The following is a 57,671-nucleotide window of genomic DNA, read 5'->3' as shown; positions in this document are numbered from 1 at the left end:
GCAAAGCGATGGTGATGGTGGCGGTCGAAGACCGGAAACGTCAGCCGGATCAGCGGCGTGCCGGTGTCGCGCTCCAGATACTTGCCATAGGAGTTGCCGATCAGCAGGTCCACCGGCTCGGTGAAGAGCAGCGAGCGCATCGCCCAGAGGTCCTTGCCCGCCCAGACTTGAGCATCCTTGCCGAAGGGTGATGATGCAAGCAGTTCCTTCAAGTCCGCTTCCCATGCCGAGGTGCCGTTGGTGGCGAGGCAATGGGTCGGCTCGCCGCCCGTCTCCATGATGAAGCGGGCCATGCCGTAGACAAAGTCCGGATCCCCGTAGATGGCGTATTTCTTACCGTGCAGCCAGGATTGGCTGTCCGCCATGGCGTCAACAAGTCGGCCGCGCTCCAGGCGGATTGCCTCGGGGATTTGCTTGCCGGAAATCGCGGAGACCTCCATCAGGAACTCGTCGGTCGCCTGGACTCCGAGCGGGTAATGGAACGAGGCAGTCGCCTGCCCTACCCCCTCGCAATACTCCAGTGTTTTTCGGGTGTTGTAATGCTGTAGCGAAAGTGTCGCCTCGGCGTTGAGTGCCTTCCTCACGTCTTCGATCTTCGTGCCGCCGTCGTACATGCGGTATTCGCCGTCCGACGGCGTGTCGAACTGGTCAGAGGCGTCTTGGATGAAGGTATAGGACACGCCTGTCAGATCGAGCAGGCGCTTGAGTTCCCGGTTGTTGCCGACACAGAAGCCGTCGAAGCCCGGAATGATGTTGATGGTTCCCTCGGCTTCCGTTCGCTCCTCGCCTTTCCAGAAATGCTCCAAAATGCCCTTGACCGCAACGTCATAGCCGTCGACATGGCTGCCGACGAAGGCCGGCGTGTGGGCGAAGGGCACGTCGAAGTCGCGCGGGACCGAGCCTTCGTCCTTGGCGTTCTCGATGAAGCTGTGCAGGTCGTCACCAATGACCTCCGCCATACAAGTGGTCGAGACGGCGATCATCTTCGGATCGTAAAGTTGGTACGTGTTGGCGAGCCCGTCGACCATGTTCTTCAGGCCACCGAACACTGCCGCGTCCTCGGTCATCGAGGAGGAGACTGCCGAAGCAGGCTCCTTGAAATGGCGCGACAGGTGCGAGCGGTAATAGGCCACGCAGCCCTGGCTGCCGTGGACGAAGGACATGGTTCGCTCGAAGCCCGCGGCCGCGAACACCGCGCCGAGCGGCTGGCAGGCCTTGGCGGGGTTCACGACAAGCGCTTCGCGAGCGAGGTTCTTTTCGCGGTATTCCCACGTCTTGGTGAATTCGCGTTGGTCGGTAACGACCTCGTCCGAGTGCGGACATTCGAAATTCAGCCTCTTCTCGGCGAGCATCTGCCTGTATTCCGGCTCGCGGAACAGGGGCGCGTGGTCGAGAACTTTTTCAGCCGACTGCGGCATGGGTGGTTACCTCTTCTCCATCTGGCCGCGCCATACGGCGGCACAGGGACGTCGAAACGTTTCAGGTCTCCCGCGGACAAAGGGCCACAGGCGTTCAACGGCCTCCCGGCTTCCGGGAGGCCAGGTTTTCATTCGGCTGCGATCGCCGCCGACGGCTCGGCTTTTTTCTTCCAGGGGGCGTCGTAGAGGCCCCAGACCGGGTTGTTGACGGCCAGATCCATGTCGCGGGCGAAGATGGCGAAGCCGTCGTAGCCGTGATACGGGCCGGAATAATCCCAGGAATGCATTTGACGGAACGGTATGCCCATCTTCTGGACCGGGTACTTTTCTTTGATGCCGGAGCCAACGAGATCAGGACGGATTCCCTCGATGAACTTCTCCAGCTCGTAACCAGTCACGTCGTCATAGATCAGCGTGCCCTTCTTCACGTAATGGCCGGTACGCTGATAGTCGTCGTTATGGCCAAATTCATAGCCAGTGCCGACGATCACCATGCCCAGATCCTCATATGCCGTGACGACGTGACGGGGGCGCAGGCCGCCGACATAGAGCATCACCGTCCTGCCTTCGAGGCGCGGCCGGTACTTGGCGATGACGGCATCGACCAACGGCCGGTATTTGGCAATGACCGCCTCGGCCTTGGCCTCGATTTCCGGTCCGAAATGCTTGGCTATCGTGCGCAGAGAGGCTTCAGTCTGGGAGGGGCCGAAGAAATTATACTCCATCCAGTCGATGCCATACTTTTCCTCCATGTGCCGGCAGATGTAGTTCATCGACCTGTAGCAATGGATGAGATTGAGCTTGGCCTTCGGCGCGCGCTCTATTTCGGCCAGCGTAGCGTCGCCCGACCAGTTGCCGACCACGCGCAGGCCCATCTCCTCGAGCAGGATGCGCGAAGCCCAGGCGTCGCCGCCGATATTATAGTCGCCGATCACATTGACATCGTACGGGCCGGCCTCGAACTCAATGTCCTTCTTTTCGAAGACCCAGTCGCGGATCGCATCGTTGGCGATGTGGTGGCCGAGGGATTGCGATACGCCGCGGAAGCCCTCGCAGCGCACCGGCACGATCGTTTTTTCGTGCTCCTTGGCCTTGTTGCGGGACACAGCTTCGGTGTCGTCGCCAATCAGGCCGATCGGGCATTCGGATTGCACAGTCATGCCCTTGTTCAGCGGGAACAGTTCCTCGATCTCGTCGATGATCCGTTCCAGCTTCTTGTCGCCGCCGAAAACAATATCTTTCTCCTGGAAATCGGAGGTGAACTGCATCGTCACGAACGTGTCGATGCCGGTCGTGCCGACGTAGTAGTTGCGGCGTTGCGACCAGGAATATTGCCCGCAGCCGACCGGGCCGTGCGAGATATGGACCATATCCTTGACTGGACCCCACACCACGCCTTTCGAGCCGGCATAGGCGCAACCGCGAATTGTCATCACTCCGGGGATGGACTTGATGTTCGATTTGACCTCGCATTCGGAAAGGACCTCGCTTTCCTCGCCAGCCTCGTCGCCGCTCTTTGCGACGCTCAGGTGCTTTTTGCGGCGCTTCGCCGCCTTGTCAGGATATTGCGACAGCACCTCCTGGATAAGCTTCGCATGGAGGGCGCCGTCATTCTCGTATTCCAGGCTCATGGGACCCCTTTCAAGGTTCAGGGTGACGCCTCACCAACGAGGCGCCGTTCTTCGAAAGGCGCACCAGATCAAGGCCGCGCCTCATGTCGGCAGCGGTCGCTACTGTGCGGCCGCCTTGGCCGCTTCCTTGACCTGAAGCTCGGCAAGCATCTGCTCGTCGGTCTTCATGATGCCGAAGTCGAGCAGCATGTCCTCGAGCTCCTCCATGGTGATAGGGGTGGGGATGGTGCCCTGGCCCGAATTGGCATGGATCTTCTCGGCTAGCGCCCTGTATTCCCCGGCCTGCTTGGAGTCCGGCGCATACTGGATCACAGACATCTTCCTGAGCTCGGCGTGCTGGACGATGTTGTCGCGCGGCACGAAGTGGATAAGCTTGGAATTGAGCCTGGAAGCCAGCGCTTCGGCGAGGTCGAGCTCGCGATCGGTTTGGCGCTCGTTGCAGATCAGGCCGCCGAGCCGCACGCCGCCCGAATGGGCGTATTTCAGGATGCCCTTGGCGATGTTGTTGGCGGCATAGAGCGCCATCATCTCGCCGGACATGACGATATAGATTTCCTGGGCCTTGTTCTCGCGGATCGGCATCGCGAAACCGCCGCACACCACATCCCCGAGCACGTCGTAGGAGACATAGTCGACATCGTCGTAGGCACCGTTCTCCTCGAGGAAGTTGATCGAGGTGATCACGCCGCGGCCGGCGCAGCCGACACCCGGCTCAGGGCCGCCCGACTCCACGCATTTGATGCCTTTGTAGCCGACCTTGAGCACGTCCGCGAGTTCCAGGTCTTCCACCGAACCTTCCTCTGCCGCGAGGTGCAGGACCGTATCCTGCGCCTTCGCGTTCAGGATCAGGCGGGTGGAGTCGGCTTTGGGGTCGCAGCCGACGATGAGGATTCTCTGCCCGAGGTCGACAAGGGCGGCGAGCGTATTTTGGGAGGTGGTGGACTTGCCGATGCCGCCCTTGCCGTAAAAGGCGATCTGACGCAAACCTGACATGTAGCTTTCCTTCCTTCGTTCCATTCATCGCGGCTGCCGCGACATGAATGCCGGTCGGGCAGCTGTCGCCGCCTCGCACCCTAGGATCTCAAGACTCGTGCCAATTTGGCTGATCGAACCGAAGAATAATTTCATGGTTGCTTTTCAGGGATTTAGCTTGAGGCCAAAGAAAGGATCGTCGGAACAAGCCGTGTAGCGGACCCGACAATGGCGACACAAAGCGTCGGATCGCGATCCTCAGTCACCACATCCGTTCGAACCGCATCGTTGTGTTGAGCTGGGCGAACAGCATCTCGACCCTCTTGCGTAATTGCGGGATGCTGCGAACTCTTCTGTTCCGGCGAGCTGACGTGCTTGGTCTCGCGTGTCATCATCGACAGTGCGCGGAATCTTGCGCTCCACGCTGGCATACCATCGATCCACGGCCCATCCATCCGGGGCCACGGGCGGATAATTCCGCCATATCACCAACCCAAGGGGACTCGGCTCATTTATCGGCGCAGGAGTTCAGTATCGGCGTCATCGCCTTCACATGTTCGTCGATCCGCTCGAGCACTTTCGCTGCGACAACGTCGCGCTCAGGCAGATGCCACCAGTGCTCGTTGACGAGTTCGACCGTCTCGACCACTGCCTTCAGGACTGCCGGCTCCGGAAGCCTTGCACGGTTCGCAAATGCTTTCCATCGCGGTGCTGCTAGCGCCTTGAACGAGCGCTCCCCTCCAAGCGACAGCGCCATGGCGTCGGCGGGAATATATGGCACGGTCGACAGTACGTCGTAGATTGGTGCAAGCACCGGCTTGTCGCCGTTGCCTGGATAAATCAAAGACCAGTTCTTGAGGTGCATGTCGCCATTGCCAGTGATGACCGTCAGCGCCAGGCGGCGGACGAATTCGAGAGCCGCCGTAGGCGAGACGGCCACGCCAAGGGCCAAGGCTATGTCGTGATAAGCGGCCCCCTCATATTTGCGCGAGGGATAGACACCAAAGACCTGAGCGAAATCCTCGATGTGAATCCTCTCGCCCTCAGCGCCGCGATCGAAGCGTTTGACGAGAAGGACCTTGCCCTCTGACAGCGTCTTGAATTCCTCGGGAATATCCTCGAAATCGGACTTCTCGACAAGTTCGCGTTCAGGCACCTCCATGCCGATCGCTGCAGCCAACGCCAGGTTGGCGAATTCATTTTCGGAAACGCCTGGAAACGCCGTCGAAGGGAACTTGGCGATGTATCGGCCTTGCTCGTCGTCCATCGGCAAGGTCAGTCCGCCGCCTTTTCCAGTGTTCTTCATGACCGACAGCTTCATCTGCACGCCGGCAAGTGAGAACCGTGCCTTGGGCTTATCCTTTGAAGCATCCTGCGAAACCGCTATCGCGCCGTCACTGGGCAACGCCCGTACGGCTCCCGGCAAATCGGCGCCCAGCGCCGCTAAAAGATCGAAATCATTGCCTGGCCGCACATTGCCTTCGTGGTGCTTTTCCATCGCCTCGCGCAATTTCTCCTCCGGCAGGAGGTTCGCGAAGAAAGCGGGCAAGGCGCCCGCCAGAGGCTTCGGATCTTTCCGCAATCCTCCCGTCGCTGCCCGGAACGACAGGCTGAAAACCGGAAAGCCGCCCGTCGCGCGGTAGGCCTCATCGAAATTGAATGCATTGAAATCGCCCGGCGTCCTAACGATTGTGCCGATCTTCAGTGCGTTCAAGAGCACGTCCAGCGACGGGATCGTCTTAGGTGCGCGAAAGAATGGAGCCATGATCGTCATCGTCAGGTTGAGAAACAAAGGCGGGTCGATCGTCATCATCATGCGGACGCAATAGAGCCTGGACAGCCGGCACCATGACTTGCGGAACCAGCATCATTTCCAGACCGAGCGCGCGAGCGATATTCATAAGCGTCGTCGCACGCGCCGCTGCGGCTCCCTTTTCGATGTCGCGATAGCGGGGGCGGGATATACCCGCCAACTCAGCGACCTGCTCCTGCGTCATGGCAGCGGCCAGCCTCGCCTGCCTGAACAGCCCACCGATTTCGCGCAGAACTTCCGATTCAGAGTCCATCATGATACGTATACGATCCCTTCCAACGCGTGATGATACGCAAAGGTATCTCATCCAGCGAGAAAGTCAAAATTTTTATGATCTGTTCGCGTATCATATATGACGATGATGATATCCAAAGCGATCAATCCTCCTCCCTGCCTTTAGCGCCGCGCGGCAACGGCGTTCCTCCGAGAACAGCTGCTATGGCCACCGGCCATGGCGTTTCTACCGAATGGGCCCGCTGCGTACGTCGCTGGCGAAAACGGCCAACTGAAAGAACATTCGGTGAACGGCTATTTTGACCTCGGGTCCGATGCGCCCGACGGTGGGGCCTATGAAAGCGAAAGAGACGAGCGATTTCAGCTGCCTGACTGCCTTCATTTAACATGCCGATGATTTCGGAGCGCTGATCAGGCGTTTGTTTCGGACGGCGTCCACCCTTTCGCCCGCGTTCGCGGGCTGCCTGTAACCGGGGCTGTGGGCATTTCTACAATAATACCCGCTAAGGGACTTCGAATTGTTGGACTGAAGCGGTTAGCGCGGATCGGCCTGAAGCGTTCGACCGGTCGGTCAATTTCGTTCCAGAGATAGTCTCCGGTGAGTGCGATATGAGCCAAAGGAAGCGGTGTTACCTCGGAGAGCAACTCGGCGGGAATATCGATGCCCTTGCCGCGGATATAATCGACAGCGCGACTGAGATAGACGGTAAGCGCGTAGGCTATTGGAGGCCCGTTCAGTTCTGGCAGTCGGAAAGGCGTCCGCAGCCGGTTGCGAAGTTCGCCATTGATCTCCGCCGCCCGGACCTGCACGAGCATGTGCGCACCGCGAAGCGACCAGCGCATCTGCTGCTTCTTGACCATACGTTTCCCGACGACTCGGCGAGGAGTGGTGGCGACGCGAAGCCCAGCCCGGTAGCGTTTTCCATAGTTGACGATCGCCTCTTAATGAATGTTTTTGGATTATCTGAATTACGGTGGTTATCCTGAGTCGGTTTGAACGCCTCCATCCTCGTAGCCGAGATCAGTTTATTGGTAACGATATTACAGATAAGGTTCTCCTTAAGGACTTTCCCAATCTGTATGGGATTCAGCACACTCAGCAACTCAACCGCCTTTTCTCTTTTCTTGCTTACAACGCGTGGAAAGAGGCATGTCTTAAAAACATCTCTTAAACTTCAGGCATAAACAAGCCAACCTGCAAAGACAAGTTTCCGATTTAGATGATCGCATTGACGAAGAAATCGACGATGATGAGTTTGATAACGATGATGATGAAGAACTCAGTGAAGTCCAATAAAACTCAGCGCAAGGCCGCCCGCAAACCGGAAACCGACCAGTCATCTAAGGACAGGCAGTACCAGAAGTTTGTCGAAAAGGCGCGAGAGCTCGGGACAGACGAGTCCGAGGAAAACTTTGCTCGGTCGGCGACCTGCCTAATCGATATATGATTCCGTATAGAACTCGCCATCGGTCAATCCGAACTCCCGATGCAAAATCTCTCGCGCGGCTTCGGCTGCTTTCACGCCTGCGGTCACGCTTTGACTATGGACCTCCTTGGTGAAATGCGAGACGTGCCAACCGCCACCGTATCCTTGTATAATTTCGTTCATTTTTTTCAGCGTGGTCCTCAATCGATAGGACGGCTTGTAAACAACCACATAGCCCCCGCCGCAGCTATCCTTAATGTGACCCTCTGGAGTCCGGTCTGCGGTGTTGGCAAAGTCCTCGTAGGCGGCCTTGGCGGCAGCATGCGCGTCGACCAAAACGGACTTCACTCTCGCCTCAAACTTGGCCGCTTCTGCCTTTTTCTGGGCTGCCTTTGACATGAACCTCTCCTCAACCGTCCTAGATGCATATAGGCTCCTCGGAGCGGATGCGACAGGGATGATCTGGCGACAAATAGGTCAGACTCATTGACCTATATGGTTAAAGCAGATAGTTTGTACACTTCAGGACACGGGGTCGGAATGCGGGATGCCGACGTAAGGAAGGCTGTGAAAGCCCAACTCGACGCCTTGCATAAAGGCGATCCCACAACTCGCGTCGTAGAAGAAATGGGGATCTGGTCTGGGACTGTCCGTGTCGATATCGCTGTCATCAATGGCGAGCTAAACGGCTTCGAGTTGAAAAGCGACAGCGACACTCTCGACCGGCTCCCAAATCAAGTCGAAATTTACGGTAAGGTTTTCGACAGGATAACCTTGGTCGTCGGCGGGAGACATTACGAGAAGGCGCTTTCCCGGATACCCGATTGGTGGGGGTGCATAGTCGCGACGATGGAGAGTGGTCAGGTATCCCTAAACACGCGCCGTAAAGCTAAGCGCAACCCCTCGCCCGACCCAGACATATTGGTACAGCTTCTGTGGAAAAACGAGGCGCTAGCAGTACTGGACAAGTATGGATTCGCGGAGGGATGGCGGAACAAGCGGTCAGCTGAAATCACTGACCGTCTCGTTAATAAGCTCTCCTATCGCAGGCTAGCGGCAAGCGTAAGGGAAGCACTGAAGGCACGGGCCAAATTAGGGCAGTTGAGTTCTAGTAATCTCGATATGCCGATTGATGCTATAGCTGACCCAACTAGTAGGACTTCCGGCAGTGGGAGCCGAATTGGCGATAGCATCGATCATCTGGTCGCCCCAGCAATGTACCAATGGGAGTCGGTTGGTTAATTTACTGGTTATGTCCTTCGCATAGGCCCGATATTGTTGATCTCGCGGCTTCCCTATCGGCCCCTTTTCCTTGACGCCGTGATAGACGACAAAGTCCGGTTTTATGGTGTACTTCGCGTTGATCGGAACTGGCCCGCCGATGTCTTCTGTGCTCGCCTCAGGGCCAATGGTGGCGTAGTCGCCAAAATCTAAGCTGTACGGCAAGGGTGCTGCCACTAGTTTTGACCAGAGTGCAAATTCCGGTCTTAGCAACATGGTGCGACCCACCACGTAGCCTGTCAGGGTAGCGGGTATATTGCCTCCAGTCATGGTTATAGAGCGCCATTCCGCACCGTTCGTAAGTGCTTGGAATGCGACTAGGATGGAACTGCCAAGCGCTAGGACACTCGCGACCGAAGCGCCCATGTCTATGATCAGATCGGTTTCCGAAACCGGGAACGGCCACGACGAAATCCAGGTAGAAGCAGAAGTCATGTCGCTCAGGGTAAGACGCAGTGCCAACCCAAGCCCGTCTTGCTTAACGGCGCGTCTGATGGCGTCGCGATATTCTTTTGGCGCTGAATATCGAGCGGAAGGTACCAGGTAGAGTCCGATTTTTTTTGCGGCCTTCCGAATCTCGTCTAGGTCGTGTTTGGTGGCGTCCCCCACCAAATCGGCTGCATCAAGGAAGAACAGGCTCTTCCCCCATGCATCGAATACCTGCTTGGCAAAGTGTTCCGCCGCGCTCAGAGGTGCCTTCTTAGGCGGGGTGTCGTTTGATGATTTCTTGGATGAACCGGTGAACTGAGCTTGTGTTAGAACGACATGCGGTGCGACGCCATTGCGAGTAGCGGCGGCCAAATGATTAAGTGCGGTGCGCTCGCCCTGCTTCCATCTCAAAATTGGAACATATCTCGTCATGATAACCCCCCATTTCAACCCCAAGGGGCTAGACCACAATCAATTCAACCAACCAAGCCTGGTTTGTCAACGATATAATCGCCGCGCTTAAAAGGGGATCGGGATCGCACGATGTGATCGGCGATCTGCTGCATGGGCTGGATCTTCATGGCAATATGAAACCAGCCGATGATGTGGGTCGTCGGTTTGGGCATGGCGCGGGGCAGCCGCTTTAGGATTTCGGCCCCGTCCGAGATCACCGTCACATCCCCAAAGCCGCGATATCCGACTTCTTGGAGAGAGTGAAGAGCACGATCGCGGATTGCCTGCTCGTCCTCATTGCAATGAATTTGCACCATCTACTCCCTGCCGGTCTCCCGGCGCACCTTGTTCCGACCCCTTCAGGGGCTCAGCTCGGTCGGCGTGAACGATCACCCCGATCAAAGCATCGACATAGGCGTCGAATGCGGCTTCACTCTCGGCTGTCCAGTCGGGCATGGCGGGGCGCCCTGGTCACGAAGCAGCACCCTAACAAATCCGCGACTAGCGCGAATCCCCCCGCATCCGCGACTCAGTAAGACTAGGCGCCCGCCTCCACGTGCGGGCGACGCCGGCATCAACCGGCGGGCAGATGCGCCGAGGGCAACAAGCGCGCCTGACGCAACGCCGCCAGATCAGCCGAGCCGGTGCAGAAGCAGGCGACGGCCAACTGGCGGATGACGATCTCGAAATGCGCGACAACCGCCTCGGTGGATACCGTAGCCGCGCGCATCACGCCGGCCGCCTGCCCGGCGATGTCCGCGCCCAGACGGATAGCCTTGGCCACTTCGACGCCGTCGCGGATCCCGCCCGACGCGATCAGCTTCACCTTTGGCAGCGCCCGACGTACCGCCTGCACGCTGGCCGGGGTCGGAATCCCCCAATCGGCGAACGCCATCGCCACTGCACGGTCGGCGGCATCGCGGGCGCGCTCGCCCTCCACCGCGGCCCAACTGGTGCCGCCGGCGCCGGCGACATCGATCACCGCCACGCCCGCCTCGACGAGCGCACAGGCCACCGAGGCGGACAGGCCCGACCCCACTTCCTTGGCCACGATCGGCACGCCCAAGCTGCGCGCGGCGCGAGCGATCTGCGCCAGGACACCGCGCCAGTCGCGGTCGCCCTGCGGCTGTACCGCTTCCTGCAGCGGATTGAGATGGACGATGAGTCCATCGGCCTCCAGCGCATCCACCGCCCGGCGCGCCAGGTCCAGGCCGTCGGCCTCGCGCAGTTGCGCGGCGCCGATATTGGCCAGCAAGGGAATGTCTGGGGCCAGGCGGCGCAGCGCGCGCGTCAGTCCCTGGGAGTTGCGGGATTGCAGGCTCACGCGCTGCGAACCGACGCACATGGCGATCCCCAAGGCTTGCGCTGCCTCGCTCAGATGCCGGTTGATGGCCTCGGCGCGTGGCATGCCGCCGGTCATGGAGCTGATCAGCAGCGGCGCGCGCATGGTCTTGCCCAGCAGCGAGGCGCGCAGGTCGATCTCCGTCAGGTCCAACTCGGGCAATGCGCAGTGTTCGAAACGTATGTACTCCCAGCCGGCGGCGACCGTGGCCGGCGCCGTGCGCCGATCCAGCACGATGTCCAGATGGTCGTCCTTGCGCCGGCTCAGGGCGGTGTCGCTCATGCTCGCTCCATCCGTCGCATCGGGCGACGGCGTTGCGTCGGATCGGACCGACGGCAGCGCGCGCACGCCGCCGCCTCCCGCGCGTTCAGGCCGGCGCACGCTGGCCTCCCCCCGCAGCGTCGCTGCGGTAGCGGCTGGTTGAGGTCTGGTAGTACTGCGCGCGGATGGCCGCCATGGCCTCGATCAACGGTCCCCACGGCGCGGGCAAGCGTTCTTCCGCCATCACCCGGTGCAGCATGCGCGTATGGCCGGCCAGCTCGTCGCTGAGGAACTCCACCACAGGCATAGCCGGATAGCGCTGCAGCAGCAGGATCGCCGCGTTGTCGGCCTCGCCGGCCGACCTGTCCTTGTCGCGTCCATGCAGATCGTTCTGCAGGCGCCCTATCGCGGAGATGAGCCGCAGGACCTGGCGAAACGCCGGGCGCGCGCGCAAGGTCGCCATGTCCAGCCCCCACAGCAACGACAGGCAACAGAACACGTTCGTGTAGGCGATCGAATCGATGCCGTTGTGCAGGTACTCGGCGTAGGACCAGCGTTCCGCCCCTGCCGCCTGCGCGTGTCCGGCGCGCAGCGCTGCGCAGTAGCACCGGGTATCGTCGAGAAGCTGAGCATAGTCGCGACGATCGTAGGCGAGCGCGGCCAGCGAAGCGCGCAGCACAGCGCAGCCCTCGAATCCGGGGAGCGCGCACGGCCCGCCCTGCCCCAGCGCCTGCTCCACCGCGGCGAGCTGTTCCGGCCCGATCAGGCCAAGGTCGTTGCAATCGTCGAGCCAGAACAGCAGCGCCAGTTCGCGATAGAACGCCACGATCAGCGTTTCGTCCTGCGGATCGCGGCCGGTGCGGGCGCTGGTGTCGCGCAGGCCCGGGTGGAGGCGCTGCAGGATGTACTGGCCGCCCCTGACCGCTTCCACGGCATGCTCGTCGGCGAACCCTGTCAGGGAACGTCCCCACTCCAGCACCTGCTGCAGCGCGCGTTCGTTCTGGATCATGGCGCCGCTCCTGCTCCCTCGGCCAGGGCGCACCGCCCCCAACGAAGCGCCAGCCACAACCCGGCGAGTTCGGCCACGCGCACCACCCGGGTGGGGCAATACAGTTCCTTGCCGATCCACAGCCGCGTTTGCGGCAATGCATGCGCCGCATGGCGGGCGAGCATCCACTCCAGCGCATGCGCCACCGCCTGCGCGATGCGCCGGCGCCCTATCGGCTCTTCGCTCCCCTCCATCACGTGCAACGCGAACAGCGCATAGGCGGTTTCCTCGAATGTGGACGCGCGACCTGCGCCCCAGCCGCCGTCGTCGCGCTGCGCCTGCAGCAGCGCCGCCAGCGCGCGTTCGTCGCGCCACTGGGGCTTGCCTTGCGCCAGCGCAGCGACCGCATGCGCGGTGGGATATAGCCACGAAACGTGCCATTTTTCGTTGTCCCATAGACCGTGCGGGTTGCGATTGGCCTCGACGTAGGCGCTGGTGCCGGCGGCGGGCTTTCCCAACAGTCGCAACGCATGCAGGGCATGGATGTTGGTCGACACCGAGGCATTGCGCTCACCGGGGAAGGTGACGAACAGCTCGCCGATTTCGAAATGGCGCAACGCATCGACTGCCGGGTCGCGGCCTGCAAGGCGCAGGACGCACAACGCAACGGCGGTGTCGTCCGCATCGGCCGCGAAGTGCAAGGCCGGGCCCAGACCGCGCACGCCCAGGCGGGCGTCGAGCTGCGCGACGATCACTTGCATCGCCTCGGCGAGCGCGGGATGCGCGAACAGCCCCGCCAAATGCAGGGTGTACAGCGACCAGCATGGCTCGAACACATTTATCGGCCAGACGTTGGGAACGACACCTTCGATGCCGCTGCGCGTCGCCCGCGATGCCGCGTGAAGATACGCGTCGGCGCGCCCGACCTGCGGCGTGTTCTTCTTTGTCACGGCGTGCGCACGCCACGCGGCGGTGGCCGCCGGACTGATGCCGATGCTGCCGTCGTCATCCGGGCATGCGGTGGTCGGCGACGTCCCCCAGGCTTCCCAGGAGTGCAGCAACGGATGGCCGCTCGGCAACGTCCCCACCGCCCCCAGCTTGGCCAGGCACGCTTGCCGCAACGGCAACAGCGCCGGGTGGCGCGGAAACGCCACGCCGCCCAGCAAGGATGCGGCCTCGCCGCACAACTGCGGCAGGATCAGCTCCGCGCCGATCGGCGCGTCTTCCGGCACCGCATGCGCGTAGGGATCGGGCTGGCGCTCGAGGAACCGGGTTGCAGCCTGGACTGCGTCGGCAGCGCCGGGAAGAGGATCGGCCCGCTGCAATGCCAGCAACGCCGCCCACGTGGGCGCATGGCGGAACAGCGGGAAGTCCACGCTTCCCCATCCGCCATCGGCCTGTTGCTGCGCGATGAGCCACGCGTATGCGTCCTGCCGACCGGTGACGTTGCCGTGGAACTGCAGAGCTCGCGCCGTGTCGTAGACGGACGGACGGACGCTGCCGCCGTCGCTCATCTCGCTCAGCAGGTGGCGCAATTCGGAAAGGATCTGTTCGGACAGCGCGTTCACGCGGGATGTTCCTTCTGCAGAGGGCTAACGACAACCAGGATCGGGCAGACGCCGCGCACGTCGCCGCGGACCTCGGACACAGTGCAGCATGCACCGCCCGCCGGCCGATCGCAGCAGCACAGGGGCGAGTCCATGCGGACGGACGCGCTCATGCGTATGGCGCGGACAGATACACGTTGGCCCGCTGCAGCATCTGCGCCAACCGTTCCGCACGCGGCCCAAGCGGGACGATGGCCTCCCCGGCGTCGCGCAACAAATCCAGCGCGAACTGGCGCGCTGCCTGCAGCCCCATAATCGACGCGCAGGTCGGCTTCTGCGCCGCCGCGTCCTTGCCGGGGGTCTTGCCCAGCGTCGCGGTATCCGCTGTCGCGTCGAGAATGTCGTCGACCACCTGCAACGCCAGGCCGAAACAGGCGGTGTAGCGATCGAGCGCACAGTACAGCGCAGTGTGCGCGGCATCCTCCGCGATGGCGCATAGCGCACCCATGCGAACGGACGCGCGCACTAGCGCTCCGCTCTTCATCCGGTGCATCGCCACGATCCTATCCAGCTCGGCGTGCTTTCCGACCAGCGACAGATCCATGGCCTGCCCGCCCGCGGCACCCTCGGCGGACACCGCCTGCGCCAGTTCGCGCACGAGCGCGATACGGTTGTCGCCCGGCGCATCCAGGCTCGCCAGTGTCAGGAAGGCGTGCGCCTGCAGCGCATCGCCGACCAGGATCGCAGTGGCTTCGCCGAATTTGACGTGCACGGTCGGAAGGCCGCGGCGAAGCACGTCGTCGTCCATCGCGGGCAGGTCGTCGTGGACCAGGGTACAGGCGTGCATCATCTCGATGGCGGCGCCAACATCGTCGAGCATGTGCGCCGGCGTGTCGGCCAGTGCGCCGGCAGCCAGACAGAGCAAGGCGCGGGTGCGCTTCCCGCCATGCAAGGTGGCGTAGCGCATCGCCGCCATCAGCTCTGTCTCACCGTCGTCTTCGGCGCAGAGAAGACGCGCCAGCGCCTGGTCGACCCGCTTTGCGCCGTCCTGCATCCAGATCTCCGGCAGCAGCCTGCCGGATGCGGCGCGCGCCTGCGCGCCCAATCCGCCGAGCGCGGGAACGCCAGTTCGGTCGTCGTGTAGCATGGAACCGGTCTGCATGTTGTTATGTCCTTGTACCTGACACGGCCACGGCGAGCGCCGAGCCGCCGCGGTGTTGCCGGCGTCGCACCGAGCGCGCGCGCCGAGTGCAGCAATGCCGCGCGTCGCCGGCGCCGCTGCCTCGCCACACGGGGCATACGATGCCAGCTCATGAGAATCCGATGCGGATTTTCATGGAGGGTTGTGCTGTCGGGTAATAGCGCCGGCCTTTTTCGACGCCGCTCAGCAACCGCGGCCGCACCCCGGCCTTGTGCATGATCAGCGCCAAGGCGATGCAGAACTGCACCATTTCCAGCCATACCAGGTGGTAGCCGATGCAGACGTGTGGGCCGGTACCGAACTGCAGCATGTCCACCGGCCGGATCGGCTCCGTGCGTTGCAGCCACCGCGCCAGGCGGAACTGATCAGGCGCCTCGTGCAGCAGCGCCGAGGTCGAGAAATGCAGCAGCGGGATGCACAGATGGGTGCCCGCGGGAATGCGCCGTTGGCCGAGTTGCAATTCCTGCAGGGCGCGACGCGGCAGGAGCGTGGTCGCCGGATGCAGGCGCAGCGTCTCGCGGAACAGCGCCTCGGCGACCGGACACTCCGCCAGGTCCGCGTGCCGGGTCGGCACCGCGCGCACGCGTTGCGCCTCCTCGACCAGGGCGTCCCACAGCACAGGCTGCCGCGCCAGCTCGATCACCATCCAAGCCATCGTCGAGGCAGTCGTGTCGTGACCGGCAAGCAGCAGCAAGCGGATATTGGCGACCAGGACGTCATCGGAAAGCGCATCGTCGCTGCGGTCGAAGGCGCTCACCATGTCGTTGATCAACCCGGTGCGCGCGGCATGCGCGCGCGCGTCGCGGACGAACTGGCGCAACTGCGCGTCGATCCAGTCGCGGGCGGCGCGGCCTCGCCGCAAGGGTAGTCCGGGCAGGTCGACCGGGGGCGCGACGATCAACTGCAGCAGTTGCCGGTATTTGCGATGCCATCCCGGCAGGTCCTGCGCGGGGATTCCCATGAGGCTGAAGATGAGCTTGAGCATCAGGTCGCCGGTTTCGCGCAGGATGGTTACGTCGCCGCGCTCGCGCCACGCCTGCACCCGCGCCCAGATGACGGGCGCGAACAGGTCGCCGATGCCGGCCTGGGTCAGCCCCTTGGGCAGGAACGCCGCCTTGATCGCATCGCGCGCCTGCCGGTGCGCGCCGCCGTCCTGGGCAACCAACGTTCCGCCAAGCAATTCGGGCGCGATCTCTTCGATCAGCGCCGAGGACACGTCCTTGTGCCGGAGCAGTGCGAACGCATCCGGATGCACGCAGGTCATCAGGTGTCCGGCAGGGCCGAAATCCAGCCAGAAGTGGCTGCCCAGCGTCCCTTCCGCGTGCCGCAGCAGGCGCGGCAGGTCGCAGACGATGGCGGGAAGATGCCCGACCAGGGGGAAAGCGCCGGGCATGACCGGGATGTCGTATCGCAGCCGCTGCCGACGGTTGAGCGGGTTGAGCAGCATGTCCATCAGCAGCGCGCCGCCGCGGCCGCTTCGGCGGTGTCGCCGGCAGGCCGCGCGGCGCAGCTGTTGCCACCGTCGGCGTATGTCGGCACATGCGCCAGCATGCCGCCGTCGATGCACACGACCTGGCCTGTGATAAACGCAGCATCGTCGGAGAGCAGGAACGCCACGAGCGCGGCCACGTCCTCGGGGCGGCCGACGCGCTGCAGGAGCTGGTGCCGGCGCAGATGCCGTTGCATGCACTCGTCCAGCTTAGCGAGGAGACGCTCGGTCATGACGAGACCCGGCGCAACGGCGTTGCAGCGGATCTGCGCATGACCGTATTGGGTGGCGAGCGAGGCCGACAGCATGTTCATCGCCGCCTTCGACGCGGCGTAGGACGTCTGCGCCGTGTCACCGCTGAGTCCCTGGCACGACGACATGTTGACGATCGCGCCACCGCCGCGGGCGATCATCCGTGGGATGGCCTGCCGGCAGCAGAGCAGCGTGCCGCGCAGATTGGTCGCCATGGTCTGGTCCCAGACTGCCAGGTCCAGGTCGAGGATCGCGCGGTCGCGCGGGGTCAGATGCATTGCGCTCGCATTGTTCACCAGCAGGTCGACCCCCCCGAAGTGCCGCTCCGCCGTCTCGAACAGCGCTGCCACCGCCTGCTCATCGGCGATATCCATGGCTATGGGCAGCGCGTGGCCTGCTTCGGCCGCGATCTGCGCGGTGCAGGCGATGGCCGCCGAGCCATCAATGTCGGCCACCACCACTCTGCCGCCCCCGCGCGCGATGGCGAGAGCGCATGCCTTGCCGATGCCGGCGCCGGCGCCGGTCACCACGGCCACCTTGCCTTCAAACCGTCCCATCGTGTCTCCTGAATTGCATTGGTCTTTCGCAGCATGCCGCTCGGCCTCCGCCGGAGTAGGCGCAGGGTCGGCGCTGGCGCGCTCGTCATGGCCAGCGTCGCTTTCGATGACCCGAATGGCGGCGACCGGGCACTGGTTGGCCGCAAGCCGCACGGCGGCGTGCAGCGCCTGCGGGACCGTCGCCACGCACACTTCGGCCACGCCGTCCGGTTCGCGCTGGCGAAAGGTGCCCGGCAGCGTCAGCACGCACTGCCCGGTAGTTCCGCACAGATCCTGATCGACCAGGACGCGCATCTCAGCCCTCCTGCCCATGCAGCCGCACCGGCAGCGCGCGGAACGTCCTAAGGAACGCGGAGGGCTCCCGGGTCGGCTGCTCGGCCAATGCCAGCGTGGGGAAGCGCGCCTGGATCCGCGGCAGGCTCTCGGCCAACTGCACCCGGGCCAGTTGCGCACCAAGGCAGAAGTGGATGCCGTGGCCGAAGGTCAGCATGATCTTCCCGTCGATCGACATGCCAGGACCGGTGCCGTAGAACCGCACGGGATCGAAGCGGTCGGGATCGGCGAAGGCGTCCGGGTCGCGATTGCCGGCCGCGATCAGCACGCGCACGTCCGCGTTCTTCGGGATCACCGCGCCGCCCAGTTCGATGTCGCGCTGGGCGATACGCGGAATGGAGCTGAACATGGCGGGCGCGTCGTAGCGCAGGGCTTCTTCGACGAATGCCTTCACCCCCACGGCATCTCCCTTCAGCCAGTGCCGCTGTTCGGGATACGCCAGCATCGCCAGGACCGCATGGCCGATGGCCGCGGCAGTGGTGGCGAAGCCGCCCAGCAGCATGCCCCAGAGCATGCTGATCAATTCCGCATCCGACAGCATCTCGGCATCGTCGTCGTGTGCGCCGACCAGCATTGACACGATGTCGTGGCGGGAATCGGTGCGCTTGCGCTGTATGAGGTCGCCGAAGTAGGCCTGCACCCTGGCGCTGGCCGCGTCCCCCGCAGCGAGTTGGGGATCGCTGGCGTGCGGACTCAGGCCTTCCAGAATGGCGCTGATGCCGGTGACGAGCCCGAGAATGTCGTTCCGGGGCATGCCGAACAGTTCGCCGAAAACCAGCATGGGCAAGGCCAGCGCGAATTCCCGATGCAGGTCCACCGCCTCCCCGCGCTCCAGCGCGGGCGCCATGCCGTCCAGGCGCGCTGCGACGATGCGAGCGATGGTCGGCCTCAGGTTGTCGATCTGGCCGATGGTGAAATCGCGCGAGATCAGCCGGCGCAGACGCGTATGCGTTGGAGGTTCCTTCATCGCTAAAGTGGACGCCAGCAAACTTAGCGACAGGCTGGTCGCCGCACGCGGGAAATAGCGCGCCAGTTCGCCTGGTGCCGGCCCCCGAAAAGCATCGCCCGTGGCCTTGAGCGCCCAGTAGATGTCGGCGTGGCGGCTCAACAGAAAGAGGCCCGACGCCGCGCGATGTACCGGATCGTGCTCGCGCAACCACCGCATGAATGGGTACGGGTCCTGAATGCACGCTGGCGACGCCAGTTCGGCGAAGGCATCCCGGCATGCTGCCGTGGTTTCTTGCACGTCCATCTTGGTCACCTGTTGGCTAGCTGATCTGATCGGCGCGCGGCAGGCGCGCCGGCAATTTGGAGAACATCGCGTTCCTGGTGGCGTCCGCGCATCACCAGAGCACCGGGAACTCCTCGAACCCGCCAGTGATGATCTCCTTGCGCAACTTCAGTTCTTCGGGCGCCACGGCCAGGCGCAGCGCGGGAAAGCGCTGGAAGATCGAACCGAACACCGCCTTGAGTTCCAGCCTGGCCAGCGCCAAGCCGATGCAGTTGTGCGGCCCGTAGGAGAACGCCAGGTGCGGGTTTTCGTCACGTCCGATGTCGAAGATTTCCGGGTCGTCGAAATGGCGCGGATCGAACGACGTCGCCGGCAGGCCGACCAGCACCTTGCTCTCCGCGGGAACATGCACGCCCGCGATGGTCACGTCGGTCCTCGGATAGCGCATGATGCCGTCCCAGCCGGCGCCCGGCGGGTACATGCGCAGGATTTCCTCCACCGCCTTGTCCACCAGGGATGGATCGCCGACCAGGCGTTCGCGCTGTTGCGGATGGCGGAACATGGCCAGCAGGCCGAATTCGATCTGCGCGACGGTGCTCTCGTGCCCCGCCACCAGCATGCCGGCCGCCAGGCCGATCGCCTCTTCCTCGGTCGCCTTGCCCTGGTCGACCGCCGCGAGCAGATCCGTCAGCACGTTGTCGCCCGGATCCTGGCGCTTGTCCCGCATCTTGCCGCGAATGTAGGCGCGGAGTTCTTCCCAGGCCAAGCGCGACGCGCTTCGCGGGCCGCTTTCATGCTGGTGCGTCATCACCTCGTCGGACAGCCCGGCGAAAAAGGCGTGATCCTCGTAGAGCACGCCCATCAGCGCGCCAATGACCATGGCCGGAAGCGGAAAGGAGAGGTGGCGCCGCAGATCGGCGGGCTGGGGCTGGGCCGCCAGCGTCTCGAACAACTGCGTGGCGATCGCCTCGACCTGCTGCGCGAGCAGCTTCACCCTGCCGTTGCTGAAGCCCGGCGCCACGATCGTGCGTAACCGTGTATGCTCGCCCCCCTCGTGCGAGACCAGCCATCCTGGCGAACCGAGAATCACCGAATCCGGGGTGAATGCCGCCGGCGGCATTCCCGCGGGCCGGAACGCCGCGTCGGACAACACCGCCTTGGCCTCGTCATAGCCTGTGACCCACCAGCCTTCGTGCCCGGACGGAAAGCGCACGTGGTGGATCGGACCGTTGGCGTGTAGCGCCAACATCTCGGGCGAGGGCTCAATGTGATCGACGCGCCACATCGGCAGCGTCGGCAAAGGTTGTTCGGACATGGTGGCACTTCACTCTATAGCGATGGAAGGGCGGAAGGTGACCGGCGGGCGCTGCGGCAGCGAAGACCTAAGACGGCATGTAGACGACGTCGTCCGAAGGCAGACCGATTATCAAGATCGGCTAACGCGTACCTGTCTAGGAACATCGCGCGCCGAGATGCAGAACGTTATCCTGCACCTTCGAGGTCAGGATAAAGTCGGTGTGGTGGGCCTTTGACTCGCCGCCGGCCAAGATTTCCTGCGCAAGGGTCGACAAGGGCGGCGAGCTGTTGGGTAAGGGCGGTTTCGCCGAGGACCCCCTGTCCATAGACGCTATCCGACGCGGATTTGACATTTTGCTTTTCTTTCTTCGTTCCATTCGTGTCATCCACGAAATGAAAGTCGGTCGGCGGCTCCCGGCCCGCAACGAAGGTGCTTCAAATCTCGTGCCAATTTGGCCGCAGCAGAAAAAAATTGTGGCAGCTTCTCAGCGGCTTAGCCTGAGGCCAGAGAAGAGCTAGGCGAAATAAGCCGGTGTCGCGGGCCAACAAAGGCGACGGAACAGTGTCGGACAGAACGCCTCGGGCGACCTTTAGGTCGGGCTTGCGACATTCTGGTCCAGTTTCGAACATAAGAGGGCGGCAAACAGACACGATTGGGGAATTCGATCCTCACGGCGCCGGGGCGCTTGCCCAAGAGCGCGCGCTCATGTTGCTGCGACAGGCGCGTGTTCGCGATAGCCGTGCCTGCGCACCCATGAACGCTAGCGGCACACGCTACGACTGGAGTGCCCGCCATGCATCGGCTCGGCTTCCGGTTCTTCTTTGCCCAGCCGGGGCTGAAGCGCCGAATATCCGCACCATACAGCATCGTTGTTGCCTGTGTGACGAGGCGGTATAGCGCGCGCCCGGTCTTGAAGACACGGTCCTCCCAAGAAAAAGGATCGCTCCAAAAGCATCTCTATTTGAAATGGCACGCCGCTTGCTGCTCCTGGTCAGAGCCCATCAAAACACGATGAAAGCGACTTGCGCCATGCCCGACACGCGAAGCTCTAGACCGTGGCCTGAGGAGACGGTGCCTGTTCCCGCTGAACATCGGTACATCATCTCCTCCGGAGGTCCCTCCTCGGCAGCCGCTTTGTGCATGGCTGGTCCGATGCCGGCACGCCAACACATAGCGCTCGCGCAATTGCCGTTTACCGGTTCTGATCAGCATGTGAGTGCCCAAGAGCCCCATCAAAGAGCCACCGAAGCCAAGGTCGGCGGGTCACTGGCAAACTTCGACAATACGCCGAACCAGCTCAGTAACGCGGGTCTCTTGCGTGAAGTCACATTTGAGGCCTCCACACGCGTTCGATATTGGCTACTTCGGGCCCGCTATCACTTTGTCCCGGGCACGAGCGCGAGCGATGGATGCCGCTTCCGGCGCCATAGCCGTGGAAAGATTGCCCCAGCGGCTCGACAGCCTCCACTTGCTCAGATCGATGGCGTTTGGGTGACGAAGACCAGCAGCCAAGACGTTCCCCTACATCGGGATGGAAAAAGGAGGGTGCGAGCCGCGAGTGCCTCATTTCATGCCCGGCATACGAGCCTTTGCTCGGTATTGCGCCAGCCTCTGCCAGAATCCGGCGCGCCAGTTTTTTTCTGAGGAGCAAGTTGATGACCGTTCAAAAGAAGGTTCCCTTCGTCACCTTTCTCACGCGTGTTCGCGATGAGTCAGTCCAGGGCCCAAATCCATATCGCTGGGAAGAAAAGACATCTGACGACTACTTTGCCGGCAAACGCGTCATCCTGTTCTCGCTGCCTGGCGCCTTCACTCCGACCTGCTCGACCTACCAACTGCCCAATTTCGAAGAGCTCTATGATGAGTTTGAGAAGGAGGGAATTGACGCGATTTACTGCGTCTCCGTCAACGATGCCTTCGTCATGAATGCGTGGGGGAAGTCCTTGGGCCTGCAGAAGGTCGAGCTCATCCCCGATGGCTCAGGCGAGTTCACACGCAAGATGGGCATGCTGGTCGCAAAGGACAATCTCGGCTTCGGGATGCGCTCCTGGCGCTACGCCGCCCTGATCAACAATGGCGTGGTGGAGCAGTGGTTCGAGGAGGAAGGTTTCTCCGACAACTGCGAGGCCGACCCCTATGGCGTCTCATCCCCGCAAAACGTTCTCGAAACGCTGAAAGGAGCCGCATGACCTAGAAAACGTCTCACTGGTGCCATTGCCCGCCCCAAGAGGCTCCCTCGACAGGATTATCGCGCTCACCATGCAATCCTCAGCAAGCCTGCTTCAGCGCCAGAAGCAATCCATGGTCGCATCGCCTCAACTCATTGAGTCGATTCGCTTGCTGCAACTGGCGCATACTGAACTGCATCAGTTCGTGGAGCGGGAAATCGAGAAGAATCCGCTCTTGGAATCTGCGTCAAACGATGGCGGGCCTTTTGGCGATGTTTCGATTTCGGGAGCGGATCAGCGTGTCGGCCCACGCGCAAACGCCGTTGACGGACCGACCGGGGCCGGCTCGCCTGAACGGCTCGGGCAATGGAAATCACTTCGCAACACGACCAACAACCCGCCGGGTAATGGCCCTTCCCTCGACGAGTTTGCCAGCCTCGCCGAGACATTGCACGACCATGTCGCTCGTCAGATCGCCCTCACTGCGTTCACACCACAGGAGCGGCTGATCGCTGGCCAGCTTGCCGCCGATCTGGAAGACACTGGCTATCTTCGGGCAAACCTTTTGGAGCTGGCCGAGAGCCTGAATGTCCGGGAGGCTGATGTGGAACGGGTTCTCGGAACCTTGCAGCACTTTGATCCACCGGGAATTTTTGCGCGAACTCTCGGAGAATGCCTCGAAATCCAGTTACGCCAGCGAGACCGGTTCGACCCGGCAATGGCAGCTTTGGTTGCCAATCTTGAAATGCTTGCGCGACGCGATTTTCAGGCACTGAAGCAGCATTGCGGCGTCGATGAAGACGACCTTCTCGACATGATGCATGAGATTCGGGCGCTCGATCCCAAGCCTGGAAACCGATTCCAATCCGGTGCGTCTGAATCAATCATACCCGACGTCTGGGTCACGCCCTCGCCGGAAGGCGGGTGGCAGATCGAACTTGATCCGGCCACACTGCCCAAGCTGCTGATCAACCAAACCTACTATGCCGAAGTGTCGCGTCAAACTGTCCAAAATTCGAAAGACCAAGCATTTCTCAACGAATGCTTGCAAAACGCGAACTGGCTAATCCGCAGCCTCGATCAGCGCGCCAAGACGATTATTAAGGTTGCGGCTGAAATCGTGCGCCAGCAGGATGCCTTTTTGGAACATGGCGTCACCCACCTGCGGCCTCTCAATCTCAGAACCGTCGCTGACGCGATCGGCGTGCACGAGTCGACGGTAAGCCGGGTGACCTCGAACAAGTACATGCTTACCCCGCGCGGAGTGTTCGAACTGAAGTATTTTTTCACCGTCGCGATCGCGTCCTGCCAAGGCGGCGATGCGCACTCCGCCGAAGCTGTCCGCCATCGGATCAAAGCGATAATTGCCGCAGAATCTCCCGGCGACGTGCTTTCCGACGATGACATCGCTGTCCGGCTGAAGGAAACCGGCATCGATGTTGCGCGCCGCACCGTCACAAAATATCGCGAAGCAATGAACATCCCCTCCTCCGTGCAACGCCGCCGCGAAATGCGCTTGTGTCTTTAATGTGGGTCAAGGCAGCCAACCTCATGTTGCAGTGCATCCAAAGTGGAGACTTCGTTCATGACCCGATCCGCGGCAGGCGTCATGGACGCTGTTCTGCACGACCCAGAAAAGCCCGACCAACCGTCTGGTCCCGCATGGGGTGCGGTCATTTCGCTTTCCTTGGGCACCTTCGGGCTGGTAACGGCAGAGTTTCTGCCTGTCAGCCTCCTCACGCCCCTCGCGAATGATCTCGGTGTCACCGAGGGTGCGGCTGGACAGGCGATGACGGCGACCGCTATCGTCGGGGCGATCTCGGCGCCGACTGTGGCCATCATCACAAAGCGCCTGGACCGCAGGATCGTCATGTGGGCGATGACGCTGCTGCTGATCCTGTCGGACGTTCTGGCGGCCGGCGCGTGGTCGCTGGCGATACTCCTGACGGCACGCGTCGTGCTCGGCATAGCGCTCGGAGGCTTCTGGTCGATGTCGGCAGCAGTGGCGATGCGGCTCGTTCCAAGCCACCTCCTGCCGCGCGCCATATCGATCATCCTCACCGGCGTTTCCGTCGCTACCGTTTGCGCAGCTCCAATCGGCGCTTATGTCGGCGATATCTGGGGATGGCGAAGCGCCTTCATGCTCGCCGCAGTCGTCGGCGCCGCGACACTGCTGGTGCAACTCATAACCATTCCGAGGCTGCCTCCGGTTGGAGTGGCTAGCTTCCGCAGCCTGCTGGATGTGGCCAAGATTCCGATGATCAAGGTCGCGCTTTTGGTCGTCCTGCTGGTCGCTTCCGGCCACTTCGCCGGCTTCACCTATATCCGCGCCTTCCTCGAGAAGGTTCCCGCGCTGGATGTCGAGACGATCTCGCTTGTGTTGCTTGCTTTTGGCATCGGCGGATTCTTCGGCAATTTGGCCGGCGGGCTGCTGGCCGAGTACAGTCTCAAGGCAGTCGCGGCCCTTGCACCGCTGCTCATAGCGATAGCCGCTGTTTCGCTGCTGACGGCGGGAGCATCGGCCTCCGCCTCGGCGGTTGCGGTTGCCGCGTGGGGCTTTGCCTTCGGCGCAGTGCCGGTGGGATTGCAGACGTGGATGGTGTGGCGCGCCGCTCCCGAGCAGGCCGAAAGCGCGGGTGTGCTGATGGTCGTAGCGTTCCAAGTGGCAATCGCAGGCGGCGCGATTTTCGGCGGACTATTGGTGGACAATGCCGGGATTACCAGTGCCATTGCCTACAGTGCTGTTGCCACGTTCCTCGCTGCCCTGACAGTGTTCCTGCTCGGCCCGAAGCGCGAAACCTAGACCGCCTGACAGAAGAGGCCTCAGCAGCGCAACGGGACGAGAGATAAAATCGCATGCACGGCGCGGCGCGATTACGCATGGACCAGCGCAAGCGCCTCGCCGGCTTCACCTCCGGGTCATGGCGACCTTCGCCGCCAGACACGGGAACCTCGCCGGCACCGATTTCCATTTGGCGACGATGAGCGCTGCCAGCGCGATGGAACCCTTGCTGGCGGTCATATCCTTCACGACAACCCGGCATTCTGGGCGAGCGACAGCTACGCGCCGGCCTTGCCCGTCAGAACGCCGGTGAAGATGCCGCACGATAGCGCAGACAGGTCGCGAAATGCCAGTGGTGTCAACGGCGGCCGTATTGTCGTCGATCGCGCGAAGCCCTAGGCCGACGCGGGTGCTAAACAGCACCAACCAGGCAGATGGCATCATTAGGACGCGACATAGACCAGCAGTGAATGTCTTTCCGTCCGACGAAGGAATGCCGCTCGACCACCACAACATTCTTGCGCGCGTCTGGACGCCCCTCCTCGTTGGTGCTGGGCTATCTAGTTTTCACCCCGTCAGGCGCGATGCTGACGGTGCTCCAATGAAAATTGCCAAGTACAATTTTCAGGCGCTGCGTCATGCGGCGGCGAGCCTCTTCATCCAACAGAAGCTCTCGCCGAAGCGTGTACACACGATATGGGACACAGCTCGATCACGGTGACGTTCGACACTTATGGCCATCTTTTCGAAGATGACGCCGCCGATCAGACGGCAGTCGCTGAGATCGAGGCTCGACTGCTTTCCTAACGAAGGCTGCAACACGAGGCTGCATTTCCTAGCAAAAACAACGGATAGATCAGTCTCTGCCTCCGTTAGTCCTGGTTCGAATCCAGGTTTCCCAGCCAAACTGGATGCTCTGCGGACGAGACGGCACCCGGGGCTCGCTGCGAAGACAGCGCCGTAGTCGTTTCGGCAAGCAAATCGAACGGTTGCCGGAAGACAGCGCGAACCTCGCCGTTTTCCCATGTGCAGTTCGACAGCAGCAGATTCAGAAGCCGTTTCTTCTCACCTGGAGCCTGCCGGGCGAACAGTTGGCGGGCGTTCCGCGCCAACTCCAACAAGCGCACGCCATCATCCATGTATGATTCCTCGGCCTCGCCATGCCGCTCGATCTCACGGAGTAGGCGCGTCTGCTCGACTCGCCATTGCGCCGACATTCGATGGTAGAAGGCACTGTCGATGCGTCCGTCTAGCTTGTCCAGGTACATTGCCTGAAGCCGATCCTCGAGGCGCTTGTATTCCTTTTGAGATCGCAGGATCGCCTGTTCCTGCTCCTTCCGCTCATCGGCGTGGCTGGCTTTGAGCGCATCGCGGACCCAATCCAGCACTTCCTCATCGAAATGGAGCTTGTCCACCAAGGCGCCAAAGGTCTCGTCGAGGACCTCCTCGCGGACGTACTTGCGGCGGCACTCGGCATAGCCACCGCGGCTTTGTCGCTGTGACCGGTGCAGTGGTAGTAAATGTATTTGCCCTTCTTGATCTCGGCCACTACCGCGCAGCCGCACCTGGCACAGGTCATCAGCCCGCCGAAAGCAAATTCATAGCCGTAGGAGTGGATAGGCGTCGCGTGACGGCCGGCCAGCACGCCCTGGACCCGCTCCCACAGCTCGATCGAGACCAGCGGCTCGTGCTTGCCGTGGTGCAGCTTACCGTTCCATTGAAACAATCCGGTGTAGAGACGATTGCGCAGAATCGAGTGCACCGTGCTCACCGGAACCGGATGCCCACTCTTTGGATACACAAGGCCTTCAGCGTGGGCTGCCTTCGTGATTGCCTTGAGGGAATATCCGCCTTGAGTAGCGCTCGAACAGCCTCGTGATCATCGGCGCCAGCTCAGCGTCCGGTTCAATGACCTTCTTGCCGTCGCTCCCTGTGACGTTGAGATAGCCCAGCGGTGCCTTGGTAGGCCAGATCCCCTGCTCCGCCTTCTCCATTTGCCCTTTGCGGGCTTCCTCCGAGAGATTGTCGATATAGTTCTTCGCCATCAGCACCTTAATGCCGTGCATGAACTTTTCCGACGAGCGCGAGTCTTGCGAGAGGATCACGCCCTCCTTGGCGAGGTGGATTTCGACGTCGAGCTTCGTCGAGCGTCACCCAGTCCTTCAGATTGCGATAGAGACGGTCGGTCTTCTCAACCAACACAACCCGCACTCCGGGGTGCTTGCGCAGGTATTTGACCATCTCGTTAAAGTTGGTGCGCCCGCTGCTTTTCGCGGTTTCAACGTCGATGAACTCCTGGGCAATGCCAAACTGCTTCTGAGCCGCATACTCCCTCAGAAGCTTGCATTGGGCAGGGATGGAAAAGCCCTCCTTCTCCTGCTCTTTTGACGAAACACGAGCATAGAGCAGCGCTTTAACCAAGCCGCCGCGAACGGAGTTCTGCACGGTCTTCTTGACCATTTCTCAGCCTCGTCTCATGACCAGCGACGGCGGAGCGAGGCGAAACGTCTCGCTGATTCCATATTTTGCCATTCGGCGAGGAGGCGGAAGAACCCGGTGACGTTTTCCACGATCTGGCGCGCATCCTCCCTGTTGAGCTTTCGGCCGGTGCGCTGCTCGAACAACTGAGCCGTTCTATCCAGGAAGGCACCATCCACGGCGCGATTCTTTGGGGACAAGGTCGTCTCAACCGACCGACAAGCGTTCCTCGTTGTCTTCATCGTCCGTGCCCGGTTTCAGGCGCTTTGCAGCACCAGGCAAGGATCGCCGATCTCTCTCCGATCTCGAATGGCCGATGTGTACGCTTCAGCCGCCTTTTCCACGCCCGCGCCTTGGACGGCTAGGGGCTAACCCCCTACCCTTCCCTTTCCGGGCTCCGTCGGTTTGGGCGCGGACGAAAACAGTCCCAATCTGGCGACAGGAACCCACCTTCTTGGCCCAGCCGGACGACGTCATCGAATGCCGAGCGAATCTGCGGCCAGGGAAACTCGGCGCCTCCCTCCCGCACCTCGCTTTCAAGAAGCACCGCATTCAATTTGGCCGCTACGCCGCCAAGGGAGATAGCAGGTGCCGCAGCCAAGGCTTCGAGCAAATCATCGGCTCGGTCAGCTGCTTTCCTCTCTGCGTATGTCACGGTCGAATAGCCAATTCGCCTTTCGGCGGCATCCCAGCGGGCTTGATGAGCCGCCAAACGGGCTTCTGCATTGGCGCGAACTTCATCTGCGTCGGCATCAGCATCGAGCACCTCGCGGAGGGCCCGGATAGAATGAACCGTTACATTCTCGCCACCGGGCAACCGGACGGTCACACAAGGGTAGCCGATGGTCTCCGCTAGCGTGCGCTCCAAGTGCGCACTCTGATCGCAGAGGCGCTCGCTCTCTTCGTGAGCATTGCGCCATTCTCGCCAAATCGTTAGCGCGGGATCGGAAGGTACAGCTGGTGCCGGCGCCTTACCGGCAAGAGCGCTTCTTTCCCATCCTAAGATTGCAATCGCCGTTGCACCAAGTACCCTCCTACGGGTAACGAAAGACAAAGGCGTGGTATTGTCGGAATCAGCCATGATCCGAGCTCCCTGAAGCTTAGGTTGTGGTTAGGTCGGGCTGGGCGTGCTAGCGCTCAGCTCGGCCGATAAGGGAACATCATCTTATACAAATTGATTGACGTCAATCGGATTGATATAATGCAACATGCGCTAACGGTGGAGCAGTGTCGTGGCGCTCGCGCGATGCTTGGATGGAGCCAAGAACAGTTAGCTGAAGCAGCAACCGTTGCTCGACAAACGATTGCAGATTTTGAACGCGGGGCGCGTATCCCGATCGCCAACAACCTGACGAGTATAAGGCATGCTCTGGAAGGAGCCGGAATCGAGTTTTTATCCGAGAACGGGATCCGATACAGAGCGCGCAGGTAACAACGTTATTGAGCCGATTTCCCGGTTTTAGCTGATCTTGGGTGGCGCGATCCAAGGCCGTTTTTGGCCATTAGCGGTGTGGCAGCTTTTCGATCATGGTTGGCGATAAGCGGCCATTCACATCTAGTTCGTAGGTCGCCAGAACCGCTCCTCGACGACCGCTGGTTGGTCTCCGGGAACCCTGAAGCGCTCCTCCCTCACAGAAATGTCGAGGTGCTCGTGGAACAGTGCGACGTAATCGCGTTGGTCCTGAAAGTCGGACGGCACCTTGCCTAGCTTGGCGGCTACGTCGAGGGACGCTCCTCCGGTAGAGGTCACTGGGATGACTTTCGCATCCGGCTGAAGTTGCCTGAACATTTCGTATTCCGCGATGATTCCGCCCATGCCGCCGATGAAGACCGCCGCCCTGAACTCGTGCTCCTGGAACATGCGTTGCCGCATGAGCCTCAAGCTCGCCTCACGATCACCATTGAGCCTCTCTGTGAAAACGACATTCCGAAAACGCTTGTTGTCTTCGGGGAATTCGTCTTTGAAGAACTCGGACTGATAAAGCGTCACCCATTCCGCGTAGTCGATGCTCATGCCCTCGGACATGACGACGATCATGGGAGTAATCGCCGGATGGCCACCCCAGATAAGGCGCCTGCGCCCCAGCGCTACGTATGCGAGCGCGGACACCGCGGCGGTTATGGCAACGGTATCTGCTGTCGCCGCGAATTCCGGGCCACGCCGCGGATCGGGAACCCCTGCCGATAAGAAAATCGCGTCAGCCATTAGTCGTCCATACCTGCCAAGGCCCATCCTGCCTCGGACACTCGAATAGTCTTCACTGCCTTTATTTGCTCGTCGAGCCACGCGAGATGGGCGATCCAACTATCGCGAATTCCAATGTGATCGTAAACAAGTATGGGCACCTCGCCCTGCTGGGCCTTCTTTGCTTTTGTGGCGACGTCGTTTAATGTCTCCGCTGATGGGATACCGACGATCGGATAGGCCCAGATAAGGCGCTCGTTCAGCAGCCGCACGGCAATTGCCCGGTGGGCGCCCACGGCCTCGACCGCGGCGCCGATTTTCTCGACGTCCGCCCTGAGCTTTCCTGTGATCGACATGTACCGCGCGGCGATACTCATGCTCCGGAGCCGCTCGACGCGGAGCACGATCGAATCTGCCGTTGTATCGACGATCGGGCCGTCAGGACCAAGGAGTTCTTCAGGATCGAGATATACAGTCTCAGCCATATCCATTAGACGACTCGGCGTATGCTCCGGCCAGATTACGCGAATGACTTGGATCTCTTTCGCCCGGGCACGGCCAATCTCCTGCCGCGTCCATCGGCTCGCGAAGTAGCTGGGTGTATCAAGCATTACGACAACGTCGGAGTCGACCAGCCGATGCCACAGGACATCTTGGAAGGGCTCGCCGGGACGAATGTCATGCGTGTCGAGGAAAACGTCGAACCCCCGGGAGTTGAGGAGGTCATGAACCTGCAACGCCGCCGCCCTGGACTCCGTTCGTCTGTAGCTAACGAAGACCCGGCGTTGCGCGCGCAGAAGGCCGACGCATTCCAAGGCAGCTCCCGAAAGCTCTGTCAAATCCGGATCGTCGGACCGGCGTCGCAATCCGTTCGCGAATTGCAGCGAGGGCGGGATCGCGGCGCCAAAATCGCCCAAGTGATCAACCGTCGGGATGATTGGCAAGCTTGCGTCTTTGAGTTCGTTTGCGACTTCGACATCGACTTCCTTGTCACCTCCGAAATAAACGGCCGCAAAGGCGTTTCGAGGATCTCGCGCCCGAGCGGACTGGCCGTCATGAAGCACAACGTCGGTACCGACCGACAAACCAAAATCGGCGATCATCTCTCCGATCGTTGCCGCAAGCGCGACGCGCTCTTTTTCTGTCGGCGATCCAAGTATCGCTAGTTCGTAAAAACTCATCGACCTGCGAGCCCCGCGGCGGTTTCAATCCATCCGCCTATGTTCTTATGTCCGTGCTGCTGCGCATAGTCATACGCCATGCAGCGACTGGATATCTGGACGACGGCGTCAGTTTTGGGACCAACGAACCACAAGTCACTCTCTGGGATGGCTCGCGTGTAGTCAGAATAGGACACCCACTTTGCGCCGTTCCACTCGGCGAGATAGATCGAGCCATAGCTCCGGTAGACACCCATCTGTGCGAGTGGATCGTATCCCTTGGCGGAAGTGTATCCGTTCCTGTCTCTAACACCATGGATGTAGACCGTCAGCAGGCCGTTGCCCTTGATGATGCTGCGCGCGATCTCGTAGCGCACCCAGCGCCTCCGCCAAGTGTTCGTCCCAGTGAGCACGCAAGTCACCGATGTGTTCTCCAGTCCCTTGCGGAGAAAGGCCTTCAGCGTGTCGTCATTTTCGCGTTTGGAAGCCTCGAATACGCTCCTGTCGAAAAACCCGACGTCGACATGGTCAGGCTTCGCCACCCATGAGTTGCGGACATTCCACGCGCGCCAGACGTCGGATGAATAATGGAAAGAGAAGAACGTTCTACGCGCCACTGGCCGCTTCCTCGTCAGAGCGTCTGATTGCCGGAGAGGTGGATCCCTTTCCCCGCCGCGTCGAAGCTCCCAATCCCGCCAGTAGAGGCCTCATCGAGATGTCGGTAGAGCTCCAGATATTCATTGCCGTGCGTGACGCCACGGCCGTCGCGTGTGGGAATGACAAGGATGCGATTCAGGCTTTTGACCCCGTCCGCATACCCGATCTCCCAAGGACACCAACGGCTTCCCATGGAATTCTGGGTCGCGAGGAAGAAGAACATCTCCAGGTCGCGGATCTTCGCCTGGATCTTTTCCGCTGTTCGGCGATCCGGTCGCTCCGGCATCGTCCCGTCTTCCCAGTCGATGTAGACCTCCCATCCATTTCTGTGGAGGAAGCCCTGCAATCCCTTGGCGAGTTCGGCGTCAAGGTGGCTGTGACACAAAAACGCCGTACGTTTGTTTTGCGCCCGCCCTTCGCTCGCTGATTTCCTTACCGTCGAGTAGCTCGCCGAGCTACGAATGTCGTTTTGATCAATGGCCATGTAATCCCCTCGCTCGAGCAAGGATTCTTGCCTGATTCGGAAGCCTCAGGCGAGTTCCCTGCCTCGATCTTAAAGCGAAATTGTTCTCTGCGACCCCAAACGTAATTCAAGCAAAACAGTTAGAAGCACAGTGTTATTCAATGCAGAATTAGGTTTGAATTCATGCAAATTTTTTGGCTAAATATCTCTGCGCTTCTTTTTGGGATCTGACACCATTGACTCTATTGCAATTTGCATCGAATAGGACGATTGATCAAAAATCGGCTTGGCTGAGAGCTGTTCAACAGCCTGTTACGGAAGGGCTCTAATTCCAAGCCGCGAACGTATGCTTCGAGACACGCTAGCCGACTGTTAAAGGTCCGGGATTGGGCCATTGCTGCCTGGCAGCCCTGGGGCCGAAACCGGGCTGTCGTTTGTTGGCGGCAGTCACGCAGATAGCTGCCGTTCTACAGCCGACCCATTTTAGCCGTTCGGCTCCCAAGTCCGAAGTCCTTGCGGCCACTCGTGGTGAGCAGGCGTGACACGCTGCCGTTCATTCTGCATGTATCCCAAGAAATTCTTCGCTTGTGCTCGCTCTGGCAACCAAGCTTCACGTGAGAAACCGCTTTTTAAACGCACCTCGCACATGGTGTGCGCCACGTGGCAACCAAGCGCTGGCAGAACTGGGCATCGTGCAATACGCCTTCCGCTTGGACAGTGCCAGAGCGATCTTCTTCCGGCTAGAAGGCATAACCCAAACACCCAGGTGTTGCCCGTTCCAGCAACCGGAACAGGTGCAGCGATCGAGTAAATTGAGGGCGACTACCCGCCGCATTTGGCGAACGAAATCTCGTTCGCCAGCCTTTTCCGTCACAGCCTGCTACCTAAGCCCTTAGACGAATAGCTTCTTCTACCCAGGATTCAATGTTGTTTTTGATCGTATCGTACACACCCTTACTGTCTATCCCGCCTGGATCGTAGGTTTTGGCCCAATTGGTCAAGGGCTTTTCGTCGGCACCAACGGTAAATGTGCTGAATGGATTGGCGCCTTTTGCACTTGCATTGCCATTTCTATCCAGCAGACGATGAACGTGGATGCCCACTAGCGCCTTGCCATTATCGAACGCATACTTAATTTCGTGCCTTACCCATTTCCGCGACGCTGTGTTGGCGCCGATGAGGACAATGACGGTGCTCCGACCGACCATGTTCCCAGCTATCCAATCCGCCACGGCCTTGTCGCCTTTGCGCTTGATTTCCTCAAACTCATTGGCAGACACCAGCGCCTGCCCCTCAATTGCGCCGATGTTCTTGACGGTGCTAACCCGCCAATTGTCTTCGTCGTAGTAGAAACTGTAGAAGCATTTCCTTGCCATGAATTCACCCTCGCAAATCAAAGAGTAAGTTCACCAGAAATCTGCCGATACGACAACCGAAATCATTTCGTCCGGAACATTTTAACCGATGGTTGTTATTGCACGTTGCGATGGCTCCGGCGCGCGCTCCGGCTGATCAAAGGCCTGCCTTCAAGCCCTGATAGGCAAATCCCGACAGGCAGGGAGCCAGGGCTGGCGGACCGGGTCACAAGTCAATTTGCAAGTCCCCGGAGCGAAGTCCGTTGCCCTTGGATGGCTAACACGCGCGGATGTCGACAAGCCTGTTTGGCGAGTTGTCTGCTTGCTCATGGCTTCGGTCGGCTGATAAGTTGAGTTGCCCGAAGGTGCTATAGAGGGAGCGCGCTGACTTGGCTTACGAGTGGGACGTCTTCATCAGCTATCCCCGCCACGGTCAGGTTGGAACATGGGTTAGCAATCACTTCGCTCCTGTACTGCGGGAATGCTTAGACTCAGTGCTCCCTCAGCAACCACGGGTGTTCATCGACAACGGAATTGAGACCGGCGTCATCTGGTCCGACGTGCTAAAGCAGGCCTTGCTCCGCAGCCGTCTGCTGGTTGCCATCTGGACCCCGCCGTTTTTCCGCTCACACTGGTGCATGTCCGAATGGGAAAGCATGCTTGCGCGCGAGGCCTTTCTAGCCGGCGGGCGGCCACCGCGCGGACTTGTCTACCCCGTGGTCTACTCCGATGGGAATCACTTCGCGCAGAAGGCAAAGCAGACCCAGTTCAGGCGCGACCTGACAGCGTTCACCTACCCCTATCCTGGCTTTAGAGACTCGGCCGCCTACCTCGCTTTTCACGACGCGATGATGGCCATTGCGGCGGATATCGAGACGCATCTCCAGACGGTCCCGCCTTGGCAGGCGGATTGGCCAATCGTGGAGCCCCCGGTTGAGGCACCACCCCCCGTTGCGTTACTGGAGCTTTGACGTTGGCTGGTAGCGTCGTAACGTTCTACTCATATAAGGGCGGCGTCGGCAGATCTTTCGCCCTCGCTAATGTCGGCGTGCTGCTGTCCCGATGGGGCTTCCGGGTTCTCTGTATTGACTTCGACCTTGAGGCACCAGGCCTGTCGCACTTCTTCGGCTCTGTGGCACAGGACGACCAGACGCGCGACTGGTTTGGCGAGGGGCCCGGTCTGGTTGAGCTCGTTGCCCGCTACAGAAGAGACCCCGGGGCACCGCTTGCTTGGCGTGACCACGTCCACCGCTTAAGCTCCCCGTCGCTTGGGGGAATCTCGCTGATGAAAGCGGGCCAAGCCGATCGGACATATTCCCAGCGCCTGCGCCGTCTGAATTGGAAGAGCCTTTACCGCTCGGGTCTCGGAAGCGCGTTGGAGCGGATGTTCGGCGAGTTGCGGGATGAGTTCGACTACGTCCTGATCGACGCCCGCACGGGCGTCACAGACTTTTCTGGCATCATTGCTGCGCAACTCCCCGACGTGCTCGCATTTCTGTTCACCGCAAATGAGCAGAGCCTCGAGGGCTCGATCGAGGTCGCACGGCGTGCGGCCAAAGCCCGCAACGGTCTCGCCCTGGACCGTTCGCGGCTCCTGCTCCTTCCGATACCTGCGCGCTTCGAAACCCAGTTCGAGCATCGGATTTCGATGGCGTGGCGGGACCGGTTTGCGACCGAGCTTGCTGAGTTCTATCGGGGTTGGGCCGGGCCCACGGACTCGACCGCTCGGCTTATCCAAGCCACCACCATCCCTTACGTGCCCTATTGGACCTTCGGGGAACGGCTGTCCGTCGTCGAGGACGAGACCGCGGACCCCCTCGGCATCAACTACAGCCTTGAGACCCTTGCCGCGTTGCTCGCTCACAGGCTGGGCCAGACGAGCCTTATGCTGGAGAGCCGCGACGATTACGTGGCCGCCGCGAGGCGCATCGCTGCCGGCAGTGGGCGTTCTAGGTCAGACGTGTTCCTGAGCTACGACCATGTTAACACGTTCGCGGCCGAAGAAATGCGGGAGGCGCTTTCGAAGCGGGGGCTTTCGGTCTTCATGGACCGTTATGAGCTTCAAGCCGGAGAGCCGTCTGAGGCGGCGCTGCGATCCGCGATTGAGGCGTCAGACCACATGCTAGTATTGGTCGGGGACGGCACGCGCGAGCGTCGTTGGCAGGAATTCGAGATTCGCGCTTTCCAACGGCAAGCCGCGACCGACGGGCACTCTAGATTCATCGTGCCGGTCTTGCTGGATGGCACGCCCACCTCGGCAATACCCGACCTTCTGCGCCACATGCAGTATGTCACCGTTAGCCTCGACTTCGATTCCGCTGCGAGAAAAATCGTAAACATGCTTAGGCCAGCGCAACTGGAGCCCGGGCCCCGTCCCGGGCGGAAGTGCTACATCAGCTTCGACGCCGCGCATGACATGTGGCGGGTTCAGCAGATCCGGAATATGGGTCGAATCGAAACGCAGCCGATACTGGATCGGGAGGCCTGGAACAAGGTTCTCAGGCGTGGCGACAAGGCCATCACTGCCTGGGTTGACGACAACATGCGTGGGAAAGAGTGTCTGATCGTGTTGGTCGGTGCCCAGACCGCTGACCGAAAGTGGGTGAGGTACGAGATAGAAAGGGCATGGCGCAACGGCCTCGGCATCCTCGCGATCCACGTTCACAATCTCAAGGACCGGGACGGGCGGTCCTCAGAAAAGGGGGCGAGCCCCTTCGATGCGCTTTTGATTGAAGGCACTGCCATGGACGCCCAGACCTACGAGCCCCCGTTTACCGACAGCGTTGCCGTTTATGAATACATCCGGGATAATCTCAGCCACTGGATATCTCATGCCGTGGACGCGCGACGACACCGAAGTTGACGCGCAAGGACGCAGCGTTGAGAACGATGGCCAGTTCCATTTTCCTTTTCCATCACAGCAAGAAATAGGAATTGGTTGCGAACGGGATCCGGGCGATTGAGAGCAAAGATCTTTTCGATAAGATCGATCTGAAATTCCTCATGAGAGTGAGGAGACGACAGCTCCTTTTCCCGCGATCCGCCTCGGCAATGCGGCTTGGCCCATGCCGAAAAGCGCAGTGGCCAGTCGAAACAATTGACTGGGTATACAATCTGGCGCGCCGCGCATCCGATATCGCCCGCTAATACAAGGCAGCGGCAGCTAATATGATCGACATTACGAGCTTTGAACGTCCGACCTTAAGACGCGTTGGCTGACGTTCGTGGACAGGGCCCGCGAACATCCGCTTCTGGGAGAAAGCAAGTTTTGTCTGAACATCTCAGATTGGGCGCATACCAGACGTTCAGTAGCTGACTGACCGCGCCTCAGTCGCCTCATCCCTCCACATCGTAGAGCGGAGAACCTGCCAGGTCGAGTTCACCGCGCGCCTCGATCTCTAAAAGATACCGAGCCTTGGCTAGGCGGTCCGCTTCCCCCACCGCAGGGTAGCCGCAGATGGCGAGCAGCGCCCTCTCCTCCTCCCGACTGGCTTTGTCGGACTCGCTGCTGCCGCCGCTCATGGCATGTAGAGCCTCACCGAACGCAGCATAAGCTATCTTGTGCGCCTCAATCAGCGCTCGCAGACTATCGGACGGTCCTCGGTCTCGACCTGGCGGCTTAGTACCGAGCGCCGTCGCCGCGCCTGTCGAGGCGACGACTGCGCTGCCAGAGCCGAGGAGCAAGGCGCGGCGGTTGATCCTAGACGTGGCGAACTCTCCCATTTGCTTTGATGGCGATCAGGCCAGTGACGTAAAACCATCAGACCGTAACACGACGCTTTGCGCATTCGTGTCAGCATGGAGCGACCCCTGGCGGCGGCGCTAGCCCGGCTGGACGGCGCGGCGCCCGCATCTCGGACAGGATACCGCACCCGACCGCCTTGCGATGGAAGCTTCGATTTGGTGGCGGACGTGTCGCGACCGGCGCGCCTCCATTGGGCCGTGAAGCCTATGCATCTGCAGTGCGGAAGATGGCAACAGCCGACAAGCCTGCGCTCGGCCGCCATCCTACGGCCGACGCGGCAACGTCGCTCTCGGGCAGCGGCGAAGGGCGGCGCGGCAGACGTGCCGACCGCCCATCGCGAGCCAACGCTGGCCAGTTCAGCGAAGGTTCTCACGTTGACTATCGACCAGCTCGTTATCAACCGACGAGGGGCTATCTCAGCGGGTCGTCGCTGACCTGCTCCCCTTCCCGGCCTTACCCTCCTTAAGCGCCGGCAAAGCCGCCGCACATTGCATTAAGCCGTGGAAATGGCTGAGAAATCGCGATTCTCGGAATGTGCAGTAAACTTGCGCACATTGCAAAGTCATCTTCTAAGCTATTGAAAAACAAACGACCCAACCGGCGCGCAATGTGTGCGCTTTTATCCTGCCATCTTAATCGGTTGTGTTTGGCGATACTTAATAACCATCGTCGTTCCTCCTTCAGGCTGCGATAATATACGAATCTATTCTCTTTGCTACGATTCCGCTTTTGAACGTCGAGTTCCGATGCGCTGTGCAATCTTCCGCGCTCTGCGACGGGGTTGGTCGGCTGCAGTGGTGCAGCGCTCGAACCGTCGTGGCGCACTTTTCGATCGGACTGACGGAGCATCCTCACAGGCAATCGAGCGCGGTGCGGCCGTCTGTCGATCGGCGCGGCCGCAGGCAGGATAACGTGCGTTCCGTCGTTCCTGGTCTGCATCGGTCCTCATCCGCCGGGGCGGATCTCCTTGTTCAGATGGCGTCCGTCAGCGTGCCGTCACCATGGGTTTCATTTGCCGCCGAGCCGCTCATCGATGCGCTCCCAGCAGCTTGCGGTCCTTGATATGGGCGCGCCGCGCGGTGGCGTCCTGGCTCGCGGCCGGATCGCCGACGTAGAACGTGCCGTCGCTCCACATGGCGTGCATGATTACCGCCAGCTTGCGCGCCACCGCGACGCAGGCCTTGCGGTGACAGGAGCGTTTGGCGATCTCCCTGCCCCAGTACTTGACCTTGTCCTTGCCCTTGAAGCGCGTCATCAGTCCCGACGCCGCTTCGTAGAGTGCGCGCGGCACGTCCGCGTCGCCGGCCTTCGAGATGCGTCCCTGAACATCGATCGACGTGCCCGACTGCCAGCGTCGCGACGTCAGCCCGAAGTAGGCCGCGACGTCGCGCGAGCGGCGGAAGCGCGTGGGATCATCGATCGCCGTCATGAACGAGAGCGCCGTCACCGGGCCGACGCCGGGGATGGCCATGAAGCGCCGGCACGGCTCGCTGCGTGCCACCATTTTCACGACGACATCGTGCAGCCGGCAGTACCGCTTCCACAGCGCCGCGGTAGCAGCTTGCGACTTATAATGAGCCTGTCGGAACCAGCCGGTGCGCATGATATGCGCGATGCAGAGCGCATGCCTTATCGGTTTTGTTGCGCTACGCCGACATCGCGGCGCATACGTGCTGCGTCTCCAGGCGGACGGCCGGAGGCCGAGTTTATTGAGTTTGGGATGCAGCGAGGGCGACAACGCAGGCCTCGTGGCCCAGACGCCGCAGGCGCGGCAGAAACGACTTAAACGCGGCAAACAGCGAGTCAGGGCCAGTCACAACTGTTGTCTCAAGATGCCGTGCCAAGAAAATCGACGACGCACACCCTTCTCATCCATCGCGGCGTCCAGCTCACAAAAGAATTCTATCAGACGCTTCTGCGTTGCGCTGCCAAGGGGCAGCCGGTGCTGGCTCGACCGCGCACCGCGAGAGACATCTCCGCTAGAGCCGGCTTTGATGTAGCCACCAGTTCGCAGGAAAACGGCTTTGTTGCGTAGCTTCAAAAAGCCGTTGGATCGAAATCGGATGAGGTTGGGCGTAGTCAGGCGGTGGATCACGGCCGCTTCTGGCGATATCAACGTCGGAATTAAACATGAGGGAATAAACCGTCAATTGCAGATCGCTAAGCATGTAGTGTAACCGCCGGAAATCTAAACCAACCGATTCCAAGAGTACTTGATGCCGCACGAGTCCCCATCGATCGATTTCCACGAAGTGCGAGCCCTCAACGGGCGCCGCTCGGAGGGGTTCGAGGAACTGGTTTGCCAACTCGCGGGCCTTGAGGAGCGAGCAGCCGGCAGCGAATTTATTCGCAAAGGCAAAGGCCGCGATGGCGGGCTCGAGTGCTTCGTCCGGCTCGCCGATGGCAGCGAAATCGGCTGGCAAGTCAAGTATTCGTGGTCCTTTGACGCAAATCTGATTGGCAGCCTCGACAAGTCCCTCGCCGCTGCTCTGGCGAAGCATCCGAAGCTAACTGTCTTAACGGTATGCCTGCCCTTCGACCTTTCTGATGCCCGTGGCAAGGCTGTGACCCAACGGGCGGCATATGAAACTTGGCGAGCCAATCGAATCGCAGAGGCCGCCAAGAACGGCAGGTCCTTGGAAATCAAGCTGTGGGACGCACATGCCCTTGGAGAGCGACTCACCTCCGATGATCCGAGGCTCTCTGGTCGCCGTCTATATTGGTTTGGAACGCAGCATCTGACGGCCGACTGGTTCGCCGAGCAATTCGGGCGCGTAAGGTCTAACCTGGGGCGCCGGTATACCGCGGAAACCAATGTCGCCTTGCCTGTTCGGCGCGCTCTGGTTGGTTTGGCACGCAATGCTGAGCTTCTGCAGGAACTTGCAGACCATCGTAGTAAGTTGCTGGAGGTAACAGATGGGCTCAAGCGCACCGGCATCATGACGGCCGAGCAGGCGGAAACTATTGAGGCCGCGGCTCGCTCACTGGATGCCATCGAGGATCTCAGCGCTGACCAGTGGCCAATAAGTACTTGGCAAGGGAAGGCGCATACAGCCCTTGAGGTTGCTCGTTCGCTCTACCACGCGGAGTTGGAACGCCAAGACCAGACGGCTGAAGATTCAGGGCGGCCCGAACGATCGCATTACTCGACATTCCGGCAAGCTCTTGAGGCTTTCAACGCTCTTGTTGACACGCTAGAGGATCAGCCTTGGCTGGTGGCCGTTGGTGCGGCTGTCCTGGTGACTGGCGAGGCGGGTGCCGGCAAATCACACCTGCTCGCAGACGCCTGTGCCTACCAGCTGCAGAAATCCCGCCCCGCACTGCTGTTCTTAGGGAGCAGTCTTGTCGACACGGACATCTGGTCCCAGCTCATTCAACAATTGGGCCTGCCATCTTACTACACGCGCGATACATTCCTTGGGGCTCTCGACGCCGCCGGTGAAGCTGCTGGTTGCCGAAGCCTGCTTATGATCGATGCCATAAACGAGCGGCATGGACGACAAATATGGCCGGATCGTCTCGGCGGCTTTCTCTTCGACGCTGCCAAGTACGCAAACGTCGCGGTCGTTTTCTCCTGTCGGTCAACCTACCTCTCACAAACCTTGCCATCAGACCTTGGCGCGCGATCCCCCTTGGAGCTTGAGCACACAGGCTTCTCAACTTTCGATGCGCGCGCATTTTTGGCTTTGCGAGGCATCATGTTGACTGAGCATCCATTTCTCGATGTCGAACTCCGAAATCCACTGTTCCTCAAGACGTGCTGCGACGCGCTAGAGCAGGAAGGCAAAACTCGCTTCCCGAAAGGTCTTCGCGGCGTCACGGCCGTCTTCTCAATGTACCGAGAGGCTGTATCTGACGCCATTCAGCGACGAATGAATCTGAATAGTCGGCGACGGATAACCGAGCGCGCCATAGACGCCTTGGCCCACGAGATTGAATCCACCCAAGATCCGTATATTCCCGTCGACCGAGCGTTCGAGATTATTGACGAGATCCACGAGGGGAAGGGCGACCAAGACAGCGACCTTTTGCATCAATTAGAAACAGAGGGCGTAATCTCGATCGAACCAGTCCCCGCTGATGAGACTTCAGATCCCGATCTCCAAGACCACGTCAGGTTCACGTTCGAGCGTTTCGCCGATCACACTGTCGCACGTTCAATACTCGACGAAACTCTGGTCGAAGCACGGCTACCGTCTCCGCTATCGCCAGACAGCCCGCTAGCGCGCGCTTGTGTGCGAGGTGGTCTTCCTTGGGGGGTGCGCGAAGCGCTGGCAGTTCAGCTTCCTGAGCGCACTGGCGTGGAGCTCCCCGACGCGTTGGCAAACATTCCCGGCGTAATGACCAGGAGCCTCATAACACCGGAAACGGTGCGATTGCGGGCACCTTCGAGCATCACCGAACGTACTCTGGAACTACTTGAGGACTCTGGCGGCGTAGACGCCCGTTGGGATGCACTCGTGCGGCTAAGCATCGATTCTGAAAGTACGTTCGATGCGTACTGGCTACATGAACTTCTGAAGGTCATGAAAATTCCCGAACGCGATGCCGATTGGTCGATCTTTGTCGCAAACTACGGCGATGACAGCTCAAACCTCGACAACTCGGCGGCAGCGGACCTCATTGCATGGGCAAGAGACATGCAAGCTGGAGAAGCTGATCCGAACATTGCGCAGCGCGCGGCGATAGCGCTTACTTGGTTTCTTTCGACCTCAAGCCGGCGCGCGCGAGATACGGCGACAATGGGTCTCGTGAATCTCTTGACCATGTTCCCCGCCGTGGCAGACGAGTTGTTAGAGCTTTTCGATGGCGTCAACGATCCCTACGTTGGAGAGCGTCTCAGTGCATCGCTCTATGGGGCTGCTCTCCAGGGCCGCTGGCGTGCTGACGCCATAGGCGTCATCGCCAAAAGAGTAGCGATGCAGTTCTTCCAGCGTGGCCCGTTACCCTTAGACCTTCTGTGGCGCGACCATCTTTCCTCCCTCTTAAGGTACGCAGAGAGCAGAGGATGCACCGATTTTATTCCGGGCGGCGTCAACACCCATCCGCCCTTTTCTAGCAATTGGCCGCTTGAACCGGTACCGGACGCCCAGATCGATACGTATACCCGTACGTACCGAGACGGCGTGATACTGAGCGATGAGATCGTGTCCTCTACGGGTCATCACGGGGACTTCGGATCTTACGTCATCAAGTATGCCGTAGGGGGCTGGAGCCCAGCCGGCCGTGAGGAGACGACCCCTCCATCTTCCGCGGATCTGTACTCACTATGGCGCGCTGAATTTGATTCTTATTCGACACCCGAAATGGTGCACTTGTTCGAAGAAATGGATGCGCTCCGGGCCAAGGGTCCGGAATGGGCCTATGCCAGCGGCGATAGCGCAAAGGAGCATCAGAGGATCGAGGAAAAGTTTCGCGATACGCTAGGGACTGAGCGGTTTGAGCGATACCGCGTGATGGCGCGTCACTGGCGACCTTCGGCTGGTTGGGGTGAAAATCCTGCCGAGTTCAATGTTGCCTGGGCGCAGCGTTGGGTCTGCATGCGCGCCCATGATCTCGGTTGGAGCGAAGGGCTCCACGGCCAGTATGACCGCTCGTGTGGTCATGGACGGACCAGTCATAAGAGCGAACGCATAGGCAAGAAGTACCAGTGGATCGCACTGCACGAGCTGATGTCCAGGATCTCCGACAACTGCGCTGCATCGAAAGGGGATTGGACCGCGCAGTATCGCGAAACAGTACGGCGGCTTCGCAAAATTGATCCGTCCCGGCTGATGGAAGAGAGCCACGACTGGGGCTGGGCGTCGTTCAATGAGCCAACGTTCTGGATGCCAGTGATTCCGAGGAAGGCAGCGATGGATCGTGATGCTGCCTGGGAGTGGCTGGATGCCGACCGCGAGCTGCTCGACGGCGCCTGCTTTGTCGACCTTAAATCGGATCACAACGGTCAGAAGTGGCTGCCGTTGGGGGGCTTTCAACATTTTCGGTTGCGAGGCACAACCCAAGAAACCGAGCGAATCCTGCGTGAAACATGGCTTCGGCTCGAGTGTCTTATAGTGCATATCGGTGATGAATCTGTTGGTCTTGACCAGCTTAAAGATGCTCTCTTTTTGGGAAATCACGATCTCGGACTGAACCAGGATGGCCAGGACGATTGGTATTTGGGCGAGTACGACTGGCGCAATGACCGCGATCCGCAGTGGTCACGCTGGTGGGGGAATCGCCAACACCGACGAGCTGGCGTCGAGGCGGCCGCAACAACGGTTCAGTTTCTTCAAGAAGCGGGGAGTTATGACCATAGTCTGAAACAAAACTTCTCGGTGCGGTTGCCCGCCCCGTGGGTGATCCAGGCGCTCGGACTGCGACTCGCCGATGGCCGCACGGTTCGATACGTAGACTCGCAGGGCACGACGCGGGCGTTCGATCCGTCAGCAGAGCAAGCGGGGCCGAGCACGGTACTCGTGGCCCGCACGGAGTTTTTCCGGATGTGTCAGGCTAAGGGCTTTCGTCCGATCTGGGTGCTGGCCGGAGCCAAAGAGGTCTACGACAAGCAAGACTCGGATCTGTTCGGTCGCCGAAATTTTACGAACGTCTACACGGTTGATGGTGACACGGTTGTTTGTCGACTGAAAAAAGCTGAGTACGAAGGAGACTCGCCTTCGCGATAGGATCGCAAGGGCCGGCTGCCCTGGCGCCGAGGCAGAGAAAGTAGTCATTTGGCGCTGACGGCAAGCCCGCAGCAGCCGCTTAAGCGAAAGCGACGTTGCGAAGTCTCTTGGCTGCGTGCGCTTGATGCTGCGCGGCGAACGCTGGTGAGGGTCACGGCGATGGATCAAGCTGATCACAAGAAAAGAGACTCATCATTGAAAAGCTGTTGGAATGATGTCGAGGGGCCTAGTACTATCGCTCTGATTGTATTTGGATAATTTGTACCGGCCTAAAAACACATGGCTGGATGGGGGCCGGCGCCGGTAAGCTCGATGCGGGAAACGCGCCGCCTAGCGTTGCCATAGAGATCCTGGCGGAGAAGACGGCGGCCTTGGCGAACACGACGATCAAGCCAACAACGATCACCCGCGTGGGCTATGAGTATCAAGACCTCGTAGGGATCGAGGCGCTAATTCGCTTCTATCGGGATCCCAAGACTTACAGCTGGGTTGAGCTTGAGGCTGACAAGACAGACAGCTCGCTGGATGATGTCGTCGTGGCTCGCAGCGATGGATCGCTGGAATACTACCAAGTTAAGTTTACGGTGGACCAGATCGACTATCCACTCACCTGGAATTGGTTACTCGAGAAGAAACCCAGGGGAACCTCGCTTCTCGGCAAGTGGGCCAACTCTCTGAAGAAGGTGGCCAAGCAAGGTTCTATCCATTCCGCAAGTCTTAGAACCAACCGCATCCCTGACGCTGATGTTGCCGCGAGCCTGAAAGGTCCTTTGCTATCGCTCGACCTCGTTCCCAGGGACACAAGGCTACGGCTTGAGAAGGAGTGTGGTGGTCGAGAAGCGGCATTGGCGTTTTTCGGGAAGTTCGAGTTTGTCCACAGCGCACGGAATTTCGACGCCTATGAAAGCCACCTTCGTGACCAGCTCGTGCCGACCGACATGGAAGCGAGCGGTTGGCTCTATCTTCGGGAACGTGTCAGGCGATGGACAACGCGGCGTAAGGAGCCGAAGCCAGCGGGCCGAATCCTTTACGAGCACCTCACTCAAGTCATTTCGCGTGGACGCCCCGAGCCCATTCGACAGGACTTCCGCGTCCCCGTTGGCTATTCTGTTCCCTCGACGACCTTCCATACCCAATTTTCACGGCGGATCAGCGATCCGAAAACGCCAGTCTCAATCGTGTGGGGTACACCCGGCCGTGGGAAAAGCACCTATCTGAGCTACCTAACTGACGTACTTCGCAAATCGGGGGTGCCGGTCATTCGGCACCACTACTTTCTAGCGGATGACGATCCTACAACCGATCGAATGTCATTCGTCGCTATCGCGGGTTCGCTCATCAACCAGCTCTTCGTTCTCTATCCGGAGGCGACCAGAGGACGCGGTGACGAGTACGATAAGCTTCAACACATCGTTTCGGCGGCCGCCCAACATTTTAAGGACCAGTCGAAGCGATTGTACATCGTCATGGACGGATTGGACCATGTCTGGCGTGACACCGCCAAGACCGACCAGTTGAACCATATATTCAACGCTCTCTTGCCGCTAGCGGACAACGTTAGCTTGATAGTCGGGACCCAACGAGTACCCGACAATCAACTGCCCAACAGGCTCGTTCGCAAGGCAAAGCTATCGGACTGGATCGAGATCCCAGCCATGGATGAGGTCGCCGTCCACACCTGGGTAAAGACTCAGGATGCGGCTGGTAGGGTCATCCTCAAGGGGCACAAGCGGGGAGATCGGCGCGACGAGCAAGTGTCTGAGATCGCTTCCAGTTTCTATTCGATATCACAGGGCCACCCGTTGCACCTAATCTACGCGTTCGAGAGCGTTACCCGAAACGGAGCGCCCATTTGGCGTGACGACGTTGACCGGATACCGCCGTGCCCCGATCGTGACATCCGGAGCTACTATGGAAGCTTGTGGACCGGGCTCACGCCCGCGGCGCGAGATACGCTTCACATGCTAGCCGGCTCCCAATTCCACTGGCCCAGTTCGGGAATTCGTCAATGCGCCGGTGGCTACGAGGAAATCGACTTTCTGCTCGAGCCGAGAGAGTCTGGCATGGTGCCGTTTCACTCGAGCATCTTCGCGTACGTCCGCGAAAGATCCGATCATGCTGATGCATATCAGGCCCTGTTGCCGCGAGTTACAAGTTGGCTCGAGACTGCAGCGCCGGCGTTCTGGCGGTGGGGTTGGCTCTGGCTCAGCAAGGCAAGACAGGGACAGTACGAAGACCTTATGCGAGAAGCAACCCGCGCCTGGGTTATCGAGTCGCTCGCAGAAGGATGGCCTGACCACCAAATTGCTGCGATCTTGGGTGTGGCGGAACGCAGGGCCTTTGATGAAGGTGATCTGCCGAAGACGGTTGAACTCAGGTTGCTCAAGATCCGCGTTTTAAACGGCGCCGAATTTCAGGTCTCGGACAGCGCATCATTTGTTGCGGCAGCCATTCAGGCTTCCTCGAACTGGCAGCAACTGCGCAACCTCGCGGACAACTACAGAATCTCCCTCGCAACGAGGTTTCGCTTCTCCCCACGATAGCGCCGCCCGACCTCAGGGAGGAGCTAGGTACTGCTGCATTGCAGGAGTTGGCCAGGCGCATCAACGTATGGATCGAGCTGCGGCACAAATCTGAACAGGACTTCATTGCGCTAGCACGGCTCTTCGTCAAGGCTGCGGCATATGTCGGTGGAGACTCCGTCGAACGAGCATTGAGGTTCCTTCTGGGATTTCGAGAACCCGAAGAATTGATCCGGTTTTTTGTTCAATGGCTTGGGAACGCGGACAACCTCGACGGACTGATCTTTGTTCACGGCAAGCTTAGGGCCAAGAAGTGGGAGGACGTTCGCCGCGCAATATACGATGAGGTTGTGCGAACCTGCTGCGTCATCGGGGCGGACTTGACCACCCGTTTGCCTGCGCCGGACGAAGCAATAGCGCCACTCTCTGCCTGTTGGTTTCGCCTGCACCGGCCGACCGTTTCTCACGAGATGCTTCTTCCGGTTGCTGCACCCAACCTTTTTCGCGACGACCATCGATTTGGACGAGACCTCGGATTGGAGGTCTTCTTCGTAAATGTGTTCTTCTCCGCCCTTGCGACTTCGCTAGTAGCAGAAGGCGATCATTCGTACGTGTACCCTGGCGTGCCCCGCGGCGACATCGGATGGATGCGTCTCGCGATCAACACGCTCGAAACGATTGCAAGGCAGGTCTCGCGTGGGGAACTCGGCGGCTTTTCTGCACCATGGCTCGGGGCGGCGGACGTGGCCGAGCTCAAGCATGGGCCGAACACTGAGAACGAATATTTACTCTACGCGAGTTTCAGGCGAGCGCTTCTCAAGATTGCGCTCGACCTTCACCTCATCTCAGCGGACGGTGCGACCTCCAACGTCAGTAGCGGAGCGCTCGAGATTGCGCGCGCGTCGGTCCACTGGTCGGACGAAATATGGCTAGCGGAGAACGTAGAAAACCAAAAGGCGATTCTTGACGCCACTGGTGCGGCTACTCTTGTGAAGGAGGCTGCGGAGAAAGAGGCCGCTACAGTTACCCAGTTTCACGAACGATGTGATCGATGGGTCGAGCTGGCCCGGTTCTGCGACCTTTACGAGTTGGACGGCAGCCGCCAATTCATGGTGCGGGCATCAGAATGCCTGATGGGATACGGATACCACAAGGACCTATGGGCGATCGACGTTCTCGATGCCGTGAGGGAGGTCCATCAAGCCGGCGCCCGTCCAGCTCTCCCGTTCCTCAAAGACCTCGTACCGATTATCGACGAGATTACCGAGTTCACCGATGGCGATGAAACGGACTACGCCCGCTCGGCAATGATAGAGGTTGTGGCGCAAACCTGCCCCGATCGACTGCCTCAGTTCTTTCGTCACTATCTCGAAAATGACGAGTGGCGATACGCCGATGAGACCTTGCAGCAATTCACGCACGTGCAGGGATTTGAGTCGGAGTTTGAGCGCGCGCTGCCTGAGACGTATCTCGATCATCACACGCTATCCCAACTCGAGAAGGAAGCTCAGAGAAGTTCAGTGGCAACATCGATTCATGCCGCTCAAATAGCATTTCTCGGTGGCAAGCCAGAGGATCGGCACGAACGGCGAGGAACAGCTAGGAAAAAGCCGCGCAAGCCCCGCCGGGATCCAACCAGACTGGGATCATCCGATTTTTCGGGGTTGGTAAAAGTCGTATCGGGCAATTTTCCCTACGAGCGCCGCAAGGAGTTTATGGGCGACTGGCTTTGGCATTGGACGGATGCCGGCGAAGGCAAGCAGGCACTCGCATCTATCGAGGCCTATTTCGAAGACGGCGGGCCTACATTTCATGCAGACGACATCCTGGATGATGCCTTCCTGGCAAGCCTGCGCATCGAGGGGAAGGCCAAGGCCTATCGCTGGCTCGTAAAAGGCCACATCTACCGAAGCGGTTGGGCAAGCTACTACCACTCGGAAGAGGAGGTCATGAACCGACTGAAGCTGGCGGCAAAGCACTATGGCGCCAAGTGGCTCGATTACATTCGCGATACCGCCGGACCGGCAAACTGGCGGAGGCGTCGCGAAAGCTTCTCAATCGGCCAGCGGCACTTGGTTCGATTCCTGATCCTCGTGGGTCAGGAGGAAGCAGCTGCCAATGTGACCGAGACGTTTGTTCGGGTCCTGCGGCAGGAGGTCAGTGATCTGCCCTCGTTGGAGGCGCCATGGTTCCAGTGACAACGGACACTTCCGAACCTGCGCTATCGTTGCTTGTGGATCGGCTTAGCTGGCCAGTGAAAATGGTTAGGTGGCGGACGGCAAAGGCGATCAGGAGACTTCTGGAACAGGAATCCACGCGGGAGAAGGCGACGCGAGCGCTTCTTGATTGGATGGCTACGCGCGATCTTGAATCGGAAGTTTGCTCAGCGCTGTCGTTGCTGACCGTCGTGAATGAGACCGCAAGACCCAATCTTCGCGACGTTGCTCCCTGTGTGAAACGGCCTTCTATCCTGTCGGACATTCTGCTTGAAGTGGCCTATGGCTGGAGCCTGGGAGGATGGGACAAGGGCCTAAGCCCCGATGTGCCTGAATATTTCAAGCCGAGCGAATATTTTGAACAGCACAAGACGGCGCATGTGCCGCCAATTCTGCTGAACAGCCTCTCAAAGCTCGAGGCCAAGTCAGGTAAGCCGTTCAAGCGGCAATGGGCATACGAATGGCACGTGATGCGCGAAGAGACGGGCATTCTGTTTACGCAGTATCCCTACTATTTCGGTGACTTTGCTCTAGCTCGATCTGGCATTCACGGTCAGTTTCTTCAGAGACAGTCGGAACTATACCGATCCGCCTACCTTAGGGTACTTGCATACGCCGTTGCCGCGTGGGATATGCCCGTTCGGTTGGCTACCGAGTACTGCCTTGACGTGCTTCCGGCGGTGCCCCGTTTGTTTGAGGTAGAACCTCAGCCTCGGCCAAAATGGGCGGCCGATTTACCGGCGAAACTCCACGACCCCAGCGCTGACTTCCAAAAACTTGGACGTGCGCTTGTCAAAGCGGGCGTGTCGAAATCCCGGGTTGCTGTCTCGCTAGACGTTCCCTTGCCAAAAGAGATTGCCGAGTTTGGGGCAGTCTCCGCTACCGCGCTCCTCTGTTCGGCGGACTTCGAGCCGGCTGAGGATTTTGACCCCTTTCTGCCCGAGACACTTGTTTTTTCTCATGATGTTGGACTGGGAGACGACATCAGTTTTCGAGACTTCGAGGACGTTCGCGTTAACGGAAAAGTCGGATGGTATGCTCCTGTGTGCACGCACCTTATACCGATGCCGTCCGGCCTTTGGCACGATGAATACCTTGGCGCTGGGATGGCAATACCCGCCGCTTACTGCTTCGACTCGACACCGCGGCTCTCAGCCGACGATCGGGGATTGGCCTTGTCCATCGGCAAGGATGTCGTTGCAACCACCTTATTCTGGCACGATAATTGGACGCCACTTGCGCCCAAAAAGGGGGCGACGCGAGTCGGCGTAGTATCCTGCATCAACCGGCGGCTTCTTAAGAAGACACTTCAACGCTTTGAGGCTCGGCTGGGGTGGTTCGTACGGCTTTCAGCTTTGGAAGGAGACCGCGTCTACGGTGATCTCGAGCCTCGCGAACAGCTAGCTTTCTTTCTCGACACCAACGAGTTAGAGCCTTGACTGGCTAGCACCCTCACTCGGTGATGTTATTTTCTCCAATTTGATATCCGCCGACCTGGATACGACGACGGCTTGGAGTGGCAAAAGCTGCCATTCAGAACGTAAAGAAACTTGGAAGAGCGTGCGCCGTAAGTCGCACCGCCTTCCAATTTGCAAAATCGAATCTAGCGTCCCACTTTGTCCATAAGCACCCGCAATTCGGGCTGAGGCGCGACCCAGAAAGTTCGAAAAGCTTCCAAGAACCCCAGTCATTCGCGAATTGTAGAACTAGCCAAGGGTCGCTTCGGGGCCGGAAGCTGGAGGACGGTTCACAGCTCACGCCTCAGGGATAACGGACATTATGTTGGAGGGGCCGATAAGGTTGGAGGACTTACGCCGAGTGCGACCTTATTCCCCACGCAATCTCGCCAGAGAGCAAGGCGTATTAGGCGGTACTCAGCGAGATCAGGCGAGGTCCTAAACTTGCTCGCAATACCATCAGAGCTCACCGCCTTTGCAACTTCTTCGATCACCTGATAACGGGGAAGTACCTTGACACAGAACTGCCCGTTCTGAGCATGGCCTGAATCGCGCAGGAGGGCAGGCAAAGAAATGACCTTTGAGGTGCGGCCCGGCGATCGGGGATGTCCACATACCGACCCTTAATGCGTTGGCTCAGCGAGCTACGGATTGGTCAAGGAGAAGGAAAGACATGGCTAGATGCACTGCACCCGCAAGGGGCCATCGCTCATCGGCCGCAGCAGCCGACTGTCCTGCATGCGGGGGCCGCTATGGCCGCTATAGCGGTTACAGCGGGTATGGCAGCGGCTACAGCAGCTCCGGACCATACTCGTCCCCTTCATACTCCTCCTCAGGGAGCAGCGGCGGTTCGGGGCGCCGCACCTCAAAGCCGCGCTGGTCGGGAGCCGGTTCGGCTGTGTGGTACACGCCTGAACAAGTGCAGGCGCTCATGCCAGTTCGCGAGAACGTCGAGAAAATAGCGGCGTCGCAGCCTGACCTTCGAGACGTGTTTCTCTGTCACGCGTGGGACGACAGGCAGGGCTCCGCGAAGGAACTGCACGATCTGCTCGAAGCGCGCGGTGTCCGCGTGTGGTTCAGCGAAAAAGACCTTGGTCTCGGGGTACCGATGATGCGGTCTATCGACAAGGGCCTGGTGAATTCGCGCGTCGGTATAGTTTTGGTGACCCCGGCTATGTTGCGACGCCTCCCGGCAGAAGGCATCGCAGACAAAGAACTTTCGGCGCTGCTCCGGCGAGAGCGGCTCGTCCCGGTTGTTCATGGAACGACCTATGACGAGCTTGAGAAGGTCAGCCTCCTGCTAGCCTCCCGAGCAGGGCTGAATACTGCCGAAGAGTCGATGGCGGAAGTCGCCGCCAAAATCGCCGAATTGGTCGCTACTTAGTCGCGCCGGAAGTCAAATCGAGCGCGAAGCGATATTTTACGGCGGATACCGAAGGTTTTCTGTGGCGACTTGGCTTCATCCTGTACTTCGACAATTCGAAAGTGAGTATCTGCTTTCGCGGGATCCATCCCGGAGCCTTTATGCCCGATTGGGGACCCATGGCGGTCAATCTCGATCTATGTAGAATGGCATCATGACAGCGATTCACACTACGATCTGGAGTGCTTCCTCCAGTTTTGGACTCAATACCGCTGCTGCGATGGCGCACAAACTTTATCGTGACTATCAGAGGTATCGCAACGCGACGTCGACTGATGACAGAAGAGACGCAGCCATAAATGGAGCTGTCACCGCTTGGCGCATGTGCGAATGGGTATGGACGGGCATAGCTAGCTCCGACCGGAACAGCGCGAACATAAAAGCATTTCTAGGTATTGTCGGTCGTCCGATGGAACGTGGCGATATTCAAGACTGGGCGGAGAGAGAATGCCCCTCACTCTCGATCTGCAGATCGATTTGTAACGGATCCAAACACGTCATATCCGACAGGTCCATGCGCACCGAGATGGACGTGCCAGACCCGAACGAGCGCGGACCCGGTAAGCAATTGGTCGCTCGTGCGATTATCAAACACTCAAATGGATCAATGACCGATATGGAGCAAGTGCTCCACGACGCTTTCGTTTTCTGGGGGCTCCAAGTCACGAATGAGAGTGCTATGTGCTAATCCCTGGCAAAAGCGAAACCGAAGGGCAGCTTTCGGGGGCGGGGGCAGCGCAAATGAACGACCGAAATGCGGCGCATTGCTGACCGGCAGATTGGGGGCCGAAGAACGAACCCGCTGCGCGGGAGGGGCGCCTGCGGTTGAGGTAGAGATCAAGAACCGGTCGTCGCGCTGGCGTTGAGCGTCGTCCGGGGGGCAGAGCATGACGGGCTTCTTCAACAAGGAGCCTGACCATTCAGCACCCCGTTCTCGATGCACCCGTCAGCCCGCTGCGCCAGCGGCTGATCGACGACATGAACATGCGGCGTTTTTCACGGGAGACACAGCGCAACTATCTCCGCGACATCGGACGCCTGGCGACATTCCTCGGGCGCTCACCTGACACGACGACCGCCGACGACCTGCGCCGGTTCCAGATCGAGCAGCAGGAGGAAGGCGTCCCCGTGCCGACGATGAACAGCATCGTGTCGGCACTGCGCTTCTTCTTCACCCACACGCTCGACCGCCCGGACCTGGCGCGCAGGCTTGTCCGGCTGGCGCATCCGCGCAACCTGCCCGTGGTGCTCAGCCGGGACGAGGTGGCCCGGCTGCTCAACGCCACCACGTGTCTCAAGCACCAGGCCGCGCTGTCGGTCGCCTATGGCGCGGGCCTGCGTGTCGCCGAGGTGTCGATGCTGAAGGTTGCCGACGTCGACAGCGAGCGCATGCTGCTGCGCGTCGAGCGTGGCAAGGGCGGGCGCTATCGCAACGCCATGCTGTCGCAAGACCTGCTCTTGTTGCTGCGCCAGTGGTGGAAGGTCGGCCGCCAGCAGGGTGTAATGCACCGCGACGGCTGGCTGTTCCCCGGACAGCACGCGATGAAGCCGATCAGCACGCGGCAGCTCTATCGCATCGTCGTCGAGGCGGCCCAGGCCGCCGACATCGCCAAGCGGGTCGGGCCGCACACGCTACGCCACAGCTTCGCCACCCACCTGCTGGAGGACGGCACCGACATCCGGATCATCCAGGTCCTGCTCGGGCATGCCAAGCTCAACAACACCGCCCTTTACGCGAAGGTGGCGACCCGGACGGTGCGTGCCGTGACGAGCCCGCTCGACAAGCTCGGGCTGTTCAAGCCGGGAGAGGTCTCGCCCGACATCTGAGCCGTGCGCGCCTCGATCGAGGTCGCCGACATCTTCCGTGCTGCCGGACCCGTTTACCGGGCTGCCCATGCAGGTCACCTGAGCCTCGCCCAGCTCAAGGTCATGTCGGCGATCGAGTATTGCCGCACCGCAGCCCTTGGCGGTCACGTCGAGGCTTGCGAGGACTGCGGCCAATGGCGCACCGCCTACAACTCCTGCCGCAACCGGCACTGCCCGAAGTGCCAGGGCGCGGCCGCACGGACGTGGTTGGCCGAGCGTGAGGCCGACCTGCTGCCGGTCGGCTACTTCCATGTCGTGCTCACGCTGCCGGCCGAGATCGCCGACATGGCCTTCCAGAACAAGGCGCTCGTCTACGACCTGCTGTTCAAGGCGGCAGCGGAGACGATGCTGACTATCGCCGCCGACCCAAGACACCTCGGCGGGCGCATCGGCATCACCGCGGTGCTCCACACCTGGGGATCGGCGATGACGCACCATCCGCACCTGCACATGATCGCGTGGCTGAAAGGCGAAACGGTCCGTCCGCATCAAACCCGCCGCTTCCCAGCGGCGGTCGCGCCATCGCCGACACCAGCCGCAAATCGAAATCCCCATAACCATCGCCTGTGGCCCGCGGGTTCCTTCCTCGGGGACTTTCGTACGCCTGCCGGCACCCGAAACTCTTCACGTGAACGGACTGGCGGTTTTCAAGAACCGCCCTGCGAAAGCAGACGTTTAGGTCGGCCGGTGTGATGTCTGGGTTCTGGCCCGAACCCGACGCTCGTCCACGGCGCAAACGGCCGCGCCTCATTACGGATATTTCAGGCAAGCGACACCTGGAGTCTGCCTCCTACCCACAGCGGACACAAGAACTCGCGACGTTCGGGGAGAGGAAGCTTCGTTTTTAGTAATTCTTTAATGACGCAGGACACATAGTAAGTTCATTCACCTGTTTTCGTGTAATGTTCGGTGTGTTTATAGTTAATTTTTTCCTCTGAAGATTTAATACAGATATTTGACCAGGTTTATTCGTCGATTTCGTTCCAATGTACTTTATATCTACGCCAGAATTCATCAGTGAAAGCGCAACCTTTTTTAGATCTGCAATGCGCGTATTTGGTCCGCAGATCAAGGCATTTGACAAAGTTTTCGCATGTTCTGGACCGACGTAGTCAAGTTTAGTGTACTCGATCGAATTCTTCTCAAAGGCGTCTATTACTCTCTTTCTATCGGCAGGCTTTTCGTAGTAGGCGACTAGCTTATCACCAGTGTCCGGCCTTGCATCCTCTGCCGGCGGCTGGGAGGCTTCGGTAGCGGCGTCGCCGTAGGTAACCGTTGAAACAAAGGGAGGGTCGTCCCCGATATAGGTGAGTACTACAGTAGGCTTTTCCTTCTTGATGTGTTGTTCCTTGCCTAGCGTCCAGGTCAGAACCCACTTGTTGTCCAAAATGGGTATTGCCTCCGTTTTAGGGAGTTTTGAGGTTTGCGCGATGATGGCATTCACCTGGCCTTCCACCGACCGCGGGTCAACCTGACTCCACTTTCCTATGTAGTTGTCGGGGTCAATCTCGCTGGTATCGATTCTCGGCTTGCCCGTTTCATCGTATAGGATCTTCCCCTTAGCATCCCGTGCCCATGTCGTTTTTGACAAGCAGTCGACGTCGCGAGCCGAAATACATTGCGCGATTTCATATGCGTCATTGGCTTCCGGAGAATACGCCTTCAGCTTTTCAGTTCCTCCTTGGACGAGTACGGCGCCCGCTGACTTCAGGAATCCGTCTTTGATCGCTTGCTCGTCACCACCGGCAGCGGCAACTGCGACACCACCTGCGGCGCCGGCCATGGCAGCCTTCTTAATGATCTCGCCGGCGGTACCGGTCGGCATCTGCCCAATTGATGAGCCAGTCTGCGAGGTTACTGCAGCCAACAGTCCGGCGCGTAGTGCCATGTCAGCGTTGCCCGTTTGGCGATAGGTCGACCAGGCGGCATATGCGGCGGCACCGGCGGGCCCGCCGTAAGCGGCTGCCGCTGTGGCGGCAGCGGCACTGATCACCTTGCTCTCTTGCGTTGCTTTTGCGAAGTTCTCTTCGCCGGACTTGAGCGGGTCCATGCCGAGCCCCCACATGGCGTCGACAACTTTTCCGTCTTCAAATCGCTTAGCAGCTTTATTTAGGGCTTCGAAATCAGCCTTGGTTTGATTTTCTACAAAGTGCTTCGCCGCCTCGCCGGCATCAACAGCATCATCAAAACTGCGCTTTCCCTGCTCCCCGACGTCGCGCCACGCCTTGACATAAGTCGCGGCCGCGTCGCCTGCTGCTTTGTAGGTCGTGGTGATAGCATCCTCGCCGGCCTGTTGAACCGTCGCAAAGACGTCTCCATTGGCTTGCTGCAATGTCCGGACCGTGTCGCCGGCAGCTTTTTGGATGGTCGTCAGCGTGTCGCCTCCGAGCTGCTGGACTGTGCGCGTTGCGCCCTCGCCGAACTCGTCGACTTTCTCTTGGATCGACGGAGGCAACGGCACTGGCGAATCCGGAACCAGCGAGCCAGGCTTCGTGGTGCCAGGAATGGGGACCGGGATAACGCAGCCAATTCGCGGCATGCATGCGCAGGCGCCAAAGACGCATCGTTCATCGTTACAGTCCGGACAACTAGCAGCCGCTAGCGTTGCGAATAACACCGGCAGGAGAGTAACGAACACGATCCAAAAGCGGCAAGTAGACCACATAAGCGATCTCCCTATTTATCATTTGCGCTTGAGCATACGGTGTTAACGGCTCTGGAAATTCTATACTGTCCTGAAAGATATTCAAGTGCAATAGAGGCACAATTTTTGTCACCTGCGCTTGAGCCGGCATCTCTGTAAATTCCGCGTGGTCCTGAGATGCATCCCAGTCGAATAGAGAGATGGGTAAAAGTGGGGAAGGCGCAGACGCTCGCCCGGTTTATTGTAGATCTCCTGCTAGTGCGCCTAGACGTCCATTTCGCTTGATCTGCGGTTGGAGGCGTTATGCGAACGTGACAGGCTGTCTGCTCTAGCTCCCGCGCCAGGAGCCTGGACCATTCTGGGCAACAAACCGGTCCGGGCGGTAGACGCCTCATTGACGGCCCGCACCTTGTACAGCCCTACCGACGCCTTCGATCGGACACGCCAATAGGGGTCACGTGTTTAGGCTATGGCGGAGGCGTTGCGATAGCCAATGTCTGCAATCGGCCCACCCGAGTCGTCCGCCGTCTCGCGCGGAAACGATTGCTTGTGGCGCAACCGCGACCTCCAGCGTGGTTGCCAACAATGTCTGCTTTCAGGCAGTGGCAACAGTCACCTCAATGGCCGACTCACCGGCGCAAAGCGGCCGTCTACATCCGATGCCTCCAAATTATCCTTAAACCGAATCTAGTGTCCCAATTTTTCCATAAGTACCCGCAATTCGGGCTGCGGCGCGACCCAGAAAGTTCGAAAAGCTTCCAGGAACCCCAGCCATTCTATTTTTATTGAACAAAATCAATGCCTACAGGAAATTCCAATTTTTTAATGTAGGGTATTCTAGGGCACCTTTTTAGGCCGCAATCGCGAGTGCGCGGTTCAACGAACTGGCCCTGCCAAGAGGTCCGATCTGACGATTCTTTTGTCTATGCGCGCTAGCTCGCAAAACGACCTGACGGCGTCTTCAAACCATATAGGGGATGCTGGCGAAACATATATGCCCAGGATCAGTTCTGATAAATCACACCGGACAGCCTTGCCGGGCGCGGGATTAATTTTGTCGCGCTCAGCTTTTGGTCGCTCTCCTTTCATGACGCGCAATGTCCCGTTCAACGGAAATAGGACATCCATCTCGCTGTCAGAAAAGTCCCAAATGAGAAGCCTCATCTCTTTTTCATGCCCGAAGCTTAGACGTTTGTGTAAAGCCGGAATGAAGCCATTGGACATGTCTAAAGTTTCTGATTCATAGTCTATGTAATCGACGCTCCCGGCGAATATCTCTTCCTTGGTTGCGTTGAATGCTTTTGCTATAGAATTAATATCACTGGTCACCGCAATCCCAAACTGCCTCTCCCCATAAATGTGCCACATCGAAGCAGACTCATAACTCGAAATATGCCAGCAATTAATATAATTTTCTTTTCGAGCATTATATGTTTCATCAACCTCATTATCTAACAACGCTTTGTATGCTTTAATATGGCTATTGATGTCTCCACCTTTGCCGATGAAATTTCCTCGTTTTATGTCGTTTAATATTTTTTTGTGGAACGTCTGCTTCGTTGTTCCACTGGCGATGGGCATAATTTCCGGCTGGCAATATTCCCTCATATGGATCATCCACGCTCAGAGTGTGCATGTTAGCACTACTTTGGCAGATTTTTAGCTCCGGGAGCGTTTCGAGGATTCCCAAGAGCCGTTTTGCGTGATTCATGAGAGGTCGGCTTTT

42 protein-coding genes and 7 pseudogenes (1 of these 49 running past the window's edge) are annotated in these 57,671 nt (G+C 59.8%); 15 read left to right on the top strand and 34 right to left on the bottom strand.

Going from position 1 to position 57,671, the window contains the following annotated elements:
* The 7 genes and pseudogenes from nifK to NKI70_RS27370 form a co-directional block, all read right to left on the bottom strand.
* A protein-coding gene (gene nifK, locus NKI70_RS27400; RefSeq protein WP_352725478.1) for a nitrogenase molybdenum-iron protein subunit beta crosses the window boundary here: on the bottom strand, nucleotides 1-1,418 show its 5' portion. It extends 124 nt beyond the left edge of the window; only the first 1,418 of its 1,542 coding nucleotides appear in the window; its start codon is at nucleotides 1,416-1,418; the stop codon falls past the left edge of the window.
* 128 nt (nucleotides 1,419-1,546) lie between these two features.
* Nucleotides 1,547-3,049: a nitrogenase molybdenum-iron protein alpha chain gene (gene nifD / locus NKI70_RS27395; RefSeq protein WP_352725476.1), complete on the bottom strand. Its 1,503-nt coding sequence runs from the start codon at nucleotides 3,047-3,049 to the stop codon at nucleotides 1,547-1,549.
* 99 nt (nucleotides 3,050-3,148) lie between these two features.
* Nucleotides 3,149-4,042, bottom strand: coding sequence for a nitrogenase iron protein (gene nifH / locus NKI70_RS27390; RefSeq protein ID WP_023801970.1), 894 nt, complete (start codon nucleotides 4,040-4,042; stop codon nucleotides 3,149-3,151).
* Nucleotides 4,043-4,529: 487 nt separating this feature from the next.
* On the bottom strand, nucleotides 4,530-5,786 hold the full coding sequence (locus tag NKI70_RS27385) for a type II toxin-antitoxin system HipA family toxin (protein ID WP_352725474.1): 1,257 nt from the start codon (nucleotides 5,784-5,786) through the stop codon (nucleotides 4,530-4,532).
* Nucleotides 5,761-6,087 carry a helix-turn-helix domain-containing protein gene (locus NKI70_RS27380; RefSeq protein ID WP_352725512.1) on the bottom strand — a complete coding sequence of 109 codons (327 nt, stop codon included), beginning with the start codon at nucleotides 6,085-6,087 and terminating at the stop codon, nucleotides 5,761-5,763. The genes NKI70_RS27385 and NKI70_RS27380 overlap by 26 nt, the downstream gene beginning before the upstream one ends.
* A 743-nt stretch (nucleotides 6,088-6,830) precedes the next feature.
* Nucleotides 6,831-7,007, bottom strand: a pseudogene (locus tag NKI70_RS27375) (ISKra4-like element ISMet1 family transposase); the annotation flags it as partial.
* 494 nt (nucleotides 7,008-7,501) lie between these two features.
* Entirely contained in the window at nucleotides 7,502-7,894 is a 393-nt protein-coding gene (locus NKI70_RS27370) for a hypothetical protein (protein ID WP_352725472.1), read from the bottom strand.
* Nucleotides 7,895-7,990: 96 nt separating this feature from the next.
* Here NKI70_RS27370 and NKI70_RS27365 point away from each other — a divergent pair.
* A pseudogene (locus tag NKI70_RS27365) lies at nucleotides 7,991-8,572 on the top strand (sce7726 family protein); the annotation flags it as partial.
* Nucleotides 8,573-8,587: 15 nt separating this feature from the next.
* On the opposite strand, the gene NKI70_RS27360 reads toward NKI70_RS27365, so the two are convergent.
* The 11 genes and pseudogenes from NKI70_RS27360 to NKI70_RS27310 form a co-directional block, all read right to left on the bottom strand.
* A complete protein-coding gene (locus NKI70_RS27360) occupies nucleotides 8,588-9,637 on the bottom strand; it encodes a beta family protein (protein WP_352725470.1) in 1,050 nt (349 codons plus the stop codon).
* 44 nt (nucleotides 9,638-9,681) lie between these two features.
* Nucleotides 9,682-9,975 carry a hypothetical protein gene (locus NKI70_RS27355; RefSeq protein WP_502897634.1) on the bottom strand — a complete coding sequence of 98 codons (294 nt, stop codon included), beginning with the start codon at nucleotides 9,973-9,975 and terminating at the stop codon, nucleotides 9,682-9,684.
* 257 nt (nucleotides 9,976-10,232) lie between these two features.
* A complete protein-coding gene (fni, locus tag NKI70_RS27350) occupies nucleotides 10,233-11,282 on the bottom strand; it encodes a type 2 isopentenyl-diphosphate Delta-isomerase (RefSeq protein ID WP_352725468.1) in 1,050 nt (349 codons plus the stop codon).
* 85 nt (nucleotides 11,283-11,367) lie between these two features.
* Entirely contained in the window at nucleotides 11,368-12,270 is a 903-nt protein-coding gene (locus tag NKI70_RS27345; protein WP_352725466.1) for a terpene synthase family protein, read from the bottom strand.
* Entirely contained in the window at nucleotides 12,267-13,817 is a 1,551-nt protein-coding gene (locus tag NKI70_RS27340) for a hypothetical protein (protein ID WP_352725464.1), read from the bottom strand. The genes NKI70_RS27345 and NKI70_RS27340 overlap by 4 nt, the downstream gene beginning before the upstream one ends.
* Nucleotides 13,818-13,965: 148 nt before the next feature.
* A complete protein-coding gene (locus NKI70_RS27335) occupies nucleotides 13,966-14,958 on the bottom strand; it encodes a polyprenyl synthetase family protein (RefSeq protein WP_352725462.1) in 993 nt (330 codons plus the stop codon).
* 148 nt (nucleotides 14,959-15,106) lie between these two features.
* Entirely contained in the window at nucleotides 15,107-16,450 is a 1,344-nt protein-coding gene (locus tag NKI70_RS27330; protein WP_352725460.1) for a cytochrome P450, read from the bottom strand.
* The gene (locus tag NKI70_RS27325; RefSeq protein ID WP_352725510.1) at nucleotides 16,450-17,295 is read right to left on the bottom strand and encodes an SDR family oxidoreductase; all 846 of its coding nucleotides are present in this window, start codon (nucleotides 17,293-17,295) and stop codon (nucleotides 16,450-16,452) included. Before NKI70_RS27325 ends, NKI70_RS27330 begins: the two co-directional genes overlap by 1 nt.
* 168 nt (nucleotides 17,296-17,463) lie before the next feature.
* Nucleotides 17,464-17,589 (bottom strand): annotated as a pseudogene (locus NKI70_RS27320) (ferredoxin); the annotation flags it as partial.
* 1 nt (nucleotide 17,590) lies between these two features.
* Nucleotides 17,591-18,880: a cytochrome P450 gene (locus NKI70_RS27315; protein WP_352725458.1), complete on the bottom strand. Its 1,290-nt coding sequence runs from the start codon at nucleotides 18,878-18,880 to the stop codon at nucleotides 17,591-17,593.
* A gap of 91 nt (nucleotides 18,881-18,971) precedes the next feature.
* Complete coding sequence (locus tag NKI70_RS27310) at nucleotides 18,972-20,174, bottom strand: cytochrome P450 (protein WP_352725456.1); 1,203 nt, start codon at nucleotides 20,172-20,174, stop codon at nucleotides 18,972-18,974.
* Between the two features lie 200 nt (nucleotides 20,175-20,374).
* Between NKI70_RS27310 and NKI70_RS27305 the strand changes: the two genes are divergently transcribed.
* The 4 genes from NKI70_RS27305 to NKI70_RS27290 all read left to right on the top strand — a co-directional run bounded on the left by NKI70_RS27305 (nucleotide 20,375) and on the right by NKI70_RS27290 (nucleotide 25,127).
* Nucleotides 20,375-20,674, top strand: coding sequence for a hypothetical protein (locus NKI70_RS27305; RefSeq protein WP_352725454.1), 300 nt, complete (start codon nucleotides 20,375-20,377; stop codon nucleotides 20,672-20,674).
* Between the two features lie 1,137 nt (nucleotides 20,675-21,811).
* A complete protein-coding gene (locus NKI70_RS27300) occupies nucleotides 21,812-22,345 on the top strand; it encodes a peroxiredoxin (RefSeq protein WP_352725452.1) in 534 nt (177 codons plus the stop codon).
* Nucleotides 22,346-22,415: 70 nt separating this feature from the next.
* Entirely contained in the window at nucleotides 22,416-23,852 is a 1,437-nt protein-coding gene (gene rpoN, locus NKI70_RS27295) for an RNA polymerase factor sigma-54 (RefSeq protein ID WP_352725450.1), read from the top strand.
* 57 nt (nucleotides 23,853-23,909) lie between these two features.
* Nucleotides 23,910-25,127 (top strand): MFS transporter, encoded by a 1,218-nt coding sequence (locus tag NKI70_RS27290; RefSeq protein ID WP_352725448.1) that lies wholly within the window; start codon nucleotides 23,910-23,912, stop codon nucleotides 25,125-25,127.
* 135 nt (nucleotides 25,128-25,262) lie between these two features.
* On the opposite strand, the pseudogene NKI70_RS27285 reads toward NKI70_RS27290, so the two are convergent.
* The 7 genes and pseudogenes from NKI70_RS27285 to NKI70_RS27255 all read right to left on the bottom strand — a co-directional run.
* Nucleotides 25,263-25,579: pseudogene (locus NKI70_RS27285) on the bottom strand (ABC transporter permease subunit); the annotation flags it as partial.
* A 399-nt stretch (nucleotides 25,580-25,978) separates the two neighbouring features.
* Nucleotides 25,979-26,524: a hypothetical protein gene (locus tag NKI70_RS27280; RefSeq protein ID WP_352725516.1), complete on the bottom strand. Its 546-nt coding sequence runs from the start codon at nucleotides 26,522-26,524 to the stop codon at nucleotides 25,979-25,981.
* A gap of 116 nt (nucleotides 26,525-26,640) precedes the next feature.
* A pseudogene (locus tag NKI70_RS27275) lies at nucleotides 26,641-26,907 on the bottom strand (recombinase family protein); the annotation flags it as partial.
* 7 nt (nucleotides 26,908-26,914) lie between these two features.
* Nucleotides 26,915-27,172: a hypothetical protein gene (locus NKI70_RS27270; protein WP_352725446.1), complete on the bottom strand. Its 258-nt coding sequence runs from the start codon at nucleotides 27,170-27,172 to the stop codon at nucleotides 26,915-26,917.
* Entirely contained in the window at nucleotides 27,159-27,566 is a 408-nt protein-coding gene (locus NKI70_RS27265) for a recombinase family protein (protein ID WP_352725444.1), read from the bottom strand. Before NKI70_RS27265 ends, NKI70_RS27270 begins: the two co-directional genes overlap by 14 nt.
* Nucleotides 27,567-27,580: 14 nt before the next feature.
* A complete protein-coding gene (locus tag NKI70_RS27260; protein WP_352725442.1) occupies nucleotides 27,581-27,730 on the bottom strand; it encodes a hypothetical protein in 150 nt (49 codons plus the stop codon).
* Nucleotides 27,731-27,960: 230 nt separating this feature from the next.
* Nucleotides 27,961-28,665, bottom strand: a complete 705-nt coding sequence (locus NKI70_RS27255; RefSeq protein WP_352725440.1) for a hypothetical protein — start codon at nucleotides 28,663-28,665, stop codon at nucleotides 27,961-27,963.
* Nucleotides 28,666-28,785: 120 nt separating this feature from the next.
* On the opposite strand from NKI70_RS27255, the gene NKI70_RS27250 reads away from it, so the two are divergent.
* On the top strand, nucleotides 28,786-29,016 hold the full coding sequence (locus tag NKI70_RS27250) for a helix-turn-helix transcriptional regulator (protein ID WP_352725438.1): 231 nt from the start codon (nucleotides 28,786-28,788) through the stop codon (nucleotides 29,014-29,016).
* A 123-nt stretch (nucleotides 29,017-29,139) separates the two neighbouring features.
* Here the strand turns inward: NKI70_RS27250 and thcA are convergent, their stop codons facing one another.
* The 5 genes from thcA to NKI70_RS27225 form a co-directional block, all read right to left on the bottom strand.
* Entirely contained in the window at nucleotides 29,140-29,790 is a 651-nt protein-coding gene (gene thcA / locus NKI70_RS27245; RefSeq protein WP_352725436.1) for a Thoeris type III anti-phage system protein ThcA, read from the bottom strand.
* On the bottom strand, nucleotides 29,790-30,950 hold the full coding sequence (gene thcB4, locus NKI70_RS27240; RefSeq protein ID WP_352725434.1) for a Thoeris type III anti-phage system protein ThcB4: 1,161 nt from the start codon (nucleotides 30,948-30,950) through the stop codon (nucleotides 29,790-29,792). The genes thcA and thcB4 overlap by 1 nt, the downstream gene beginning before the upstream one ends.
* The gene (locus NKI70_RS27235; protein WP_352725432.1) at nucleotides 30,947-31,546 is read right to left on the bottom strand and encodes a TIR domain-containing protein; all 600 of its coding nucleotides are present in this window, start codon (nucleotides 31,544-31,546) and stop codon (nucleotides 30,947-30,949) included. The genes thcB4 and NKI70_RS27235 overlap by 4 nt, the downstream gene beginning before the upstream one ends.
* 14 nt (nucleotides 31,547-31,560) lie before the next feature.
* Nucleotides 31,561-32,070 carry a toll/interleukin-1 receptor domain-containing protein gene (locus tag NKI70_RS27230; RefSeq protein WP_352725430.1) on the bottom strand — a complete coding sequence of 170 codons (510 nt, stop codon included), beginning with the start codon at nucleotides 32,068-32,070 and terminating at the stop codon, nucleotides 31,561-31,563.
* An 863-nt stretch (nucleotides 32,071-32,933) separates the two neighbouring features.
* Nucleotides 32,934-33,425, bottom strand: coding sequence for a TIR domain-containing protein (locus NKI70_RS27225; RefSeq protein ID WP_224639100.1), 492 nt, complete (start codon nucleotides 33,423-33,425; stop codon nucleotides 32,934-32,936).
* A 368-nt stretch (nucleotides 33,426-33,793) separates the two neighbouring features.
* Between NKI70_RS27225 and NKI70_RS27220 the strand changes: the two genes are divergently transcribed.
* A complete protein-coding gene (locus NKI70_RS27220; protein ID WP_352725428.1) occupies nucleotides 33,794-34,375 on the top strand; it encodes a TIR domain-containing protein in 582 nt (193 codons plus the stop codon).
* 2 nt (nucleotides 34,376-34,377) lie between these two features.
* Entirely contained in the window at nucleotides 34,378-36,267 is a 1,890-nt protein-coding gene (locus tag NKI70_RS27215) for a KGGVGR-motif variant AAA ATPase (RefSeq protein ID WP_352725426.1), read from the top strand.
* A 473-nt stretch (nucleotides 36,268-36,740) separates the two neighbouring features.
* Here NKI70_RS27215 and NKI70_RS27210 read toward each other — a convergent pair whose 3' ends face one another.
* The gene (locus NKI70_RS27210) at nucleotides 36,741-36,926 is read right to left on the bottom strand and encodes a hypothetical protein (RefSeq protein WP_352725424.1); all 186 of its coding nucleotides are present in this window, start codon (nucleotides 36,924-36,926) and stop codon (nucleotides 36,741-36,743) included.
* 1,250 nt (nucleotides 36,927-38,176) lie between these two features.
* A pseudogene (locus NKI70_RS27205) lies at nucleotides 38,177-39,055 on the bottom strand (transposase).
* Between the two features lie 310 nt (nucleotides 39,056-39,365).
* Here NKI70_RS27205 and NKI70_RS27200 point away from each other — a divergent pair.
* The 7 genes and pseudogenes from NKI70_RS27200 to NKI70_RS27170 all read left to right on the top strand — a co-directional run.
* Entirely contained in the window at nucleotides 39,366-43,817 is a 4,452-nt protein-coding gene (locus NKI70_RS27200) for an NACHT domain-containing protein (RefSeq protein ID WP_352725422.1), read from the top strand.
* A 287-nt stretch (nucleotides 43,818-44,104) separates the two neighbouring features.
* Nucleotides 44,105-46,360 carry a dsDNA nuclease domain-containing protein gene (locus NKI70_RS27195; protein WP_352725420.1) on the top strand — a complete coding sequence of 752 codons (2,256 nt, stop codon included), beginning with the start codon at nucleotides 44,105-44,107 and terminating at the stop codon, nucleotides 46,358-46,360.
* Between the two features lie 38 nt (nucleotides 46,361-46,398).
* Entirely contained in the window at nucleotides 46,399-48,537 is a 2,139-nt protein-coding gene (locus NKI70_RS27190) for a hypothetical protein (RefSeq protein WP_352725418.1), read from the top strand.
* Complete coding sequence (locus tag NKI70_RS27185) at nucleotides 48,525-49,994, top strand: hypothetical protein (RefSeq protein ID WP_352725416.1); 1,470 nt, start codon at nucleotides 48,525-48,527, stop codon at nucleotides 49,992-49,994. Before NKI70_RS27190 ends, NKI70_RS27185 begins: the two co-directional genes overlap by 13 nt.
* A 949-nt stretch (nucleotides 49,995-50,943) precedes the next feature.
* Nucleotides 50,944-51,396 carry a toll/interleukin-1 receptor domain-containing protein gene (locus NKI70_RS27180; protein WP_352725414.1) on the top strand — a complete coding sequence of 151 codons (453 nt, stop codon included), beginning with the start codon at nucleotides 50,944-50,946 and terminating at the stop codon, nucleotides 51,394-51,396.
* A 1,017-nt stretch (nucleotides 51,397-52,413) separates the two neighbouring features.
* Nucleotides 52,414-53,262 carry a tyrosine-type recombinase/integrase gene (locus tag NKI70_RS27175; RefSeq protein ID WP_502898938.1) on the top strand — a complete coding sequence of 283 codons (849 nt, stop codon included), beginning with the start codon at nucleotides 52,414-52,416 and terminating at the stop codon, nucleotides 53,260-53,262.
* A gap of 3 nt (nucleotides 53,263-53,265) precedes the next feature.
* Nucleotides 53,266-53,757: pseudogene (locus tag NKI70_RS27170) on the top strand (IS91 family transposase); the annotation flags it as partial.
* A 388-nt stretch (nucleotides 53,758-54,145) separates the two neighbouring features.
* Here the strand turns inward: NKI70_RS27170 and NKI70_RS27165 are convergent.
* Together NKI70_RS27165 and NKI70_RS27160 are read right to left on the bottom strand one after the other, a co-directional pair.
* Nucleotides 54,146-55,762 (bottom strand): hypothetical protein, encoded by a 1,617-nt coding sequence (locus NKI70_RS27165; RefSeq protein WP_352725412.1) that lies wholly within the window; start codon nucleotides 55,760-55,762, stop codon nucleotides 54,146-54,148.
* Nucleotides 55,763-56,821: 1,059 nt separating this feature from the next.
* Nucleotides 56,822-57,553, bottom strand: a complete 732-nt coding sequence (locus NKI70_RS27160) for a hypothetical protein (protein ID WP_352725410.1) — start codon at nucleotides 57,551-57,553, stop codon at nucleotides 56,822-56,824.
* Nucleotides 57,554-57,671: the final 118 nt, after the last annotated feature.

The organism is Mesorhizobium sp. M0500 (assembly GCF_040321165.1).
GTDB lineage: Bacteria > Pseudomonadota > Alphaproteobacteria > Rhizobiales > Rhizobiaceae > Mesorhizobium.
The sequence above is the reverse complement of the archived record's forward strand: the minus strand, read 5'-3'. Positions and strand labels throughout refer to the sequence as shown.

Bases quoted from the DNA above. Each gene is read 5' to 3' on its own strand.
- nifD (WP_352725476.1), bottom strand. From the start codon at position 3,049: ATGAGCCTGGAATACGAGAATGACGGCGCCCTCCATGCGAAGCTTATC.
- nifH (WP_023801970.1), bottom strand. From the start codon at position 4,042: ATGTCAGGTTTGCGTCAGATCGCCTTTTACGGCAAGGGCGGCATCGGC.
- NKI70_RS27385 (WP_352725474.1), bottom strand. From the start codon at position 5,786: ATGGCTCCATTCTTTCGCGCACCTAAGACGATCCCGTCGCTGGACGTG.
- NKI70_RS27380 (WP_352725512.1), bottom strand. From the start codon at position 6,087: ATGGACTCTGAATCGGAAGTTCTGCGCGAAATCGGTGGGCTGTTCAGG.
- NKI70_RS27370 (WP_352725472.1), bottom strand. From the start codon at position 7,894: ATGTCAAAGGCAGCCCAGAAAAAGGCAGAAGCGGCCAAGTTTGAGGCG.
- NKI70_RS27360 (WP_352725470.1), bottom strand. From the start codon at position 9,637: ATGACGAGATATGTTCCAATTTTGAGATGGAAGCAGGGCGAGCGCACC.
- NKI70_RS27355 (WP_502897634.1), bottom strand. From the start codon at position 9,975: ATGGTGCAAATTCATTGCAATGAGGACGAGCAGGCAATCCGCGATCGT.
- fni (WP_352725468.1), bottom strand. From the start codon at position 11,282: ATGAGCGACACCGCCCTGAGCCGGCGCAAGGACGACCATCTGGACATC.
- NKI70_RS27345 (WP_352725466.1), bottom strand. From the start codon at position 12,270: ATGATCCAGAACGAACGCGCGCTGCAGCAGGTGCTGGAGTGGGGACGT.
- NKI70_RS27335 (WP_352725462.1), bottom strand. From the start codon at position 14,958: ATGCAGACCGGTTCCATGCTACACGACGACCGAACTGGCGTTCCCGCG.
- NKI70_RS27330 (WP_352725460.1), bottom strand. From the start codon at position 16,450: ATGGACATGCTGCTCAACCCGCTCAACCGTCGGCAGCGGCTGCGATAC.
- NKI70_RS27325 (WP_352725510.1), bottom strand. From the start codon at position 17,295: ATGGGACGGTTTGAAGGCAAGGTGGCCGTGGTGACCGGCGCCGGCGCC.
- NKI70_RS27315 (WP_352725458.1), bottom strand. From the start codon at position 18,880: ATGGACGTGCAAGAAACCACGGCAGCATGCCGGGATGCCTTCGCCGAA.
- NKI70_RS27310 (WP_352725456.1), bottom strand. From the start codon at position 20,174: ATGTCCGAACAACCTTTGCCGACGCTGCCGATGTGGCGCGTCGATCAC.
- NKI70_RS27300 (WP_352725452.1), top strand. From the start codon at position 21,812: ATGACCGTTCAAAAGAAGGTTCCCTTCGTCACCTTTCTCACGCGTGTT.
- rpoN (WP_352725450.1), top strand. From the start codon at position 22,416: ATGCAATCCTCAGCAAGCCTGCTTCAGCGCCAGAAGCAATCCATGGTC.
- NKI70_RS27290 (WP_352725448.1), top strand. From the start codon at position 23,910: ATGACCCGATCCGCGGCAGGCGTCATGGACGCTGTTCTGCACGACCCA.
- NKI70_RS27270 (WP_352725446.1), bottom strand. From the start codon at position 27,172: ATGCACGGCATTAAGGTGCTGATGGCGAAGAACTATATCGACAATCTC.
- NKI70_RS27265 (WP_352725444.1), bottom strand. From the start codon at position 27,566: ATGGTCAAGAAGACCGTGCAGAACTCCGTTCGCGGCGGCTTGGTTAAA.
- NKI70_RS27255 (WP_352725440.1), bottom strand. From the start codon at position 28,665: ATGGCTGATTCCGACAATACCACGCCTTTGTCTTTCGTTACCCGTAGG.
- NKI70_RS27250 (WP_352725438.1), top strand. From the start codon at position 28,786: ATGCAACATGCGCTAACGGTGGAGCAGTGTCGTGGCGCTCGCGCGATG.
- thcA (WP_352725436.1), bottom strand. From the start codon at position 29,790: ATGGCTGACGCGATTTTCTTATCGGCAGGGGTTCCCGATCCGCGGCGT.
- thcB4 (WP_352725434.1), bottom strand. From the start codon at position 30,950: ATGAGTTTTTACGAACTAGCGATACTTGGATCGCCGACAGAAAAAGAG.
- NKI70_RS27230 (WP_352725430.1), bottom strand. From the start codon at position 32,070: ATGGCCATTGATCAAAACGACATTCGTAGCTCGGCGAGCTACTCGACG.
- NKI70_RS27225 (WP_224639100.1), bottom strand. From the start codon at position 33,425: ATGGCAAGGAAATGCTTCTACAGTTTCTACTACGACGAAGACAATTGG.
- NKI70_RS27210 (WP_352725424.1), bottom strand. From the start codon at position 36,926: ATGAGCGGCGGCAGCAGCGAGTCCGACAAAGCCAGTCGGGAGGAGGAG.
- NKI70_RS27200 (WP_352725422.1), top strand. From the start codon at position 39,366: ATGCCGCACGAGTCCCCATCGATCGATTTCCACGAAGTGCGAGCCCTC.
- NKI70_RS27195 (WP_352725420.1), top strand. From the start codon at position 44,105: ATGGGGGCCGGCGCCGGTAAGCTCGATGCGGGAAACGCGCCGCCTAGC.
- NKI70_RS27185 (WP_352725416.1), top strand. From the start codon at position 48,525: ATGGTTCCAGTGACAACGGACACTTCCGAACCTGCGCTATCGTTGCTT.
- NKI70_RS27180 (WP_352725414.1), top strand. From the start codon at position 50,944: ATGCCAGTTCGCGAGAACGTCGAGAAAATAGCGGCGTCGCAGCCTGAC.
- NKI70_RS27175 (WP_502898938.1), top strand. From the start codon at position 52,414: ATGAACATGCGGCGTTTTTCACGGGAGACACAGCGCAACTATCTCCGC.
- NKI70_RS27160 (WP_352725410.1), bottom strand. From the start codon at position 57,553: ATGAGGGAATATTGCCAGCCGGAAATTATGCCCATCGCCAGTGGAACA.